Origin of the sequence: Leptospira mayottensis 200901116 (assembly GCF_000306675.2) — a bacterium.
GTDB lineage: Bacteria > Spirochaetota > Leptospiria > Leptospirales > Leptospiraceae > Leptospira > Leptospira mayottensis.
This window is the reverse complement of record NZ_CP024871.1, coordinates 3,252,501-3,295,000: the sequence shown is the minus strand read 5'-3', so window position 1 is coordinate 3,295,000 and position 42,500 is coordinate 3,252,501. Positions and strand designations below refer to the sequence as shown.

At 40.1% G+C, this 42,500-nt stretch carries 41 protein-coding genes, 2 tRNA genes and 1 pseudogene (1 of these 44 only partly in view); 27 read left to right on the top strand and 17 right to left on the bottom strand.

The window, feature by feature from the left end; genetic code table 11:
- The 8 genes in view from LEP1GSC190_RS15085 to rplQ are tightly spaced (at most 22 nt apart) and all read left to right on the top strand, a layout consistent with a single transcriptional unit that may run on beyond the window.
- On the top strand, positions 1-141 hold the final stretch of the coding sequence (locus tag LEP1GSC190_RS15085; protein WP_002748426.1) for an adenylate kinase. It extends 405 nt beyond the left edge of the window; 141 of the gene's 546 nt are visible here — the last part of the coding sequence; its start codon lies beyond the left edge, outside the window; the stop codon is at positions 139-141.
- Between the two features lie 2 nt (positions 142-143).
- The gene (infA, locus tag LEP1GSC190_RS15080) at positions 144-362 is read left to right on the top strand and encodes a translation initiation factor IF-1 (RefSeq protein ID WP_001040194.1); all 219 of its coding nucleotides are present in this window, start codon (positions 144-146) and stop codon (positions 360-362) included.
- Positions 363-370: 8 nt separating this feature from the next.
- Positions 371-484, top strand: a complete 114-nt coding sequence (gene rpmJ, locus LEP1GSC190_RS15075) for a 50S ribosomal protein L36 (protein WP_000868428.1) — start codon at positions 371-373, stop codon at positions 482-484.
- Between the two features lie 3 nt (positions 485-487).
- Positions 488-865, top strand: a complete 378-nt coding sequence (gene rpsM / locus LEP1GSC190_RS15070; RefSeq protein ID WP_002722936.1) for a 30S ribosomal protein S13 — start codon at positions 488-490, stop codon at positions 863-865.
- Positions 866-867: 2 nt separating this feature from the next.
- Complete coding sequence (rpsK, locus tag LEP1GSC190_RS15065; RefSeq protein ID WP_002748520.1) at positions 868-1,278, top strand: 30S ribosomal protein S11; 411 nt, start codon at positions 868-870, stop codon at positions 1,276-1,278.
- Between the two features lie 11 nt (positions 1,279-1,289).
- A complete protein-coding gene (gene rpsD, locus LEP1GSC190_RS15060; RefSeq protein ID WP_002748385.1) occupies positions 1,290-1,913 on the top strand; it encodes a 30S ribosomal protein S4 in 624 nt (207 codons plus the stop codon).
- Between the two features lie 22 nt (positions 1,914-1,935).
- Complete coding sequence (locus LEP1GSC190_RS15055) at positions 1,936-2,913, top strand: DNA-directed RNA polymerase subunit alpha (protein ID WP_002722915.1); 978 nt, start codon at positions 1,936-1,938, stop codon at positions 2,911-2,913.
- Position 2,914: 1 nt separating this feature from the next.
- Entirely contained in the window at positions 2,915-3,412 is a 498-nt protein-coding gene (gene rplQ / locus LEP1GSC190_RS15050) for a 50S ribosomal protein L17 (RefSeq protein ID WP_002748375.1), read from the top strand.
- Positions 3,413-3,931: 519 nt separating this feature from the next.
- Here the strand turns inward: rplQ and LEP1GSC190_RS15045 are convergent.
- Positions 3,932-4,954, bottom strand: coding sequence for an NAD(P)-dependent oxidoreductase (locus LEP1GSC190_RS15045; protein ID WP_002748626.1), 1,023 nt, complete (start codon positions 4,952-4,954; stop codon positions 3,932-3,934).
- Between the two features lie 86 nt (positions 4,955-5,040).
- On the opposite strand from LEP1GSC190_RS15045, the gene LEP1GSC190_RS15040 reads away from it, so the two are divergent.
- Positions 5,041-5,931: a lipase secretion chaperone gene (locus tag LEP1GSC190_RS15040; protein WP_036034714.1), complete on the top strand. Its 891-nt coding sequence runs from the start codon at positions 5,041-5,043 to the stop codon at positions 5,929-5,931.
- A 646-nt stretch (positions 5,932-6,577) separates the two neighbouring features.
- Positions 6,578-7,348 carry a ribonuclease H-like domain-containing protein gene (locus tag LEP1GSC190_RS15030; protein ID WP_002748541.1) on the top strand — a complete coding sequence of 257 codons (771 nt, stop codon included), beginning with the start codon at positions 6,578-6,580 and terminating at the stop codon, positions 7,346-7,348.
- A gap of 591 nt (positions 7,349-7,939) precedes the next feature.
- Here the strand turns inward: LEP1GSC190_RS15030 and LEP1GSC190_RS15020 are convergent.
- The 3 genes from LEP1GSC190_RS15020 to LEP1GSC190_RS20625 form a co-directional block, all read right to left on the bottom strand.
- Positions 7,940-8,962 (bottom strand): MBL fold metallo-hydrolase, encoded by a 1,023-nt coding sequence (locus LEP1GSC190_RS15020; protein WP_002748612.1) that lies wholly within the window; start codon positions 8,960-8,962, stop codon positions 7,940-7,942.
- A gap of 276 nt (positions 8,963-9,238) precedes the next feature.
- Positions 9,239-9,646, bottom strand: coding sequence for a response regulator (locus LEP1GSC190_RS15015; protein WP_002748461.1), 408 nt, complete (start codon positions 9,644-9,646; stop codon positions 9,239-9,241).
- Between the two features lie 444 nt (positions 9,647-10,090).
- The gene (locus tag LEP1GSC190_RS20625) at positions 10,091-10,225 is read right to left on the bottom strand and encodes a hypothetical protein (protein WP_272914455.1); all 135 of its coding nucleotides are present in this window, start codon (positions 10,223-10,225) and stop codon (positions 10,091-10,093) included.
- 342 nt (positions 10,226-10,567) lie between these two features.
- On the opposite strand from LEP1GSC190_RS20625, the gene LEP1GSC190_RS15005 reads away from it, so the two are divergent.
- Positions 10,568-11,326: an LIC10920 family plasminogen-binding lipoprotein gene (locus LEP1GSC190_RS15005; RefSeq protein WP_002748531.1), complete on the top strand. Its 759-nt coding sequence runs from the start codon at positions 10,568-10,570 to the stop codon at positions 11,324-11,326.
- A gap of 183 nt (positions 11,327-11,509) precedes the next feature.
- On the opposite strand, the gene LEP1GSC190_RS15000 is transcribed toward LEP1GSC190_RS15005, so the two are convergent.
- The 5 genes from LEP1GSC190_RS15000 to LEP1GSC190_RS14980 form a co-directional block, all read right to left on the bottom strand.
- Positions 11,510-12,007 (bottom strand): SRPBCC family protein, encoded by a 498-nt coding sequence (locus tag LEP1GSC190_RS15000; RefSeq protein ID WP_002748543.1) that lies wholly within the window; start codon positions 12,005-12,007, stop codon positions 11,510-11,512.
- A gap of 133 nt (positions 12,008-12,140) precedes the next feature.
- On the bottom strand, positions 12,141-13,100 hold the full coding sequence (locus LEP1GSC190_RS14995) for a polyprenyl synthetase family protein (protein ID WP_002748388.1): 960 nt from the start codon (positions 13,098-13,100) through the stop codon (positions 12,141-12,143).
- A gap of 68 nt (positions 13,101-13,168) precedes the next feature.
- On the bottom strand, positions 13,169-14,104 hold the full coding sequence (locus LEP1GSC190_RS14990; RefSeq protein WP_002760441.1) for a transglutaminase-like domain-containing protein: 936 nt from the start codon (positions 14,102-14,104) through the stop codon (positions 13,169-13,171).
- Positions 14,105-14,485: 381 nt separating this feature from the next.
- Positions 14,486-15,310, bottom strand: a complete 825-nt coding sequence (locus LEP1GSC190_RS14985; protein WP_002748383.1) for a transketolase — start codon at positions 15,308-15,310, stop codon at positions 14,486-14,488.
- Positions 15,311-15,361: 51 nt separating this feature from the next.
- Positions 15,362-15,748, bottom strand: coding sequence for a hypothetical protein (locus LEP1GSC190_RS14980; protein ID WP_002748527.1), 387 nt, complete (start codon positions 15,746-15,748; stop codon positions 15,362-15,364).
- 151 nt (positions 15,749-15,899) lie between these two features.
- Here LEP1GSC190_RS14980 and LEP1GSC190_RS14975 point away from each other — a divergent pair.
- Both LEP1GSC190_RS14975 and LEP1GSC190_RS14970 read left to right on the top strand, forming a co-directional pair.
- Positions 15,900-15,972, top strand: a tRNA-Thr gene (locus LEP1GSC190_RS14975).
- A 10-nt stretch (positions 15,973-15,982) separates the two neighbouring features.
- A tRNA-Tyr gene (locus LEP1GSC190_RS14970) sits at positions 15,983-16,064 on the top strand.
- A 904-nt stretch (positions 16,065-16,968) separates the two neighbouring features.
- Here the strand turns inward: LEP1GSC190_RS14970 and LEP1GSC190_RS14965 are convergent.
- The 5 genes from LEP1GSC190_RS14965 to ccrA form a co-directional block, all read right to left on the bottom strand.
- Positions 16,969-18,543, bottom strand: coding sequence for a hypothetical protein (locus tag LEP1GSC190_RS14965; RefSeq protein ID WP_002748577.1), 1,575 nt, complete (start codon positions 18,541-18,543; stop codon positions 16,969-16,971).
- A complete protein-coding gene (locus tag LEP1GSC190_RS14960) occupies positions 18,533-21,268 on the bottom strand; it encodes a transglycosylase domain-containing protein (RefSeq protein ID WP_002748326.1) in 2,736 nt (911 codons plus the stop codon). Before LEP1GSC190_RS14960 ends, LEP1GSC190_RS14965 begins: the two co-directional genes overlap by 11 nt.
- Before the next feature lie 45 nt (positions 21,269-21,313).
- Positions 21,314-22,225, bottom strand: a complete 912-nt coding sequence (locus LEP1GSC190_RS14955) for a ChaN family lipoprotein (protein ID WP_174232266.1) — start codon at positions 22,223-22,225, stop codon at positions 21,314-21,316.
- A gap of 10 nt (positions 22,226-22,235) precedes the next feature.
- Complete coding sequence (locus tag LEP1GSC190_RS14950; protein ID WP_002748509.1) at positions 22,236-22,784, bottom strand: glutathione peroxidase; 549 nt, start codon at positions 22,782-22,784, stop codon at positions 22,236-22,238.
- Between the two features lie 319 nt (positions 22,785-23,103).
- On the bottom strand, positions 23,104-24,351 hold the full coding sequence (ccrA, locus tag LEP1GSC190_RS14945; protein WP_002748337.1) for a crotonyl-CoA carboxylase/reductase: 1,248 nt from the start codon (positions 24,349-24,351) through the stop codon (positions 23,104-23,106).
- A gap of 252 nt (positions 24,352-24,603) precedes the next feature.
- On the opposite strand from ccrA, the gene LEP1GSC190_RS14940 reads away from it, so the two are divergent.
- From LEP1GSC190_RS14940 to LEP1GSC190_RS14930, 4 genes are all read left to right on the top strand, one after another.
- Entirely contained in the window at positions 24,604-25,293 is a 690-nt protein-coding gene (locus tag LEP1GSC190_RS14940; protein ID WP_002748419.1) for a YqjF family protein, read from the top strand.
- A gap of 111 nt (positions 25,294-25,404) precedes the next feature.
- Positions 25,405-25,752, top strand: a complete 348-nt coding sequence (locus LEP1GSC190_RS20620; RefSeq protein WP_002724411.1) for an IS5 family transposase — start codon at positions 25,405-25,407, stop codon at positions 25,750-25,752.
- A 47-nt stretch (positions 25,753-25,799) separates the two neighbouring features.
- On the top strand, positions 25,800-26,201 hold the full coding sequence (locus LEP1GSC190_RS20615) for an IS5 family transposase (RefSeq protein ID WP_036036267.1): 402 nt from the start codon (positions 25,800-25,802) through the stop codon (positions 26,199-26,201).
- A gap of 388 nt (positions 26,202-26,589) precedes the next feature.
- Positions 26,590-27,348 (top strand): LIC10244 family PerRA/PerRB upregulated protein, encoded by a 759-nt coding sequence (locus LEP1GSC190_RS14930; RefSeq protein WP_002748578.1) that lies wholly within the window; start codon positions 26,590-26,592, stop codon positions 27,346-27,348.
- A gap of 66 nt (positions 27,349-27,414) precedes the next feature.
- Here the strand turns inward: LEP1GSC190_RS14930 and LEP1GSC190_RS14925 are convergent, their stop codons facing one another.
- Positions 27,415-28,050 (bottom strand): CBS domain-containing protein, encoded by a 636-nt coding sequence (locus LEP1GSC190_RS14925; RefSeq protein WP_002748526.1) that lies wholly within the window; start codon positions 28,048-28,050, stop codon positions 27,415-27,417.
- Between the two features lies 1 nt (position 28,051).
- Positions 28,052-28,984, bottom strand: a complete 933-nt coding sequence (locus LEP1GSC190_RS14920) for a J domain-containing protein (protein ID WP_002748613.1) — start codon at positions 28,982-28,984, stop codon at positions 28,052-28,054.
- Between the two features lie 87 nt (positions 28,985-29,071).
- Here LEP1GSC190_RS14920 and LEP1GSC190_RS14915 point away from each other — a divergent pair, with 87 nt between their 5' ends.
- The 9 genes from LEP1GSC190_RS14915 (at position 29,072) to LEP1GSC190_RS14865 (ending at position 40,714) form a co-directional block, all read left to right on the top strand.
- Positions 29,072-31,003, top strand: a complete 1,932-nt coding sequence (locus tag LEP1GSC190_RS14915; RefSeq protein WP_036048390.1) for a carbon starvation CstA family protein — start codon at positions 29,072-29,074, stop codon at positions 31,001-31,003.
- Positions 31,000-31,548: an NUDIX hydrolase gene (locus LEP1GSC190_RS14910; protein WP_002748607.1), complete on the top strand. Its 549-nt coding sequence runs from the start codon at positions 31,000-31,002 to the stop codon at positions 31,546-31,548. The genes LEP1GSC190_RS14915 and LEP1GSC190_RS14910 overlap by 4 nt, the downstream gene beginning before the upstream one ends.
- A 65-nt stretch (positions 31,549-31,613) precedes the next feature.
- Entirely contained in the window at positions 31,614-33,383 is a 1,770-nt protein-coding gene (lsa66, locus tag LEP1GSC190_RS14905) for a fibronectin-binding adhesin Lsa66 (protein ID WP_002748361.1), read from the top strand.
- 6 nt (positions 33,384-33,389) lie between these two features.
- Positions 33,390-34,136, top strand: coding sequence for an NRDE family protein (locus tag LEP1GSC190_RS14900; RefSeq protein ID WP_002748402.1), 747 nt, complete (start codon positions 33,390-33,392; stop codon positions 34,134-34,136).
- A gap of 9 nt (positions 34,137-34,145) precedes the next feature.
- The gene (locus tag LEP1GSC190_RS14895) at positions 34,146-34,526 is read left to right on the top strand and encodes a PilZ domain-containing protein (RefSeq protein WP_002748353.1); all 381 of its coding nucleotides are present in this window, start codon (positions 34,146-34,148) and stop codon (positions 34,524-34,526) included.
- Between the two features lie 1,222 nt (positions 34,527-35,748).
- Positions 35,749-36,558, top strand: a complete 810-nt coding sequence (locus LEP1GSC190_RS14885; protein WP_002748495.1) for an adhesin OmpL37 family surface protein — start codon at positions 35,749-35,751, stop codon at positions 36,556-36,558.
- 148 nt (positions 36,559-36,706) lie between these two features.
- Positions 36,707-38,737: a DUF4178 domain-containing protein gene (locus LEP1GSC190_RS14880; RefSeq protein WP_002748410.1), complete on the top strand. Its 2,031-nt coding sequence runs from the start codon at positions 36,707-36,709 to the stop codon at positions 38,735-38,737.
- Between the two features lie 278 nt (positions 38,738-39,015).
- On the top strand, positions 39,016-39,210 hold the full coding sequence (locus LEP1GSC190_RS14870) for a hypothetical protein (protein ID WP_002748597.1): 195 nt from the start codon (positions 39,016-39,018) through the stop codon (positions 39,208-39,210).
- Between the two features lie 7 nt (positions 39,211-39,217).
- On the top strand, positions 39,218-40,714 hold the full coding sequence (locus tag LEP1GSC190_RS14865) for a polyamine aminopropyltransferase (protein WP_002748370.1): 1,497 nt from the start codon (positions 39,218-39,220) through the stop codon (positions 40,712-40,714).
- Positions 40,715-41,412: 698 nt separating this feature from the next.
- On the opposite strand, the gene LEP1GSC190_RS14860 is transcribed toward LEP1GSC190_RS14865, so the two are convergent.
- On the bottom strand, positions 41,413-41,916 hold the full coding sequence (locus LEP1GSC190_RS14860) for a YfbM family protein (RefSeq protein WP_002748528.1): 504 nt from the start codon (positions 41,914-41,916) through the stop codon (positions 41,413-41,415).
- Between the two features lie 129 nt (positions 41,917-42,045).
- On the opposite strand from LEP1GSC190_RS14860, the pseudogene LEP1GSC190_RS21200 reads away from it, so the two are divergent.
- A pseudogene (locus LEP1GSC190_RS21200) lies at positions 42,046-42,484 on the top strand (IS66 family transposase); the annotation flags it as partial.
- Between the last annotated feature and the right edge of the window lie 16 nt (positions 42,485-42,500).

The following is a 42,500-nucleotide window of genomic DNA, read 5'->3' as shown; positions in this document are numbered from 1 at the left end:
ATCAAAAATCGTCTGGATAATTATAACAAGAAGACTTTACCTCTTCTGGATTTTTACGCGGCACAAAAGAAGCTCTCTCAAGTGAACGGCGTCGGGACCCTCGAAGAAGTGACTTCTTTGATTCAAAAGGAGCTAGCGTAAGAGTGGCAAAGGAAGAAGCGATCACAGTCGATGGCACCGTACTTGAGCCCCTGCCCAACGCGATGTTCCGAGTAGAACTGGAAAATGGCCACAAGGTTTTGGCCCATATTTCCGGAAAGATGAGAATGCACTATATCCGGATTTTACCGGGTGATAAAGTTACGGTGGAGCTCTCCCCTTATGACCTTTCTAAGGGAAGAATTACCTACCGCAAAAAATAGGAATCGTTATGAAAGTAAGAACATCAGTTAAGAAGATCTGCTCTAGCTGCAAGGTTATCAGAAGAAAAGGTGTGATCCGAGTGATTTGCACCAATCCTAAACACAAACAAAGGCAAGCATAAAATATGGCTCGTATTGCAGGTATTGACCTTCCCAGGGAAAAAAGAATTGTTGTAGGACTGACCTATATCTTCGGAATTGGAAACTCTCTTTCAAGGGTAATTCTGAAAAAGGCGGGAATCGACGAATCGATTCGAGTTAAAGATTTAAACGAATCTCAAGAAGCCGCGATTCGTAAAGCGCTGGAAGAAAGTGCAAAAGTGGAAGGGGACCTGCGTTCCGAAATTCAGTTGAATATCAAACGTCTGATGGATATCGGCTGTTACAGAGGACTTAGACATAGAAGAGGTCTTCCGGTGAACGGTCAAAGAACCAGGACCAACGCCAGAACCAGAAAGGGCGGTAAAAAAACGGTTGCGAACAAGAAAAAGGTAACTAAGTAATCATGGCTGACGATAAGAAATCCGTAAAGAAAGAAAAGAAAGTTAAAAAGAAGGAAAAGAAGGTAGTTCCTCGCGGGAAAGTCTATATCACCGCTTCCTTCAACAACACGATCGTTACGATCACTGATATGGCCGGAAACACGATTTCTTGGTCTACTTCGGGTGCGATGGGATTTCGCGGATCCAAAAAATCCACTCCGTACGCGGCTCAGATCGCAGCAGGAAACGCCGCTGAAAAAGCGATGGATTCGGCAGGATTGCAAGAAGTAGACGTAATGGTTTCCGGGCCCGGTATCGGCCGTGAATCCGCGATTCGTTCTTTGGTTGCCAGAGGATTGAACATTAAGATGATTAAGGATGTTACTCCGTTGCCTCACAATGGTTGTCGTCCACGTAAGAGAAGAAGGGTCTAAGGTAATTTCAGATGGCAAGATATAGAGGTCCTGTTGTAAAAATTATGAGAAGGGAGGGAGTGGATCTCTTCCTGAAGTCTAGTTATACTTTTAATAAGGATAAATTTCACCGCAAAGGGCCTCCCGGGATGCCTACGAAGAGAAAGGGCAAAGTGTCCGAATACGGCACTCAGCTCCGTGAAAAACAGAAACTGAAAAGAGCATACGGACTTTTAGAAAAACAATTCCGTAAATATTACGAAGAAGCTTCTCATTCTCACGGTGTGACCGGTGAAATTCTTCTCCAGCTTTTGGAAAGAAGATTAGATAACGTTTTGTATCGTCTCGGATTTGCAGTGACTCGTCGCCAAGCGAGAAATTTTATCGCTCACAGACACGTTCTTGTGAACGGAGAAAGAGTGGATATTCCTTCCTACAGACTGAACGTAGGGGATAAAGTGGAAATCCGAGAGAAGTTTAGGGCTTCTGCCTTCATCGCTGATAACATTCGATTGTCTCAGTCTTTGCAGGGAGTTCCGTCCTGGTTATCGGCAGATTACACAAACTTTGGCGGGGACGTTACGGCATTACCAGAACGTCATCATATCGATCTACCGGTAAAAGAACAGGTAATCGTAGAGCTTTACTCGAAATAAAATCTGATAGAAGGGTCTCAAATTGTCTCTCAAAAGCTTACTCAAAGGATTTAAACGTCCTAAGAAGATTGAATTCAACACGGAAGCGAGCACTCCCAATTACGGGAAGTTCGTTGCAGAGCCTTTTGAAAGGGGTTTTGCGACAACGATCGGTAACTCTCTCAGAAGGACTTTGATGTCCTCGATCGAGGGAGCCGCGATCTCTGCGATTCGTATAGAAGGAGTAAACCACGAGTTCTCCTTTATCGAAGGAGTTGCGGAAGACGTAACGAGAATCATTCTGAACCTGAAACAAGTTCGTATTAAATACGAGCCTGAGGAAAAGGATCAGAGCAAGATCATTCATCTCGAACTGAAAGGCGCTGGTTATTTCAGAGCGGGTGATCTCGCTGTGGATTCTTCCATAGAAATCATGAATCCCGATCTTCACATCGCCACCCTGAATGAAGACGCAAATCTAGTTATGGATTTGGAAATTCAGAGAGGAAGAGGATACGTTCCTGCGGAAGAAAAGAAAAAAGACATCGAAGTTCTCGGAACCATTCCTGTGGATTCCATCTTTTCTCCGGTTCAGAAAGTGGTTTTTGAAGTCTCGGAAACTCGTGTGGCTCAAAGATCCGATTACGAAAAACTGACTCTGGAAGTATGGACTGACGGTTCCGTATCTCCTGACGACGCCGTAGCTCAGGCCGCTAAAATTTTAAAAGAGCATCTTACAGTATTTATCAATTTCGAAGAAGAACTGGAAGAAGAAGACGACGAACTGGACGAGGCGGATGAAAAACTCAAAGCTTCTTTGTCAAAACACGTGGAAGAATTGGAACTTTCCGTTCGTTCTCTCAATGTGCTGAGAAGTCTGGAAATCGATTTCATCGGGGACTTGGTCAAAAGATCCGAAGAAGAAATGTCGAAGTCCAAACACTACAGCGATCAGTGTCTCCAAGAGTTGAAAGGAAAACTTTCTACTCTGGGTCTCTCTTTTGGAATGAGGGATTTCTAAAATGAACAAAAGAAATAAAGTAAAACACCTAAACCGCAATAAAGGTCATAGAGACGCGTTGATCAACAATATGATCACCTCTCTTTTTAAGTATGAGAGAATCGAATCCACTCAAGCAAAATTGAAAGTGATTCGTTCTCAAGCGGAGAAACTGATTACGAGAGCTAAGAAGAATCTCGTTACCGATCTGAAACCGGAAGTTCAACTTCACAACAAACGCGAAGTCATGAAAAGAATCAAAGATCGTGAAGTAGTTGTAAAACTTTTTGAAGATATCGCAAAACGTTTCGAGACCAAAAATGGCGGTTACACCCGCGTTCTGAAACTCGTGAACAGGGCTTCCGATAATTCCGAAGTTGGAATTCTAGAACTGACCTCTAAAAAAGAAAGAGCAACTCTTTTGAAAGAAAGACAAGAGAAGCGTGAAGTTCAGGAGAAAGCCAGGGAAGAAAAAAGAACCGCTAGAAAGTCAGGTTCTGTTCCCGCTCCTAAAAAATAGATCAATCTCTCAAAAAGAAAATTACAAAGAAGAAATAGAATTCTTAGTTTTCTAACTTTTCAAGCAATTTCGAAACCTATCAATTGCATGATTGTATTGCAGATATTTGATCCTATATTTCAAAGCTGAGCTTTGGTTTATGTAGATGATATGTTTTGGAGTTATTCTATTTTCAGCTTCGATAATTTTGTTTCCAAGGTTGAGATTTTACTCGCTAGAGTTTTATGGTAATTCCACAAATCATTTTCCTCTTCGATATTCAAAGGGGCTTTATTTTCTTCCGGTTTCTTTTGCCGAATAGAAGAATTTGTTCCTTTCGATAAAATATCCTTGGGATTTATCTTAAGTCATATTTCGTTTTTTCTAATGATGACAGAATTGCGTATTCGATCAAGGTTTAGCGGATTTTAAAATATAACGGGCTATGTGATTCATTTGACGGTTTGATGTCATCTACAAGAACCGAATAAAAATGGGATGAGTAAACTTTTAAGGGATTTAAAAACTGATAACACAAAATCAAACTAATCCCCAATCCAATCTTACAGGATACGAATTCCTTCTTCTTTCAAAATAACTTTGATCTCCTTTTCTCCAGGCTTCTCTTAAAAGCTGGTCTTCTTTTTTTAAGAAAGTGGAAGTTTTAAATTCTCCAGAGGTTTGTAAGAAGGATTTCAATGGTGGTAAGGTATGATCTTGGTATAAAATGGATAATTTTTCCGCGACTCGGTAAGTTCCGCTGATTCTTCCCAACTGACTATAACCGGCGATATGCGGGGTAAAAATCGAATGTTCTACTTCCGCGAGCATCTTCCCTTTTTCCTCTGAGGGAGGTTCCGGGTCAAATACATCTAAAATTTTGAATATATCGTTTCTTGCAATCAATCGGCTAAAGGCGTTCGGAGAGAGAATTTTTCCGCGACTCGTATTGATAAAAACAGTTCCTGGTGTTAAGGAATCTATCAAAGAATCCGTGACAAAATGAAATGTCGGTTCTATACCTTCTTCGATCAAAGGGACGTGGTAGCTGAGAACGGAGCAGCTTAAAACTTCCTTCAAAGGAGATGATTCCGTTCTGTAAAATGGATCGTAAAAGATGCAGTTGATTCCTTTGGATATTAGAATTTTATAAAATTCTTTCCCCGTATTTCCGTGTCCGACTATTCCGATCTTGACGGTTTTTAGCTCTGCTTCGTCGAATCGATTTAAAAGGCCAGCATAGCAGTATTCCGCGACTGAACCAGCATTACAATCAGGTGCGTTCAAAAAAATTTTTCCTGATTTTTTAAGAACATTAAAATCCACGTGATCCGTTCCTGAGCTTACAGTCGCAAAAATTTTAACTGAAGGGAAATTTAAAATACATTCTTGGTTTATTTTGAGTCTGGTGTTTGCAATCAGAATTTCGGGCTCGTTGTGTGACAAATCTCCGATTTGATTGATCGAATACGATTTTACTTCCAACTTTTCAAACGTCGAAAAAATTTCTTTAGCTCCCGTGGTTCCTTCGGGGTAATAGAGGATTGGTTTTCTTTGTCGCACTAATTTGTCATTCCATCCGAAGTGCTTTTTTGGAAAAAACAAAAAAGATTTGCTTTAAGAAAGATTTTTTTAAGAATCACAAATCCATGAAATCTCTACAGGAAAGAATTATATTTCCCGTAGTCCTCGGTTCGATCTCTGCGATTTTAATCGTATTGATCTGGTTTGCGTTTTTCAGTGGAAGTGGCGCTTCCGAAGACTCTTCGGGAAACTTGGATGCGGCGGAATTTGGACTCCAGCACCCGGAATCCGGCAAGTGGACTTTAGATCAAACGATCGTGGATACTTCACGCAGAATTTTCGATGAGAATGGAAATTGGCTCTCCTTTGATGAGTTATTACGATACGCTTCCACTGGAGAAGTCAATTTAGTTTCCGAACTTTGGGCTTTGAGAAGGGAGTGTCCCGAAGATTTAATCTACGAACAGTGTAACGAAGTTATTCGAGCTTTCATTACGGACCATTATTCCGGAAAAGAAGTTGAATATCTAATGAACCTTTTTTCGAGTTACTTGAAATACGAAATAACTATGAGGGAATTTGAACTTTCTGATAAGCTCAGTAACTCTGAAAAATACGAACTCATTAAAAAGAAAAGAAGAGAATTTTTTTCCGATAATGACGCTCAACTTATCTTCGGATTAGAGGAAGCAGAAGAAACTTACCGGAATTCCTTGGGAGGGTTTTTAATCGATACGGAGTCTTTAAGTGGCGAACAAAGAATGCAAAGATACGAGGAATTCAGAAAAAATGTCTACGGTCGATATTACGATACCGTAAAGAAGAGAGAACCTAAATATAACGCCTATGAAACCGAAATGTTTCTGAGAGAAGATGAATTGGAAAGAATGAGTTTGTCCGACCGAAACAACAAAACAAAACACATGCGTGAAAAGTATTTCGGCAAGGACGGTGCGGATCGTATAGACACGATTTATAGTAATAAGACCGAAGAAAAAAAAAGGAAGGAAAAATAAATCGTGTAAGGGAAATCTGATTGGATCGGGAAAAATCCTAACGTCAAGGAAAAGGCCTTGATGGAGATTCGAATCAAAAATTTCGGCACAGAAGAAGTTTAAGATTACTTAAGTACGAAGAAAAGCTGAAAAAGAACTAAAATTGATGTTATTTGATTTTGTTTTAAAAGACTCGGCCCTATGTCGAGTTTGAACTGGTAGGGAAAATCCCCTTTTGAACTATGCCGCGTTTTATTTGATTTGGAGCCATTTTCAGAATTGCGAGGACAAAGCTGATTTTTTTCCTTATGAAATTTATTCCATTTTACTCTTTATTCCATTTTCCTAAAATAACATTTCAATCTCATATCCTTTTCGTATTTCCCGCCCTAGAAATCATTATCGATAGGATCACGTATCAAATTTTTTCCTGGTGTTGGGAAAAACGGATTTCGGGTTTGATCACGTTTGAACAATTTTCGGTTTTATCTAAAATATCGGCATTTCTGAATTGTACGATTAAAATCTGCCTATCTTTGATCCGTTATACGGTCTTTAGGATTGTAAAAGTTTGGAATGTTTGTGGAAGTTCTTTCGTATGGGTCTTTTGTATTTTGATCCTTATTCCCGTTTTACCCTTGTATTGGGAAATCCTAAGAAAAACCTGATGTTGAAACACACTTTCTGTCATCTTCCCGGAATCAATACGACGGAAGAAAAAAATCTTTGGGAAAATGGAATTTATGATTGGAAAGATCTTGAAGAATATTTGAAAACCGAACCTGCTCCGACTCGAAATCTGACTTTAGGAGCATTAGAATTTTCTAAAAAAGAATTGGAAAGAGAAAATTTTTTTTACTTTTTTCACGTTCTTTCTGCCAAACATCATTGGAGACTTTTTCCTATAATTCGAAAAAAACTTCTTTATATGGATATCGAAACTACTGGTTTAGAAAACGACGATAGAACAACGGTCATCGGGACCTTCGATGGATTCGAATATCATTCCTATATTCGAGGTTTCAATCTTGATTTCTTTTTAGACAATCTCAGCCAGGATCAGATTTTTGTTTCCTATAACGGGATTGCTTTCGACATTCCCTTTTTAGAAAGGGAATTTAATGTGCGCTTTAGGAATAATCACATCGACATTATGTTTTTCTTAAGATCTCTGGGGATCAAAGGTGGTCTCAAGGGGTGCGAAAAAGTATTAGGTATCCATAGACCGGAGGAAGTCTCAATCACAGGTGCTGAAGCAGTAAAGCTTTGGAAGCAATATGTAGATTATGACGATATGGACGCTCTCAAAATTTTAGAAAAGTATAATCGGGAAGACACGGTTAATCTTGAAAAGTTATTCGTCAAAGGATACAATTTAAAGATTAAAGAAACTCCATTCTATGGAGAAATTGTCAAGGAACCTGAACAATCTCGATAATAAGAAGGATATTTGAAATGTTTCTCGGAGAAAAAACGTATCCTAAGAACTGTCTCTACAAAAATAAGTTTGGTTTGTAACAGCCTTGAACATTAAATTTACTGTTTTTTAATGTAGATTGAACTCTTGAGGCGAAAGGATTAATTTGAAGTAAGGATATGCGCCAATTGATTTTTCTCTATGATCTTCTTATTTACTTCCTGTTCATGTGTAATCTTCTTTATTATCATTATCTTATTTCGATGTTTATTTTTGTAGAGATAACTTAAAACCCGGTTCCAAACCGAAGTTTTAAAAGAAATCGTGACAGTCATTCGGTAAGTTTGTAATGAAAACGCGGGAGTTTTCACAGATCACGCCGCCTTGTGTAGTTTACGGGTTTTGGAATAAGTGTTTTTCATTATTCAATTCCTGTGGGAGTTTCCACATCCTAAGGTTTAGAACAGGTTCTTCAAACGATTTCCGCCTTTTTGTTCTGATTATTTCTAAATCCAGAGGTTAGATAAAAATGTTGTCGTCACGCATAACACGTCACAATTAATTCGACTCACATGTAAAAATTTTTTTGTCGTCGTTAGTTATATTACACGTTTATTTGGCACCGATCCATTTATATTTTTCATACGGAGGATCGATTTCCAAAACTTGTACCTGCCCTTGATCGATCAATTTTCGAATTAAAGAATGTAGGATTGCAAGTGCCGTATTGTAGTAACCGCTGTTCGCCACCTTTTCTCCCATCGCTTCGAGAACCAAAGTGGAGAGGTCCTGATCATTTTCCTTCAAGCGACGTACAACTCCTCTTTCCAATAAGTTTAAGGTTTTTGAAAGTAGTTTGATGGCTCTTTGAGGATCATCCGGTTCCGGTCCATGTGCGGGGAGAAGCCTTCGGATCGGTAACTTGGAAAGACGATCCAAGGATCGATGGTAGTCGTATAAGTTTCCGTCGATCTCCGCGTAAATAGAAGAAATGTTTTGAAGTACTAAATCGCCCGTAAAGTAGATCTTTTCCCCTAAGATATAAGGAGTTAAATGCCATCGATTGTGACCGGGAGTATGCAGAACTCCGATTTCTCTGCCTCCCGCTTTGATAACGTCTCCTTCCACGAGCTCTACATCGAAATCTAAATACGGATCTACTCTTTCCGAATTGTCCAAAGCATCATGAAATTCGAATATACCAGTATCCACTCTTTTGAGTTCTGTGGCTCTTGTTGTATTATCGTGATGGCCTTTATACACGAGTCTCCTCATGGCTCTTTGAAAAACTTGAACGAATTCCACATAATTTCCGATCTCCGAGGCCATTCCCGTCATCGCGTATAACTTTGCATCCGTATAATAGCGTAGGGTCAAAGCGGCACTCATATGATCAAGATGATTGTGGGTGTAAATGATATGTTTGATCTTACTTAAAGAAAGGCCGATAGTTTTCAAAGCCCTTTGCAAAAGACCTAGATTTTCGATATAACCGGAGTCGATGATGGTAGGTTCTCCGTCTGGGAGAATATAAATATTGTTGGGTGAATAGAAAGGTTGAGGAATTTCGGTCTTAAAGATTCCGTCTCCGATGTTTTTTACTTCCGGAATAGAATCATATCGGTGAATTTTCATTCAATTCTCCCCAAGTGCAGGGATCCTTCTTTGGATACAAGTTCTTTAGACGCACGAAAGTCTGCAATTGAAATTTCAAATAAGAGTCTATCTCAACCCAAAACCTCAGCATGCACGAGAGTTCCAACAGTAAAGTCTGTTCAAACGTCCATAAACCACCAAAGGGACGTAATCTGTGGGAACTTCATTTTATTACGAACTTACTGAATGATTATAATTGATTTCTTCTTTTAAGGTTTTGGGGTAAACTCTAAGCATCAAGGATGGAATGTCGAATTAATTTCGATTACAGCAAACTTTCACTGCATCCGCTAGCTGTTTGGGATCCCATGGTTTCGGTAGAACAGCGTAAGTACCCGCTTCTTTTTTCACTCTTTCTACTGCGGCATCGTCTATATAACCCGTGATCAAGATGGAACGGATATCTGGATATTTTTGATGAATATGAATTAAAAATTCATCACCTTTGATCCCGGGCATACGCCAATCGGAAAGAATTAAAATTACGTTGATTCCATTTTCCGCCAGGTCGTTCACAACTTCCAACGCCTCGCTTGCATTGACTGCGGTTTCGTATTGAAACTCGTTTCCGAATTGTTTCTTTAGTTCTTGTTTTAACGCGATCAAAATGATCGGTTCATCATCCACACAAAGAATCGCATTGTTTTTTGCTGTATCTTTCAAAAGATCCTCTCCGTTTCTGTCCAAACCGTACAAACTTCAATTGCACGCTGAACTTCGTTCTTCCGGGAACACTCTCTCAAACTCACGTCTATCTTCTCTATGATCTTTTTGCAGATATCAATCCTGGACCGATTTCTTCCCTTATTTTTTGTAGAGAAAAAAGAAAAGAAAATTTCATTCTTTTTGCAGAACCCTAAATACTCGGGATCAGTAAAGTAAGCGATGATCCAAGCATCCTTTTCTTCCAGGCCGATTTCAATCTTCCTTTAGTAATTGATGAATGCAAACCATTATTTAAAGGTTTGGTCTATACTTGATCAAACTTATTCTAATTTACGGGATAGAGTCTGGTCGTTTTTCATAAGTCGATGTTTGAGTCTAAGCTCCTTGGTCCCCTACAATCCATGAAGAATCCGTTTTTACCGTCCCATTTTGATGATTCGTTCAAAGACTGAGTTCTTTTGCGTTTTGTTTGAAGAATTTTCCGTGAAAGGATTCTTTCCACATGCGAATTCTTTCGAAAAGATCCGAATACAAGTTAGTTTTCAATCCTTTTGGGATGACATAAAATACGATCATGCCTGTGCTATTTTACATCCTAAAATCATATTACGACGTATAACAAGACGCCTATAGAATCTGCGTTTAAATGGGGATTTGTCTCAAATTTCATGGTACCTATTGTTCTGTAGGGATTAGTAATTTAGCATTGTTTGTATCCTTTTCCTGGAGAATCCTGCTTTTATTGTCGGGAATTGATCCTATTTTTACGTTATGTCGAACTATTCTTTCGAATTTTGTTTCAGAATTCGGGTGTAGGGAAACGATCTTTTACATACAGGGTCGAATCGGAAAGTGGTAGGTTCGTTTTCATTCTTGACCAAGATTTGCTTTTCGATCAATATAACTCTAAAGGTATTTATGAAACGTTTTTATATCGAATCTTTTCTATTGATTGTTTTTTCGGCTGCTTTTTTCAATTGCGAACATCGGGATCAAAATAAGGTGGATTTGAAGATCCTTGTTGCAGCGACCGGAAACGTAATCCTCATAAACGGAGAGGTGGATTCCGATAAAATTTCCTCTTGTGGAGTTGCTGTTCCCGGGACCGCTGCCTCTGGAACGGCGTCGGGTGCTACGGGAGGAAATACCGGAACCACAACTACCTCGGGTTCTTCTGGTTCAAGTACTCGTTATACGATTACAAGTCAGTTGATTATGAAAAATACAGCCGAAGCGATGGTCCTTCGATTTCAATTCGATTCAGCTCAGTATCAAGGAGCGGTGGATCCACAACAAGGTTTCAGTTATTCGGGTGGAGTTTTCGCTAGGACGGTTACTGGTAATGTCGGTAAAGTGGAATGGGGATCTTCCGGAATTCCAGTATATCCAACAGGAAATGGCGCCGCTCAACAGCAAACCCTACAGTACATGGACATCGATATTTCTCTTTCCGGAAAAATACTCGATAGCTCCACGAGCACGGGGATTCTCAATCAGTGCTATACTTCGGACAACGTTAATTGTACTTCAGTCACGACGACTCAGCAATGTTTTACTCAGGACAATCATTCCTGCGTTTCTACGGCATCGGCTTCAGGTTCCGCGGTTACGATTACCGGAAGAATTTCGTGCAACGCGCCCAATGTGATTCCAAGCGGAGGGTCTACGACTCAGTAATTTTAAATAGACATCCGTTTCTCAACCGACTTTCACCTCATTCCCTGAATTTATAATACACGAAAAATAAATACTTCAGTTTACTAACTTTGGGTATTCTTAGAGGCGGAACATTCGAGTTTTGTTCCAAGCCGTAAGAATTGATTGTAGAAATATGAACCAAACAAAACGAAGTTTTCAGTGTTACATTTTTTTAATAAGAGCTACGAGTTGATCTAGAGCAATTCCCCAACCTTTGTGAAAGCCCATTTCTTCGTGCTTTTTACGATTTATTTCATTTCCATGAATTGCAGTAGCTTTGTATTTAGTACCGGTACCGTGGGGTTCCAGAGTAATCACTGCGGTAAAGAACCCGAATGGGTGAGTGGGATCTGGAGAAGGACGAAAACCGGGCTGAAGCGCGTCGGTCCAAGAAAGTTTTTCATTTGGGATTATTTCGAGATAACAACCCATATTCGGAAAATTCTGTCCTTCGGGAGATTGCATAATGGTACGAAAGATTCCTCCCGGTCGTAGATCGATTTCACAATCAACTGTCTTCCATGGGGATGGAGTAAACCACTGCTTGATATGTTCTGGAGTAGTCCAGGCGGCCCAGACTAGTTCGCGCGGAACGTCTATGATTCTTTCAAGAACCAAATCCAGTTTAGGATCCTGTAGAGGATAAATCTGAGATGTCATCTTTCTTTCTCCTTGGGTTTGTATAAAATGCAGAGATACGAAGAAGGATTCAAGTTGATTCGCTCGTTTCGTTTCTGCATTTAGGAAATCACATGTGAAATCAGTAAATACCCTTATTGGCTGGAGTGCAAATCTATTCTTCCAAAAGTTTCAGAATTTGTTCTTTTAAAAGATTACGGATCGAAGATTCGGGAAAACTATTTAAAAATTTCATTAAGTTATTAGCAATCGTTTGAAACTCCTTATCCATTCGTTTGCGAGTCTGATAACGGGAAAGAAGACTCAAAATCACGACCTCGTCCCTTTGCGACCTTTCCGGTTTGGCAAAGAGCGAATGAATCAGTTTTTTGTCGTTCTTATCCGCTTGATCGAGTAACAACAAAATCGGATAGGTATAAAGACCATTGTAAAAATCCTTGAGAGGAACTTTCCCGCTTTTGCTCGCGGGAGTGAAATAATCAATTGCGTCGTCTTTTTTCTGAAAGAAAGAACCGAGATCAATTCCGAATTGTCTTAGTTTCTTTTTTTCCTTATCGTTTTTATCCGAAAGGATCCCGGCGGAAATCCCCACTGCTCCGAACAAGGAAGCGGTTTTCCCGTAAACGATTTTATTATAAATATCTAAAGTGATTTTCGGATTTTTTTCCCATTCCATCTGAATGAGTTCGGAAATAGAAAGATCCTTAATTACCTGAGTGAAAATATCCATCAGTTCTGGATAACCCAGGTTATTTAGGTGATCAATCCCGCACGCAAGGAGATAATCTCCCGCGAGAATCGCCGTCTTGTTCCCGAATTTGGAACCCACACTTTGTAGTCCTCTTCTGGTTTCCGCCTCGTCGACTACATCGTCATGAAGTAAACTAGCAGCGTGAATCAATTCCACGATTGCACCTATGTCCAACCAGCGTTTGCCGGAATAACCTAAAAGTTGACAAAGGCAATAGTGAAGAATCGGGCGAAGTCGTTTCCCGCCGGATCGGATAGTGTAGGTTTTAATTTCGGAAAGAATCTTGAGATCTTCTCGAATGATCGCTTCGAGTTTTTTATCGAACTTCCGAATCAGAGAATCTTTTAGTGTGGATGCTTTCACTACTCCTTCCCGTGGAGCCAGTATTCAAAATATCGGTATAGGCTCAAGCAAGAACTCTCGAAAGGGATTTAAGCTTTGAGTTTGTTTTCCAAAATTAGGAGCTGTCGGGAAAGAATATCTTCCATATCCCGGAATTGTTCTTTACGGTATATGTGAATCAGATTGCGGTACATCCTTTTGATGATTGAAAGAGTACTAGCTCTAGTAAAATATCTTTCGCTCGGAGTAAAGCTGTTTGCTTCCAAAAAACGGACGCAGGTGGACTTATCCAGAAGAACTCCTCCATGAAACGGGTCGATGAAGGTTTCGTAATCTGGAGAATCGAAATGAAGAAGAAAATGAAGGGGCATATTCACTCCGTAAAGAGGAAGAGAAAGCCTTTTTGCAACCAGAAGATAGATCGCGGAGAGAGAAATCGGGATTCCTTTTCGTGTATGAACGATGCGAGTCACGAAAGAATTGTTCGGATCATCGTATTGGTCGTTGTTTCCTTGAAAATTTTCCTCAGAAGAAAGTACTCTTGTTAAGAAATGAACTTTCAATTCTTCGGAAACATATTCTGGGTTGAGATCGCATAATTCTTCCACTCTTAGAGCGAGTTTGTCCAAATAGATTTTGAATTCGTGATAAGACGCTTTTGGGTCTCCGACGCTGGAAAGAAGAAATACTGCTTCTTCCAAATCTCCGTAATCGTTGACGTGGCCTTTGCCTGCAAGGAGCGAGTAACGTGTATTGATACGTTCCATATGAACAATGGAGGAAATAGAACGGGCAAAAATCCTCAACGTAGGGTCTTTAAACTCTTCTATGAATTCGTCGATTTCGAATTGCCAAGGGATCATATCCGCGATCTCGCGAATCACTCTGATTTTTTCTTCAGTACCGGAAAATTCAAGTTGATAAAACTTTTCTTCGAGTTTGTCGGATGGAAGGTGAAAAGAGTCGTGGTAGGAATCGGACAAAGACATAAAAAATATATTTTTACGAAAAACGAAATGAGTCAATTCGGAATAAAATCTTTCATCGGAAAAAATGAAATGAGAAGAGAAGGGTGGACTCAAAGCCGATTATCGTCGTAGTCAATCCTTAATGTTACACAGAATTCAGAGAAACCTACATAGTTCATAACCTGCGAAAGGGTGATGGTTTTCCAACTTTGGGCCTTCTTATAAAACTTATCTCAAAAACTCTTTACCTTACTTTCCAAACGTCGTTTCGGGACATTATAGTCTATTTTTGATACGGACTTTAGTAGTAGATTTGAGTTTTGGGCAGTTGTAAATTACTATGTCTTACAAGCGAACAGAGAAAGAGTTCGAAGTTGAAAAACAAAGAGTTGAAAAAAGAAAATACTCCCCACAAGAGAAATGTAGAGAGTTGTTCGTCTAGACAGAAAGTGTCGATAATTCTTCGAGAGCTTTTTTTTCTTCCTCCGGTTTTGGAGGAGTCCCGTGCCATCCTGGATTATTTTCCATAAAAGAAACACCCTTGCCCAACACGGTGTCGAACAAAATGATTGTCGGAGAACCTTTGTGAAGTTTAGCTTTTTCGAATGCAGAGATGATTTGTTCGATATCGTGACCGTCTGCTTCCAAAACGTTCCAACCGAAAGAAAGAAATTTTTTACTGAGAGGTTCTAGATTCATAACGTCTTTCGTAAAGCCGTCGATTTGAATTCCATTTTTGTCCATAAAAGCGATCAAGTTGTCCAGTTTATAGTGTGTGGCGGACTGAGCGGCTTCCCAAGTCATTCCTTCGCCGCATTCTCCGTCGGAGATACACGTATAAATTTTATGACTTTGTTTTTTGAATCTTGCGCCGAGTGCGAGTCCCACAGAGACAGAAAGTCCTTGGCCTAAGGAACCGGAAGAACTTTCAATTCCGTTCATATAACGAGTAGAAGGATGTCCTTGTAGTTTGCTTCCTAATTTGCGGAAAGTGAGTAAGTCTTCTACGGGAAAATAACCGGAATGAGCCATAGCTGCATAACGAATCGCACATACGTGGCCGTTGGAAAGAATCAGGCGATCCCTTTCTTCCCAATCCGGATTGGAGGGTTTGTGGTTTAGAATTTTCTTATATAGCACCGCATAAATGTCCGCGAGACCTAAAGGTCCTCCTGGATGTCCGGAATTTGCGGCAGTTACCATTCGGATCACGCTCTTTCTGAGCTCGTTTGCAAAATTCTTGAGTTCTTTGATATCGTTCATATTCTTCCTAAGCGAATGGAATATCGATTTCCACCCCGAAATGGAAGCAGGTCAGTTCGTGGAGCGAAACAAAACCAAGCCGGAAAGGAAAATCGCAGTATATAGAGGAAGGAAAATATAGTGTAGTTTTCTGTGGAATTCTTTTTTTCGGGTTATTCCCGACCAAACCATTAGAAGCATTAAAATTAAGGCCAGTACGGCAAATGCGCGATGTGTGTCGATGATCCAACGTTTGACTGCGGGAATAATTCCAGCGCTTTCCAAGCCTCCGCCTAAATATTTCACATAAAGAAGAGTAAAGGCGGTTGTTAAGTTGAAAGCCGCACCGAGTAGATTGAAAATACGATGGAGAAGATTTTTTTTAAAACGAAAGTAATAGCCCGTATAAAAACAAAAGATTGAAAGGGTCATTCCGGTGTGAATAAGGGCTAGAACCATCTGTTACATTTTCGGCAAACAAGTTATAATCGAAACTTTTTTTCAGCGGAAAGTAGAATCAGGAAAGAAAATAATCCGAAAATATGACAGAGGGCCTCTACGGATTTTTTATTTGACCGAGAAAAACAGACCGAAATACTGGTTTCAAATTGCTGCCTTAGCTCAATTGGTAGAGCATCTGATTTGTAATCAGACGGTTGTGGGTTCGATTCCTATAGGCAGCTATTTTTCTTCGGGTAGGTACTCAAGTGGCCAACGAGGGCAGACTGTAAATCTGCTGACTATGTCTTCGAAGGTTCGAATCCTTCCCTGCCCAATAAAATTCCACTCCACTTAAAATTAAAAGGATTCGAAGCTTTCAAATGAGAGTGTTTTGAGCTTCCGTAAGAAGCTACAAAACGCGTCCGAGTCCATGGATGGGCGAGGCATGAGAAAGACGCCGTGGAGCTTAGTCTATCAGGAAGTAAGACTGCGTAACGGCGAATCCTTCCCTGCCCAATAAAATTCCACTCCACTTAAAATTAAAAGGATTCGAAGCTTTCAAATGAGAGTGTTTTGAGCTTCCGTAAGAAGCTACAAAACGCGTCCGAGTCCATGGATGGGCGAGGCATGAGAAAGACGCCGTGGAGCTTAGTCTGTCAGGAAGTAAGACTGCGTAACGGCGAATCCTTCCCTGCCCAATAAAATTTCTCACATCACTTCAATCGAAACAACAATCAGAAAAGATTTCAGAAGAATTCGAGTAGAATATGCGATCGCGCTCCGTAGGAAGTTTCACAAGTTGAGAAAGGTTTTGGAATAAGAAGGATCAAAAACGCATATTTTTCAAGTTTTCCACAAAAATGAGACTTTGTACTTGCAAAAAGTATAATTTTCTGATGGAGTAAATTTTCCTAAGTCTGCTTAAAGTTATACTTCGATTTTTGGGAAAATCCCGCGAAAGGATCGATTTACAACTAAAGCGCCTCGCTTCTATTGTGCTCGACGGAGTCAATAAATTTGTGATTTGATACTTTTTGTATATAAGAGATTTGAAATTTATTGACCAAAGCTGAGTGGTCAGGCGCAGCTTTAAAAAGTATCGGAAAGATGCGCCTAGCCATGCGCCCCAATGTTCCTCTATAAGACACATAGAACTATAATCCAAGTCGGGGAGATATAAAGACACGGAAGAATTTTCCGGATTTGGACAAATCAGAATTAGGTCATACGATTTAAAATCAGTCGGAATCTAATATGTCCACTGAAATCTTTTTCAGATCAATCGAGTAAAACCTGTATTTCTTGTCTCCTGAAAATCCATCGATAAAAAAACGATTTAGAGATTTGCGATATACTAAATTCGAAATTTGAAAGGAGGGCTCTGCGCCGTCCGAATCAGAAAACACTGCTTGGCCGGAAATCGGATTGTAAGCTGCGTTGACAAGAGTTAAGCCCCATTCTTCCTGGTTAGATTCGAATAATGGAGTTGCGAGGATTGCATCTGTGGAAAGCTCTGAGTAAGGAACGCAGTTTTGAGGCTGTATTAGATCTTTCTTAAATAGGCTGGAGCGATTGGATTTACAAAGAAACTGAGGCGCAGCAGATAAAAAGAGCGTTCCTTCCTTTTTGCGATAATCCCAAAAAGGAGTTGGATTTTTTTCGCCGGAAAACAGTTTTTCATCCAGAAGTTTTTCGTAACTTGAGGGGAATTCGTTCGAATTATCTGTATCTGGTTCTTCGGTTTTATCGGAGATTTCTTTTCCTAAAAAGTATTCGAATACCGGATCGGGAATATCGTTGTTTAATATTTTTATGGCTTTTAAAAATCCCTGACCCGGGTGTGTATTTTCAAAATTTTTAAAGCAGACTCTGGATAAAAGTTCTTCCGATTCGTCCCCTGGGAAAAAACTTTTCGTAAGATACGAGCAAGCTTCTTGTTTTCTTCCCGAAATCAAAAGAGTTTTTGCGGTTTCGATTGCGCTTCGGTCTTTGCTTGCATAAGAACCGCTCATCCAAAAATACCTAGCGGAAGAATCGTATTTTCCCAAGTTTCTAAGAAATTTCCCATAAAGATATAAAAGATCCGATTTACCTTCTTCGTTTAACGATTTCAGTCTACCTCCGGAATAGATTCTTTTATAAGCACTTCCTCTTCCTGAGTGAAGGGTGAAACTGATGCGTAAAGCCAAAGAAGTTTGCGGGTTGAGAATTCCTTTCATCTCTCCGAAAGCGTGGATTTTTTCCCAGCCGTCGTAATCGCCCGTTTTAATTTTTACCGCATAACAAGCTTTATAGAGAGGGGCATTTTCTTTTTTGGAAAGAATTTTGAATAAGAAAGGCATTTCTTGAACGACGGGCTCAGGAGTTTGTATCGAAGAGGTTTCGATGGAAACGGATTTCTCTTCGGTTTGGGGCGGATTTGTTTCTTGAAAGTATATGTCTGGATTCGAAATCGGTTTATTACAACCAGAAATGACGGAGACGAGTGCGGAAGGACTTACGTTTAAACCGTTTGCGAGTTCGCTAACAATTGAGGGATATCTTCCTTTTTTATCCGTGATTTTTCCCGAGCGAATCATGATTAAGATTGCGGGAACATATTTGCGGTATTTCTCGTAGAGGAAAAAAAGTCTGGAAGACGCTGTTTTACGGATATCAGACTTTTGAGACGTCCGAAGAAGTTCTTCGTATAAAGGAATCGAAAACAGGGGGTCCTCTTTTTCCATCGTATACGCTTCTTCATAGGAAACAGGATATACGCTTAAAATGGAAATTAAGAATATTACAATAAAAGAAATATCTTTAAAATACATTTCTAAGGACTTCCCGTTTTGCGTCCGTTCCGTGATTAAGAGGACAGATTTCAGAAGGCACGGTTCCGTTTTTAAAAAGTTCTTTTCGAGGATGTTTACAGGAAGGTCCAGGAAGTTTACCCGATTCTTCGCAAACGGTTACGCTTATCGCGTGTTCGGTAACCGGATATCTTCTTTTTTCGTCTTCCGTGGCTTCGAAAGTTTTTGCGACCGATCCCCAAAGAGGAGCTGCAACAGTACCACCTAACGCGGACGATCCGAGTCCGTAACTCGGGTCATCGTAACCGAGCCAGATTGCCATTGACATTCCCGGTTTTACTCCCACGAACCAGTTGTCTCTGTTATCGTTTGTAGTCCCTGTTTTACCGGCAACTTCACCTCTATATCCGGTGCTTCTCACTCCTGCCGAATTTGCACTCCCGTGAAGAAGGTCGATCATGATTTCTGCGACTTGAGAAGACAACACCTTTCTTTCTTCCGGAACTTTTAATCCGAATTCGTCTGTAGACTTTCTTTCGTAAACGATTTTACCGGATCGGTCCGTGATTTTTTGGATCAGATAAGGACGTTTGATCGTTCCGTCGTTTGCAAACGCGGAATACGCAAGAGCCATTTCCAGAGGAGAAATTTCCAAAGAACCGAGTGCAAGGGAAAGATCTCCTCTGAATCTAGACTGAAGTATTTTCGGATCAGGAAAGAAATACTTTTGAAAAAAGTCTTGAATCTTTGAAATTCCTAATTTCTCCGCGATCTGAACCGCAGCTGTATTTTTGGACTTTGCTAAAGCGTGTCTAACGCTGATATCTCCGTCATATTGATTTCCTATATTTTCTGGCATCCAGTTTCCAGTTTGATTTCTATAAATCAAAGGGGCGTCCAAAATTCTGGAGGAAGCGTTGATGAGTTCGGTCTCGATTGCAGCGGAATATAAAATTGGTTTAATGGAAGAACCCGTCTGACGTTTCATCGCGGTAGTTCTGTCCAACTGATTATCGGCTTTGAACTCAGAGCCACCGTGCATCAATAGAATTTCTCCCGTGGCAGGATCAATAGCGACTAACGCAACTTGGAGACCGGATTCGCTTGTTCCGCCGAAAGAGTCCGTATCGATGAAAAGTTCGAGCGCCGGTGAAATATCCTGAATGTATTTTCGAAAAACCGCCGTCTCACTGGAATTTTTGTTATCCGTGAGTTTTGTTTTGCGAACGAGTCCGCTCTTTTGAATGTTGTCCAGGTAATTTTTTACAATCTTCGAGAGCTCTGCTTGAACCGGTTCCGCAATTGTGGTGTGAATTGAAAAACCGCCGGTTTCATAGATATTGGAATCGGGGTATAAGGAATTCAAAAATTTACGTACGTGTTCCGTCACATACGGAGAATCATCTTTTCGGTTTCCGAACACTGTCTCACCCGGTGATCTCATATGAAACGAAAGATAGATCTCGTCCAGTTTCGGTTTCGGATTTTCTTTTAAAATTTCTTCTTTTCGGAAAGAATGAACGATCGCGTTCACCCGTTGTCTGGATAGATCTGGATTTTTTAAAGGTGAAAAACGATTTGGAGCCGAGGCCAAGGAGGCGAGAACAATCATTTCCTCCGTGTCGAGTTCGGAAGGAGTCTTTCTGAAATAGAATTCGGCTGCGCTCGCAAATCCGAAGGCACCGTGACCCAAGTATACATTATTTAAATAATATAATAATATTTGCTTTTTCTCATATGTATATTCTAGAGCAAAGGCAAGCTGAGCCTCTTTGATTTTTCGGACGAGACTTTTTTCGCGATCGTCCAATAAAATTCTCGCGAGCTGTTGGGTAATTGTAGAAGCTCCCTGTTTAAAACGGAAACTTGTGATGTTCACGAAAGCTGCACGGAGAACGGACATGTAGTTAATTCCGCTATGAGAAAAAAATTTTCGATCTTCTACCAAAAGAACGATCTTTTTCAGGTTTTCAGGATAAGCATCCCATTCCAGATTACTCGTTTTTTTCGCGAAAATTTCAGAAACCTTTTTCCCATCTCGATCGTATATCACTGAGGGCTGATGGTTGTAAAAAAGGGAAATCATTTCCTTAAGTTCCGATTCCCGAGTGATTACCCCCACCCAAAAAAGTATCATTCCAACAAGAAGCAAAGAAATGATCACACCCGCGGAAAATAAAACTACATTTGGAAGTTGGAAACGACGACCGCTGATTTGTTCTCTCAGTCTCTCAGCGAGAGTTTTGATTCGGGGTTGTCCATTGTCTTCGATTTCACGCCGAACTATGAAGAACGGTTTTTTTTCGAATGAAATCATTTCCTTTCGAAGGAATGGTTTGTCAGTAGCCGATGAAAAAGGATCCGACTTTTGACTTTTCGGTATATTCCGAAATTTTTGTATAAGTTCCCGCATTTTCCCGTTCAGGTTGGTCTGAAATTGAGAAAGAAGGTTCCAAATTTTTTCTGAGCCGGTAGATTCAAAATCTATTTGAGGAGGAGCTTGAAAGTGGGGAGTTCCCACATCTTGGAGCTGTTCCGGATGAGGTAGGATTTCGTCGGAGGGGGAAATCGACTTTATATGGGACGGAGTCGAAACTTCCATTTTCACGAGGACTTTGTGACCGCACTGATAGCAGGTTAGTCTAAAAATGGAACCTGTAGGAACTCCTTCCGGCAAACGAGAAGTCGTTCCACATTCGGGGCACAAAAATCGAGAACTTCTAAGGGTTTGAATTCCCGTTTCCATTATCCCCTTAATTGTCGGAGAATCCTAGAGTTCCAGACAAGTACTTTAATTCTCTTTTTTTCTCCTTTCCGTAATCACGGTGAAGTCGCAACCCTTGAGTATTTCAGCCGGAATTATGCTATCCTCCTTCAAAGGAAACATGGAAATCGAAAGTGTTTTAAATCCAAGTTTACGCAGTCTATAAACGACGCCAAAACCTTCATCGCTATGAAAACGACCGTTGATATGAATCACCTTACGCCCTTTTGTTAAAAATGCATTCGCGATCGAGTCAGTCATTCCTGCATCCCAAAGATATTGAGCATCCACGAATTTTTTTTCGGTGTTCGCGTCTAAATTTATGCCTGGATGTTCTTTGAGAGTGTTCTTAATTTTAGTTTCGTAATCTTCCTGGGAGAAAATACGAATGAGATATTTAGGAGGCAGAAAAACGGAACGAATCTTAAATAACGCTTCGAGCCCGGAAGAGGAAACTAAATTCACGTATTTTCTAGGTACGTTGGATGCAAGAACCGGAACCCGGTGTTCTTTTGCAAATTGTATGAAAGGATGATAGTCTCTTAGATAGTTGGGCCAAAGTGTTAGGGAATTGAAAAAAGTTTTCTCTCCGATCTGACCGTTTAAATATTCGTCTAAGGTTTTTTGTTGGTCCCTTTCCAACATTTCCAGAGAAAGGATTACAGGAGTTTTTAAAGCAATTTTTTTAAACCAATCTAAGCGAATTTTATGGCCGATAATATCGTCATGTTCTTCTCCAAATATTAAAATATCATAATTTTCAAATGTTTTTAGAACCGTTTCGAAATCAACACCTGTCTCCGTCGGCCCTTTTTGGATGGAAAACGGGCCCCCGTTCTCAAGTTTACTTTCGGGAAAAATGGAATTACCTTTCGAACAAAAAATCAATAAAATGGCAAAAAAACAAGTTCTTGAAGTTCTTAAATAAGGATTTTTCAAAACCAAAAACCTATTTCAAAAGAGATTCGATTTTTTGGACTACGACCGAAGCATCTGGTTCTACCGCAGAACGATATCTCGCTTCGATTTTTCCTTCCTTTGAAATGAGGAACTTTTCAAAGTTCCATTCTATCTCGCCGGGGTTTGGAGAACTTTCGACCAGATAAGAATATAGAGGATGTTGGTCTTTTCCTTTGACGGAAATTTTTGACATCATATCGAAACTTGCGCCTTTTTGGATTCTGCAAAAGGTTTCAATTTCCTGATTGGTTCCAGGTTCTTGGCTCCCGAAATTATTGGCCGGAAAACCAACTATGACGAATCCCTGATTCTTGTATTTTTTATAAACTTTTTCAAGATTATCGTATTGATAAGTATAACCGCATTTAGATGCTACGTTAACCACCATTACTACTTTTCCCTTGTATTTGGAAAGGGATATGTCGTTACCTTTGATATCTTTTACTTTAAAATCATAGAAACTTTCCTTTGCAAAAGCTCCAGCTAATGGAAAAAGAATCCCTAGGATAAAAAACAAAACAGAAATTTTTGTCTGCATAAACTTTGACCTTCTTCTACGAATTAAAATCATAATTTACATTTGCTTCAATCGTTTTTCAAAATCGAAAATTGCCTTTCTCAAAACTAAGAGATCTATATTGGGAAGGATTACAGAATTTTATCTTCGATCAGAAATATTATCTATCGTTCAAGTGGAGAATTCTAAGTTATTTGAAAGTTACGCTGGTGTTATACTCAGGATAAGTCGGAGCATGTGATTGAGTTTTTTTTAGAATAAATTTCGGTTTAAAAATAAAAAACCCCTATAGCCATCGCTTTCGGGGTTTTATTTATTAGAGTTGATTAGGGTTGTGGAATTATTTTTTTCCCAATCCCGGTTTATCGGCTCCGACTAAAATCGACATGTTTCCGGCCGGATGTTTGTTTTCTTTCATCAACTGGTGTGCGGTCGCGGTTTCGTTCCACGCAAACGTTTTAGAAAGACAAGGATCGACTTTTTTATCGATGACCAAGTCGTTCAGACCTTTCGAGTTATCGTCGTTCGCAAAGTGCGAGCCTTGGAGACGTTTTTGTCTCATCCAGAGATAGCGCAAGTCGACGGTTGCATTATAGCCGGTAGTTCCCGCACAGATTACGACCATGCCACCCGTTTCGCACACGAACATGGAAGTAGGAATCGTAGTTTCGCCGGGATGCTCGAAGACGATCTTCGGATTTTTTCCTTTTCCTGCGATGTCCCAGATCGCCTTTCCAAATTCGCGAGCGGACTTTGTCCATTCTGCGAATTTTTCCATCTTATTGATTTCGGAAGTTAGCGCTCCCCAATGAGAGAATTTCTTACGGTTGATAACACCCGCCGCGCCTAACTTCATGCAGAAATCGATCTTATCGTCTTCGGAAACGACCGCGATTGGAACTCCGCCTGCCGCTTTTACAATCTGGATTGCCATCGCTCCAAGTCCACCTGCGCCCCCCCAAATCAGAACTACGTCGTCTTTTTGGACGTTATTCGGAGTCCAGTGATGAAGCATTCTATAAGCGGTCGCTCCTACGAGCATATAAGCGGCGGCTTCTTCCCAGGAAAGATGTTTCGGCTTTGGAAGACATTGGTGATCTTGAACCTTACAAAACTGTGCAAAGGATCCCCAATTCGTTTCGTATCCCCAGATCAACTGAGAAGGGGCAAACATCGGATCTTTTCCCGCTTTGATCCAAGGATCGTTGCGATCCCAGATTCCACAGTGAAGAACGACTTCGTCTCCTACTTTTACGTTCTTAACATCGGGACCGACTTTATAGACGATCCCGGATGCGTCGGATCCACCGATGTGAAAGTTTTCAGGTTCGCCTTTTTTATTTCTGGCACCGATTACATCTACGGGAAATCCAAGGGCGGCCCAAACGTTATTATAATTTACACCGGCTGCCATTACCGCGACGAGTACTTCGTCCGGAGCTAGTTCTGGAACATCGATAAGTTCTTCCTGAATTGCTTTGATTGGGTCGCCGAAACGATTGGCTCTAACGACCTGTGCGTACATTTTTTTAGGAACCTGGCCCAAGGGGGGAAGGGTTCCGACTGGAACGGATTCAATTTGGCTCATGTGCACAGATTTCCGAAGTTTGCTATTTGATCTACACCATTTTGTGGGAACTCCTGCGTTTTTACGACGATTTAGTTTTTCCCGTGAGAAGGGAACATAGTAGTTCCCACAAAACTCGAATCGAAAAAGGAAACGTTCGCTAGAACGGCTAAGAAAGATAAAAATAACCAACCGATGAATACAAATTCCTTAACTTACATACTTGGGCAGACTTCGCATCGACCGTGGCCCTTACCGAAAACGAAGCCGTTTATGATTCAGAACTGGGAGGAATTACTTTTTCTTCATTGGGAGGTCCCACAAAAATTTTTAGAGAAAATTTTACCTCAGGGTTTGGAAATCGATACGTATCAAGGAAAGACTTATATAGGAATAGTCCCGTTTCGAATGAAGCGAGTTAGGCCGATTGGTCTGCCGCCATTCCCTTGGATTTCGTATTTTTCGGAGCTGAATGTTCGGACTTATGTCAAAGCAAAAGGCAAACCGGGAGTATATTTTTTCAGCTTGGATGCTGGAAATCGTATTGTCGTCGAGGTCGCTAGGAAATTTTTCCATCTACCGTATTTAAATGCGAAAATAAACTTTAAAAAAGAAAAAACTCGAAAAGAATTTCACTGTCGCAGAAACGATTCGCGCGCAAACCCGGGAGAATTTCATATAACTTACCGGCCTTCGACCGAAGTTTATAGAACAAAGGAAGGAACTTTGGAAAACTGGCTCACGGAAAGATATTGTCTTTATTGTAAAGATTCTCAAGAAAAAATTTATCGAGGAGAGGTTCATCATCTTCCTTGGCCTATTCAAAAAGCGGAATGTAATATTTATCATAATACAATTTTAAAAAGTAATAATATTCCTTTGACGCATTCAATGTCGGAACCGCTGATACATTATTCTGAATCTCTAAAAGTCGCTCTTTTCCCCTTGGTTCCCGTATATTGAAATACAAACGTCTTAAGTTGTAAATAAAACAAGTCCACATCTTACTCTTATGGATTAAGAGCCGGTCTCAAAACTGGTTGTACTTTTGAATCGTAATTATTTACTTGTGAAATGGACAAATATTATTCAGAGATCCCCGATGCACTTTGGGAAAAAATAGAACCATTAATCCCAAAAGTTAGGGCAAATCTCCAAGGAGGTCGCAATCGATTACCTACAAGAGTGGTAATGGCGGGGATCATCTATCGAATGAAAACAGGCTGTCAGTGGCGGGCAATTCCGAGTAACTTCGGATCTGGTCAAACTTGTCACAGAAGATTCCAAGAATGGGAGCGAGCGGGAGTATTCAAAAAGGTTTATAAATCTATTTTAAAATATTATGATGTGAAGAATAAGATAGCATGGGACTGGGCCTCGATGGATTCCGCAATTGTTAAAGCTCCCAAAGGGGGAGTTTAACCGGCAAAAACCCTACAGACCGCGCCAAATTAGGGGTTAAACGGCATATTCTTACGGATGGAAATGGAATTCCATTGGCCATAACATTGAGTGGAGCCAATGTTCATGACAAGCATAACGTAAAAGAGACTTTAAATTCAATCCTGATTTTTTCCGGTAGAAGAAAAAAGAAACCAAAACATCTCTGTCTTGATAAAGGATATGACTTTAAAGATACGGAAAAATTAATTAGAAGAAGAAATATCCGGCCTCACATTCGAAGAAGAGGCGAGAAACCATTGATCGGTAAATATAAAGGAAAGCCTCGAAGATGGGTCGTTGAAAGAACGAACAGTTGGCACAATCGATTCAGGGCTATCCTTATCCGGTGGGAAAGAAAATCTGAAAATTATATGGCTTCTCTTTACCTCGCGAGCACTATTATTGTTTTCAATTTCTTTAATAGATAGTTTTGAGACCGGATCTAAGTCATCGTGCGAAAAATAAATTTTTTGATCCAGTAATCCGATTTCAAGATTTTCGTTTTTATACCGTATCATTACTTGAGAAACAAATATCGTCAGGAATATGAAAAAATTCTAAGATAAAAGATCTTTTGACTTTTATATTTCGACGTAGAAGATAAAACGAAAGAGTAAGTTGTAGGAAAATCGAAGAAGGTTTTTTTATTTTTAATATAGAAATTTTAAGAAAAAAGTTTAAAAAAAGTAATTCTACTTCTATTAACAGCATTTTGAATTAAAGGGAATACAATATACTTAAATGCCCGCTTTTAAGTCTTAAAGAGATGATGAGTTTGGAAAGATCAAAATAATAAAATTTGGAGAAACAGAAAACATGCTGGCACATATACGACCCAATCAACTTTTTTGCACAGATAAGGATCGAGAGCAAAGTTTACAAACTTTAGGAATGATACTTGAGTTGAGTGAAAAATGTTACGTGTTTGGAAAATACTTTTTTATCGACGCTTTAAATTCCGAAGAACATCCGTTTCTTTTGAAAAAGGGATTCTACCTGATGGGAATCGGAATGGATGCAGAAAATGTTTCCAATATTTTAAAAAGATATATCATTTCGGGAAACTACGAAGGAAAAGAACTTTTAGAAAGGATCATCATACTTGAAGGAATAGAAGCGATTCAGAAGGAACTTTTTATATCCGTTTTTTTAGAAAGGGTAGCGTCTTATTTTGGCGAATCCTATCAAAAGAATTTTTGGGATTTCGTAAATCAGAAAAGAAAAGAGATCGATGGAATTCTTTTGAACGATTTTTACTCGGAGTTTTGTAGCTCCAAACCTCAAATTGATTCTGATGTTCTTTTGAGCAGGGCGTTTCATTCTTTTTCGTATAATGAACTGAGGACTTTATTGAAACAAGTAAGTCTTTCGGATCTGGCGGAAGCTTTGAAGAATGTACGGGAAAAACTTGTGCTTCAAGTGATGGATTTTCTTGATAGAGAATCCTCCCGTTGGCTGATGAAAGAATTGATGAGAGCGGACGATTCTGATAATGGCTTTGAAAAAGTGAAGGAGGCTCAATTAAAGATTCTCGGTATTTTTGCCTCTAGAAAGGAAATAGGTCACTATTTTTGAGTAAATTGAAAAAGAATGGGGGAAAATTGTCTCAATTCCACAGAGATTTCGTTCAAGCTTTGGTGTCTAGGCTAAAAACTCTCTTTCGTTAATTCTTAAAATTGCGCGTAAAACGTCACTTCTCGTAATGATTCCGATCACTTGAAACGAATCGTTTATTACGGGAAGACATCCGATTCTTTCTTCGAAAAGAACTTTCGCAATTTCCCCGATTCCTGCTTGGATCCGCACGGAAAGGACTCTGGTTTTCATGATTTTACCGATCGTCTTGCCGAGTTCGACCTCCGATATATGTTCCAATTTCCAACGCATCCAATCCCGATCTGATATAATGCCGCATAACGTATTTTCCCCATCAAGTACGGGAACGTGACGAAAACGTTTTTGAATGAAAATGTCTTGCGCTCTTGAGATCGGATCTGATTCCAAAAATCCTACCACCGGAGAAGTCATCAAATCCTTTGCTGTCAAAAAGGAAATGGAGTCTCCATGTCGGATATTTCCTAAAGAAGAGGAGGTCTTGTATTCGGCGCTGATTTCTTCTCCCACTTTTTTTGTTCTGTTTTTTCGTTCAGTGTCTTGTTCCGATTCCGGTTTTTTAACGAGAGGAGAAGGTGCAATCGAATGCAGTCGACGAATGATTTCGGGTTGAACCGGAGGGATATAAACTTCGGAAATTCCTCTCGTCACCCAAAAAAACAAACTAACTCATCCTCATGATCAGAAAATTGTACGAAGCGATGATTTTTTGAGTCATTTCAAGTCCATCTTTGTTGATATCGGGGTGATATTTTTTAATCAATTCTTTGAATCGTTTTTTCAATTCTTCTAATGTACAAGGTGCATCGAATCCGAGAACGTCCAGATGTCTCTGAGTTTCCGGATCCATCTCTTGAAATACGGAAACGTTTTTTTTCTTTTTCGGTTTTTTGCGAAAACTTCCAAATAGGTCGTAATACGCCCTGTCTCTGTATTCTCTCGTAATCTCACGAAGATGAAAAACTTTGGTATTTAAGATAGAAAAAATATGATTTTTTAAAAAGACATCGGCCCCGTAATCGTTTTGAATCGATTTCAGTTCGATAAAATCTGAGATTTCGTTTTCTACAATCCTTTCGAAATTGAATTTGTCGTCGAAGTAAGAATCGAAGGCATCGTCGAAATCCAAAGTTGCGGACGATAAAAGCAGAAGTAGTTCCCGATCTAGTTCGTGTTTTTCCAAACGGGTCTGAATCGTTTCCTTCAGACCGATTTGAAGTTCTGCGAGATAATTGTCGTTGAAATATATTCCATTTTTTGCAAATTCTTCTCCGATCCCCTCTATCTTCAAGATTTTTGAGAGAAGTTGAATGAGAGAATCTGCGTGAGTTTCGTTAAAACCCGCAGCAGCTTTGGGAGAGAAGTGAACGTCGTTTCTGAGATTGTAAAAAATTCTATAATAGTCTTCTTTGCGGATATTTAAGGCTGAGATGATTTTTTCTACCGGAATGTACCATTCGCAATTCGTACATCCGGATTGAATCTCAAAAATAATATCCTCTAAAGAGGAACGGATTTGATCGAAACTTTGAGTCTGCATACTCCCCACTTCCTGATTTTCCACCCTTGCAAATCCGTTCATCAATTCTTTTTTCAATTAGACTTAGAGAATCGGAAATGGAAATCTTTTTGAACATTGAAAAAAGATTTGCTTGGAACGTTTCCTAAACTCATCCATCCAATTATGCTTCCTTTAATAGTCGTTCTTGTTTGTTTTCTTGTTTATTTTCTCGGATATAAATTTTATTCGGGTTATATCTCCAAATCCGTTTTCGATTTGAAAGATAACCAGGAAGACACCCCAGCCCACAAGCTGAATGACGGAGTGGATTACCTTCCGACAAAACCAATCGTCTTATTCGGTCATCATTATGCGTCCATTGCCGGACTTGCTCCCGTGCTCGGACCTGCGGTAGCGGTCATTTGGGGTTGGCTTCCCGCGATGATTTGGGTGGTATTCGGAAGTATTTTCGTGGGTTGTGTACACGATTTCGGAGCTCTTGTGGTTTCGGTTCGTAATCAGGGAAAAAGTATCGGTCAAGTTGCGGAGGATCTTTTAGGTCATCGTGCGAGAAGTTTGTTTCATGCAATCATCTTTTTTCTTGTCGCTTTAGCGATGGGAGTTTTTGTTCTTGTTCTTGCGGAAATGTTTTCTGCAGATCCAAAAGCTCATCTGAAATCCATATCCGCTGACACTGTAAATGTGCCCGTCGAAGAAAAAAAAACTTCCACAGCAGCTATCGAAGTTACGAAGAAGGCCGAACTTACGGGTGAGGTTCAAAAGTTGACTAAAACTCTCAATGAAGAGGTTCACGATCATCCTGGAGAAATCCGAACGGAAGAGAAACCTTCTATCCGATTGAGAAGTCATTTCCCGGAAGCGGTGATTCCGTCTGCGGCGATCATGATCCTAGCGGTGATCATGGGTTATCTACATTACAAAAAAGGAATGAACCTTACGCCCCTTACCGTATTCAGCGTTCTTGCAACTTTGGCTTCGATGGTTTTGGGGATGCAGGATTCGGTTCTAACTTGGGTGGGACTCAACCACGTGGAGACTTCTCCTTCCGCGGGGACTTGGAAATACATTCTTTTATTCTATGCGTTCTTGGCTTCTGTAACTCCAGTTTGGCTGTTGTTGCAAAGTAGGGATTATATCAATTCTTTCCTATTGTATTTGGGAATCGTTTTGATTTATCTGGGTTTTTTTGTGGGAGGAGTTTTTCACAACTTCCCTTCCTTTAATGCAGAAGTAATTCGAACCGAATCTATAGGGTTTGATCTGATTCCGTTTGTGTTCATAACGATTGCTTGCGGAGCTGTTTCGGGATTTCACGCGTTAGTCAGCTCGGGGACGACGGCCAAACAATTGGATAAAGAAGCGGACGCGAGACCGATCGGTTATGGCGGAATGATCGGAGAATCCTTGTTAGGTTTATCTGCGGTCATCGCTTGTACGATCGGCTTCACTTCTTCGGAAGAATGGTCTGATTTTTACCGTTCTTGGTCGGGTATTCAAGGTTTGGCTCCGCAAGTTGGAGCTTACATTTATGGAACCGGAAGATTTTTATCTCAAATCGGAATCCCGGAAGTTTTCGGACAAGGATTTATCGCGCTCATTGTGATTAGTTTCGCATTGACTTCGTTGGATTCTGCGACGAGACTTCTTCGGTACAATATCGAAGAAATTGCAGAATCGACTCGGATTTTTTGGATTCAAACATTGGTAGGCAATAGGTACATTTCCAGTCTGATCGCTTGTGTTGCGATTGGAATCTTTGCGTTTATGGAAATAGAACAAGACGGAAAAAAGAAACCGGCTGGACTCGCGCTTTGGAAACTTTTTGGAACCACGAACCAACTTTTGGCGGGACTGGCACTTTTGGTTGTAACCGTTTTTCTTTTTAAATCGAAGAAAAAGGTCAAAGTATCTTTTATACCGATGTTGTTTGTATTGTTCGTAACACTCTGGGCGATGATTCGAAATTTCTTAGACTTTTTAACCGGACCTTCTTCAAATCTTCTTCTCGCGGTTATAGGAGGAACGTTGATCGTTTTGACGCTTTGGCTTTTGATAGAGGCGATTTTAACTTGGAATCGCATTAGAAAAGCATGAAATACTGTAGTTCTTGCGGATCGTCCGTCGTTTATAAAATACCGGAAGGAGACAATCGATCTAGATACGTCTGCGATAATTGTGGAACGATTCATTATCAAAATCCGAAAATTGTAGTCGGGAGTATTCCGATTTGGGAGAATCGGATTTTGCTTTGCAAACGAGCGATCGAACCCAGAAAAGGATACTGGACCTTACCCGCCGGATTTCTGGAAAACAGGGAAACCGTGGAGGAAGGTGCTGTTCGGGAAACTCAGGAAGAGGCGAATGCAGAAATTAGAATCGTAGGACTTCAGAGTATTTACAGTATTCCTCATATCAGTCAGATTTATATGTTTTTCTTAGCGGATTTGGTGGATGGACGGTTCTCCGTAAGCCTTGAGTCCGAGGAAGTGAAACTTTTTTCCATAAATGAAATTCCTTGGGAAGAATTGGCCTTTAGTTCGGTTTATTTTGCTCTTAGGGAATACGTGGATTCTCCCGTTAAGAACTCGCTTCACTTGGGAAACACGAGGAACCGTAAGAACTTTTCGAAGGAATCCTGAGGAAATGGATTCTTCCGTTCTTAAAAAAATATAGGAAAAAAAACGTAGCGAATTAGAATGTACTCATGCGGAACGGAATTCGTTTCATAATATCTTCATTTCTTCTTTTTAACTTCTCCCTTCATGCAAATGCCTTTCTAAAGACTAACACGGATGTTTTCTCGCCTAATTGGGATGGAAGGAACGATGTACTCGAATTCAAAATTTCAAAGTCGACCCTTCCTATCCTTTCCGATTGGGAACTTGTGATTCAAAATTCCAGAGACGATGTCGTAAAAACTTTTAAAGCGGATCATAGAAGAAAAAGGGGATTTTCCTTTTTCCCTTTTTTGCAGGACGATGCGAAATTATCTCCTCTTGAAATTACGATTCCCGAATCGATCTTTTGGTTCGGAGAGGATTCCAAAGGATTTTTACTTCCCGATGGAGAATACAAATATCGACTCAAGTTAATCACGGAAAATAAGGAAAATCTTCTATCAGAAGAAAAAACAGTATTTTTAGACTCCCACCCTCCTAGTTCCGAGGTTGGCGCTAAAACGAGAGTTCTGTTTTTTACAGGAGATAAGAATTCTTCCCGCATCGGTATCACTCAAAAAGTTTCGGGAGAATTTACCGACGTCTTCACCGGAGAATTTGTGGATTCGGAAGGAAAAGTCGTGAAGTCTTATTCTTGGAAATTCAAGGAAGTTCCGTCCGTTCTCAATTGGGATGGAACAGATTTTTCTAATAAACAATTATCGAATGGAGTTTACACATATCGATTGATCGGAAGTGACAAAGGAAAAAACGAATCCGTTTCCGTTCTTTCCGATCTTACGATTCGAAACGAATCGATCGGAGTGGATATGTTTTGCGATTCCAAGCTCTATTCTTATCTTCCGGGTAGTTTGAAAAATTTTGTGCGATTTTCTATTTACGTTTCACCTAAACTTAAATCCGATTCCTACGAAATCGAAATCTTTCAAAAGAAAAAAAACGAGGAAAAGAACGTTTATCGTTTTCGGGAGGCGGGAGAACCGGGAGCGGAATGGAAATGGGATCTGAAAAATCAAACGGGGAATTTGGTTTCGGACGGAACGTATTTTTATAGACTTACAATTTACAGTCGTTACGAACGTTATCAATCCATTTCTTCTTTGTTCGAAGTTTCTAAAGAATCTTTCAATTTGAATTTATCAGTTTCAACGAAAGAGTTTTCACCGGACAATGATGGAAAGGACGATCTCCTGAAAATCTCCCTTTCTCATTGGGGCGTTCCGCTTCAATCCTGGGAGATTACATTGTATGAAATGCCTCCTTATACTTCTATCAAACGTAAGATCAAAACTTGGAGTGGCGAAGGCCAGCCCGGTTCCGAAATTTTCTGGGAGGGTTTGGACGAATCCGGTGCCAGAATCGGTTCCTTGAGTGAATTCTATTTCGAATGGAAATATACGGACGTATTAGGAAGGGAATCGAGTGGAAGAGGGGCCGAATTCAAAACGGAAATTTTGGTAGTGGAAGAAGATCACTCCTTACGAATTTCAATTCCGGAATCTCAAGTGGAAGCAAGATGGTGGAGATTACCGGGAAAAATCCGTTCAATCTTAAACGAATATCCGGGATACAATATAGAGTTGCAATCTCACGCTTCTCATCAGGGGGACGAAGAAGTCAATCAGGTACAAACCGAAGAAAGAGCCAGGGATGCATTTGAGTATTTCTTTTCCAAAGCAATTCCGTTTGGTAGAATTCGTTTCCGAGGTTATGGAGAAACCTTGCCTTTGATACCGGGCTCCGGAAAATACGAAGCGGATAAAAATCAAAGAATTGACTTTTATCTTTCACCTTAAGAGATTATGTGCACTGCGATCATTTATAGAAATCCCGATCGAAAAATTTTCGGCATAGGATTTAACAGAGACGAATCTGTAAAAAGAAAACCTTCTTTGGCTCCTACCAGATTAGGAGATGGTCCGACTTTTGCGATTGCTCCTTTGGATGGAGATTACGGCGGGACCTGGATTGGAGTTAATTCATCGAAGGAAATTTTTTGCCTTTTGAATTTTTATGAGGCAACTCTAAAACTTCTAAGAAATCCCACAAGCAGAGGTTTACTTGTTCGTTCCTGTTTGTTAAGCGAAGTCAAACCTGAATCACTCAAATCAGAGGATCTCGAAAATTTTTACCCATTCAAACTTTTAAAAATCACCTTGGAAAAAACGGAAGCTTTCATATGGAATGGGAAAAATTTTACAACGACTTCGCATACCGATACGTTTCAAATCCTCGGAAGTTCCTTTACACAAGGAGCGAAAGCTCAGGTTTCCAGGGAAGTTGTGTTTCAGGAGAGTTATGCTTTAGAGTTCCTTCCTGACGTGGATGAATTTCTGAAATTATCCAAAAATTTTCTCACCTCTCATCTACCTGAAAAAGGGGCGCTTTCGTCTTGTATGCACAGAAGGGATGCTCATACGGTTTCCAAGACAGAAATAGTACTTCAAGAAAATGAGTATACGATTACGTATCAGGAAGGCCAACCTTGTGAATCGCCTAAACCGAGAGTTTTTAATTTAACTTTGACGAATTTTTCATTATTCGAATGAGTATAATATATGGTCGATGCGAATTCGTTATTCAGGGATTCCTTTGAATACAGGGACCCATCACTTCAAAAAAGAAAAGATGCGCGTATAAAAATTGTTTTAGATGCGGAAATTTCGATCAAAGGAAAACAAGAAAAACATCCAGTCACTATTTTGGATATCGGAACCGGCGGAGTGGCTTTGGATTCCAGAATAACCATGTTCGAAGGGGACTACGTTCATCTTCATGCGAGGATCAACGGTAAAAATCTAATTCTTGAAACGAAAATCATTCGCTCTTCCGGAAAAAAAGTGAACGGCGTCTTTATAGGAATTGGGAACGAACATAGGACCGAAATTCAGGAATTCATTCATAGAAAGTTTTTCGGAAAACAAAAGAAATTGAATTAGGATCATTTATCAAAAAATTATTGTACCATTGAATCGAAAGTTCCTTTTAACCAGTATCTTACCTGTCGAGCGCCAATAGAAGCGAGACACTGAGTTTTTTCGAGCGCCAATAGAAGCGAGACACTGAGTTTTTTCGAGCGCCAATAGAAGCGAGACACTGAGTTTTTTCGAGCGCCAATAGAAGCGAGACACTGAGTTTTTTCGAGCGCCAATAGAAGCGAGACACTGAGTTTTTTCGAGCGCCAATAGAAGCGAGACACTGAGTTTTTTCGAGCGCCAATAGAAGCGAGACACTGAGTTTTTTCGAGCGCCAATAGAAGCGAGACACTGAGTTTTTTCGAGCGCCAATAGAAGCGAGACACTGAGTTTTTCGAGCGCCAATAGAAGCGAGACACTGAGTTTTTTCGAGCGCCAATAGAAGCGAGACACTGAGTTTTTTCGAGCGCCAATAGAAGCGAGACACTGAGTTTTTTCGAGCGCCAATAGAAGCGAGACACTGAGTTTTTTCGAGCGCCAATAGAAGCGAGACACTGAGTTTTTTCGAGCGCCAATAGAAGCGAGACACTGAGTTTTTTCGAGCGCCAATAGAAGCGAGACACTGAGTTTTTTCGAGCGCCAATAGAAGCGAGACACTGAGTTTTTCGAGCGCCAATAGAAGCGAGACGCTTTAGCTTTACAAAGGCTAAGAACTCCCGCGGTAGTTTGACAACGAAAAGACTGTTCGCAAATTCGTAAACTACCAAAAAAACGCAACTTGTGGGAACTTCCATATTTTATTACGAACTTACTGAATGATTGTAACTGATTTCTTTTAACACAGGTTCTTAATTTTAAGATTGTTATCTTGGGATTTTTAAAGATGCCCTTTTAGTATTTGAAATCATATTGTACATGGAACTTTTTTTGCGAAATCCTTTGCATTTTTCTTTTTTTCCATATTTTTTCTTTAAAATGTAAAAATAAAAAAGACCTATTTATTTTGTAATATTTTATTTTATGAATATTTAAAAACTATATTATCGAGCGAAGACAAGTGTAAAATCCTTTCAAAAGTATTTCTTGTTATGGTTTCGAAGGTTTATTCAAGGCTTAATCGAACATCGTCTTAATATACTTGCTTCAATTTGTAAAATGACTTGAGGACATAATTTTCAAAAAAGTAAAATTCCTATTATTCGTAATTCGATTGAATTCTTTACTTAAGTTTCCCGAAAATAGATGTATGAGAGCGGTGTTGGGAATTACGATCTGTGTTGTTCTATCAATTCCGTATTCCGTTTTTGCTGACTATGCGAGCAATTCCGCCACTCATCTCGTTCGAGTGGAAAGAGGGCTTAAAACGAATGAGTTCCTTATTCGGGCATTAAACAGTTCTATCTCGAATTTGGGTTCGGAATCGGACAAAGCTCTTTATAAACGGGTCGTCCAACATCATGTAGAAACCAATCAGTTATACTTTCAATTCGATCTGGAAAAATCATATTCCGAACTCAAACGCACTCAGGATCTACTCGTGATTCTTTATTCCAACTTGATCGAAGCGAGCAACAAGACGATCCGAGATGAATTGAATTCTCTCGGACGACAAGTAGTTCGAGGAACCGAAGCCAAACCGAAAAAACATCTCGAATTGGGTTATAGAGAATTAGCCATAGCCGAACAAAAGAAAACCATCGCAGACAATACGAGACCGTACCTGCAGGCAATCAAATTGGAATTGCTTTACGAATCCTTAAAATTACTCAAACAATCTAGGAAGTATGTGATTCTTCTTTCTATGGAATATCTTTCCGATTTTCCTTCCGATCCTGAAGCGGAAGATTTTTTGGGAATTCTGAACGAAATCAATAGAGCCATGTTTACCCGTAAAGACGAGTTTGCAAGGATTCACTTTGACAACCACTTTCATACGTATTCCGGTGAAAATCTTTACGACATTTATTGGCGAGATCCGGCTTTGGAAGAATTGGAAAAACCTTTGAGCGATATCGATCCAGCGTATTCAAGAGCTAGAAAGAATGCGAAGCGCTGATTGACAATAACGCGTTTGAGTTCAAGGAACATTGCACTGGGTGACGGTTATTCTGGCTTAGAATTTGTCCCACATTTCCGAATTTTTCCGATTTCCTTTTTAGAAATTCAGATGACAAGGAATTCTTACCTAGATACAACCGATTCTTGTGTTAGAACTGAGTTGTCCCAATTGTGGAGCGCCCGTACCATTTCAAAGTAAAGTTTCGATTTATGGCGTTTGCCCGAACTGCAAAACTTTAACTCTTCAAAAAAATCAATCTCTCGAAAATCTCGGCAAAGCCGGAGACCTTGTGCCCGATCTTTCTCCGATTCAAATTGGAACTTCAGGCAAAACGATAGATGGGATCCCTTTTCGGATTGTCGGAAGAATTCAGCAGAAATACGATTTGGGAACCTGGAATGAATGGCACGCGATTTCTTCCGATGGTAAGTCCATGTGGCTTGCGGAAGCGCAGGGTCAGTTTATGATCACACAACTTAACCCCGCTTCTCAGACTGATGTTTTTCCGGAACATGATCCGATTCAAAATTTGGATTCCCCGCCGGATGTTTATTTTATCTCCTCTCATACTTCCAAACAACTTCTAAGAGCTGGTGACACTCTTCGACTCGACAACGAACTTTGGATGGTTCGTGAAATCGGTCTTGCAACTTGTATCGGGGGAGAGGGGGAACTGCCCGTCGGTTTTCAAACTGGTTCTACTTCCGTTCTTTTGGATCTTGCCACTGATCAGGGATGGTTTGCTACATTAGATTATTCTCATACTCCTCCTTTGTATTTTAAAGGGATGCTTTACAGTTTCGATCAGATTCAATTTGCCAATCTCAGGGATCCAAAAGCGTTTACCGGTTTTCAAAAACTTCAGGAAGCGAAAGCGATTCAGTGTTTGGGGTGTGGCGCTTCTTTGAGTCAGAGAAGTCCGGACTTTTCGAAAGCGGTCGCTTGCGAATATTGCGGAACTGTAATGGATACAAGTGCAGAAGAACTGACGATTCTTTCCAAATTTCAAGAAATTATCAAAGATAGGATTTTTCTCCCACTCGGAATTAAACTTATTCTCAAGGGTAAAGAATGCGAAGTTCTTGGAGTTGTCAAAAAATCAGTTCACGTAGAGGGACAAGACTTTCCTTGGACCGAATATTTACTTCATTATACTGGCGGTTATTATTGGTTGAACGAGACTAACGGGCATTGGACTGTTTTCGAGCCGGTTCCGTTTGTTCCGAAGACGGTAGATAACTCTTATCCTCCGAAAAAACACTTTCAAAAAGAAGAATATAAATTGTTCAATTCTTCGACTGCAAGAGTTGATTTCGCTTTCGGAGAGTTTTATTACAAAATCCGCTCGGGAGATCATGCGGAACTTGCGGATTTTATCGCGCCTCCGAAAATGCTTTCTTCGGAAAAAACCCAAAACGAACTATTCTGGTCGGTTGGTGAGTATGTTCCTGTGGACGAACTCAAAAAAACGATTCAAGGAAAAGTAGAACTTCCTGTTCCGGAAGGGATCGGTGCAGCCCAACCGAATCCGTTTACCAAGATCCGAAGACGAAACGTAAAAATCGCCTCTTGGCTTTCCTTAATCATGCTTATTGTTCAAATTGGTTTTTGTTGGAATGCGCAGGATAAGGAAGTTTTCAAAAAAGATCTTGTTTATGTTCGAGATCCTGCTACAGGAGGAACAACTGATACTTCTTTTGTAACAGAAACCTTTCAATTGGAAGGTGGCGATAGACAAAATGTTCAAATTAAAATGACCATTCCCGATCTTTCCAATCACTACATCTACTATTCTTTAGCGCTGATCAATACGAAGACGGATATTGCCTATGATACCGGTCTTGAAATCAGTTATTACGAAGGTTACGAAGACGGGGAGAGTTGGACGGAAGGTGATAGATCGGCGAGTATCATTATCGGAGAAGTTCCTGCGGGAGAATACTATCTCAGACTAGAATCCGAATCGGATTTTCCAAAAGGGAGTGGAGTGAATGTGTCTCTGAGTATCACAAGAGACGTAGATCAATCGGTGTATTATTTCCTTTTTTTACTCGCTATTTGGTTGCCTGTTCCTTATTCTCTTTTTAGAAGTTTTTCGTTCGAGGCTTTGAGGAACGAAAACAGCGATTTTGCACCGAGTAATTTCGAAAATAATTCCGATTATGATGACGACTAAAAAAAGTATGCAAACTAGGAACTTGTCACCCAAAGAACTTAGAATGCGAGAGCTTCCACGAAAATTGGGTATCAAAAGAAGTTATCCAAAAATTTCTAAATTGGTAAAGAGGCGTAATCTGTGGGAATTACTACACTTTGATAAGATCTACCGAAAGATGATTTCTACTTTTATATTTGGGATGGTTCTAAAAAAACTATCCACATTCTTAAAATATTTTGAATGTACCGAGATCGTATCGTTCCCATCATCTACAACAAAATCAAAAGGATAATTTCATGAATTTAATAAAACAGCTTTTATACCCGGCCTACGTACTTGGGATCTCCGGCTATCTCACATATACGAACTTTTATGGAGGTGGTTCTAAAGATGTGGATGAGGTGGAAAATGTTCCTAAGACTGTGCGGGAGAATCCGGGAGTATATCGTTCCCACTACGCGAATTTTATGAGATATTCTGGGGGAAAGTAGGACCCGTTTGCAAACAGCACTTTATATTTCGGTTCTTATTATATCTTCTTGCGGTCTCATTTACGAGCTGTTAGCTGGAACGATCGCATCTTATCTACTCGGGGAAACGGTCACACAATTTTCTCTCATCATAGGAACGTATTTGTTTTCGATGGGGGTCGGTTCCTGGTTATCCAAGTATATGGAAAAGGATCTGATTCCTAAATTTTTGGAAATCGAACTTGCGATTGGACTTGTGGGTGGTTTCGGCTCGGCGATTCTTTATTTGAGTTTCGGGCAAATTCGATACTTTCAGATTCCGTTGTTCTTGCTTGTAATTTTAATCGGAGTTTTGGTGGGGCTTGAAATACCGATTTTGTTAAGAATCCTGAAAAAAGAACTTCAATTCAAGGAACTCGTATCGAGAGTTTTGAGTTTAGATTACGTGGGTGCATTGCTCGCTTCGATTTTGTTTCCGATCTTCTTTGCGCCTAAGTTAGGTTTGATAAGAACCGGATTCCTATTCGGAATTTTGAATGCAGGAGTGGCGGTTTGGGGGACTTGGGCGCTTCCTCTCAAACATTCCAGAATGATTTTGCTTCGAGCACAATCCGTTGTTGTATTAACACTTTTGATTTTAGGATTTTCCTTTTCCGATTTGATCACGCATTACAGCGAGGAATCCTTATATACGGATGAGATCATACTTTCAAAACAATCTCGGTTTCAGAGGATCATAGTGACACGCTGGAAAAACGAAATTCGACTTTTTTTAAACGGACATCTTCAATTTTCATCCAGAGACGAATATCGTTATCACGAAACTCTGGTTCATCCCGCGTTACTCGCACACTCGGCTCCTAAAAAAGTATTAGTTTTAGGAGGAGGGGACGGGCTTGCCGTGCGAGAAATTTTAAAACACAGAAACGTAGAATCGATTACATTAGTCGACTTGGATCCGACGGTTACCGATTTGTTTACAGAGCACGAGTTTTTAAAGGAGCTTAATGATGGAAGTTTAAAGGATCCTAAAGTGCAAGTGATCAATACGGACGCATTCATTTGGCTGGAGGAATCGGAACAAATCTTCGACGTGGTCATTATAGACTTTCCGGATCCGAGCAACTTTTCTCTGGGAAAACTTTATACCACGGCGTTTTTTCATACGTTAAAAAGAAGAATGAACGAAACATCCGTCCTTGAAATACAATCCACATCGCCTCTTTTTGCCCGTTCTTCATATTGGTGCATCGAAAGAACGATCGCTTCTTTGGGTTTTCATACGCTTCCTCTGCACGTTTATGTTCCCTCCTTCGGAGAATGGGGCTTTGTTCTTGCAGGTCAAAAGCCGATTCGGTTCCAAAAAGAGTTTCCGGAACATCTTAGATTTTTGAATATTCAAGAACTTGAATCGATCCAGGTTTTTCCGCAGGACATGTCTCGAATTCCGGTGGATATCAATCGACTGAACAACCAAGCACTCGTTCGGTACTATGACCGGGAATGGAATCGAATCCTGGATTGAAAAGGAAGGAATCCTGGCGGAGGGTCCTGCGCGAATTCATATGAAATCAAAATTCACCTAAAACGGCAGAATCGTGCGCCCAAGTCTTCGATCAAAAAAAATATATTATAGAAATAGAATGTTATAGAGACGACATTTAAAACAAAATCCAAAATAGATTAAGAAAATCTATTTTTCTTCGATATCGTTCTGAATTTCTTTCGGCAACTAATTCCAAACGATATGATAGTAGAGTTTTTTACTTCGCGGCAATTTTCAGTAATAGAGTTGTTGAAAAATTCCATGATTCGGATTGACAAAACCGCTTTAAACATCCATTTCAACGAAGCAGAAACGGACAGAGAATTAATTTTTCAACAACTCTAACAAACTTTTCAATAAATTCCGAATTTTGATAGTGCAGAGGTTGTGCATCCAATCATGTACATTTTCCAAAAACTCAAACAGTCTTTTCACTTCGTCTAAAGAAATTTCTATTTTTTTCACCATTTGGTAATTTACCCCCGTAGTGTATAATAGTTTAAAACTCGTCGCAAAATCTTGTGAGAGTTCCCGCAAATTATATTTCAGTAAAGATTCATAAACTTTTTGTCGGATCGTTTTCGGGGTTTAAAATCGTATGAGTTCCCACATTTCCGGATTTTATGAAAAATTCCATATATTCTGAAAATTTAATTTTCTAATATTTACTTTCTTGCTCAACTGATGTATTGAATCACACACAAATTATTCTCAGAGGCACGCGCATAAAAATCGACAAGATCGAGATAATGGTCCGTTACATATTCCCGATCTTCTTCATCTCCGGTCCAGTAGTTTTCCGGATACACGTTTACTTTTCGAACGGCTTCCCGATCGAAACGATTCCAAAGCTCTTCGGCGGAAAGCCCTTGCAAAAAACGATGAACTTCTTTCACTTCCGCAACATTCAAAAAACTTGCAGGGCCGTATCCAAAATCAATCTCGTCAGAAAAAATGTTTTTGCCAAATATGACGTTTCTCTCCGGAGGTGAGCCTTCGTAAGAATCTCCGGTCAAAAGAAAATGAATGATCTGCCAGGCTTTGTCAACGTCACAATGAGGATCCGGCGTTTGAGGATCCTCTTCCTCGCTATACACGAATTTTTCTATTTTTTTCGGGTGTTGGACCAGATCTGCCAACGTAGACTCCGTAACCATTAGAAAACATCCGATCATTGACATTCTGCATTCACTCCTTGAAATCCTTTTCGTTCTTCTAATCTTTCCAGATTCGATTCTTCTACAATTGACAGCATTTTCGTAACCGCCCAACGAACAACACCTTTTCAATTTCTGCTTAAACGTCTAAAATATTCGAATGAAAAAAAGGCGAAAGAAGGCAAGTTATCTTCGGTAGAACATTTGAGACTGAGGCAATCGGAATCCAAACCGATTGTTCATGAGATCCGTTCCTGGATGAACAAGCGGATCGCCGAAGTCGCTCTCGTATCTTGCGAATCAATGGGAGAAGCTCCTTGTTTTTTTGGATCATCCTGAGTTGCAACTCGATACGAATCTTGTCGAGAACGTTATTCGTCCATTCGTCGTTGGTAGAAAAAACTGGCTCTTCTCCGGTTGTCCGAAAGGAGCTTCTGCGAGTGCCGGGTTTTATTCGTTGATTCAGTCTGAGAAGCTCGCAGGTTTCGATCCTTATGCATTCTTGCGGGACCTGTTTAAATCTTGGGAAAAGGAGCCGAGGACTCTCGCTTGGGAGGATTTACCACAATTCAGGGAGACTGTGTTTCATTAGGCGCTTACGAATTCTT

What these genes read in the sequence shown, in the direction of transcription:
- rpmJ (WP_000868428.1), top strand. Translation starts at nt 371, where the DNA reads ATGAAAGTAAGAACATCAGTTAAGAAGATCTGCTCTAGCTGCAAGGTT.
- rpsM (WP_002722936.1), top strand. Translation starts at nt 488, where the DNA reads ATGGCTCGTATTGCAGGTATTGACCTTCCCAGGGAAAAAAGAATTGTT.
- rpsK (WP_002748520.1), top strand. Translation starts at nt 868, where the DNA reads ATGGCTGACGATAAGAAATCCGTAAAGAAAGAAAAGAAAGTTAAAAAG.
- rpsD (WP_002748385.1), top strand. Translation starts at nt 1,290, where the DNA reads ATGGCAAGATATAGAGGTCCTGTTGTAAAAATTATGAGAAGGGAGGGA.
- rplQ (WP_002748375.1), top strand. Translation starts at nt 2,915, where the DNA reads ATGAACAAAAGAAATAAAGTAAAACACCTAAACCGCAATAAAGGTCAT.
- LEP1GSC190_RS15040 (WP_036034714.1), top strand. Translation starts at nt 5,041, where the DNA reads ATGAAATCTCTACAGGAAAGAATTATATTTCCCGTAGTCCTCGGTTCG.
- LEP1GSC190_RS15030 (WP_002748541.1), top strand. Translation starts at nt 6,578, where the DNA reads ATGTTGAAACACACTTTCTGTCATCTTCCCGGAATCAATACGACGGAA.
- LEP1GSC190_RS15020 (WP_002748612.1), bottom strand. Translation starts at nt 8,962, where the DNA reads ATGAAAATTCACCGATATGATTCTATTCCGGAAGTAAAAAACATCGGA.
- LEP1GSC190_RS20625 (WP_272914455.1), bottom strand. Translation starts at nt 10,225, where the DNA reads ATGATCGTATTTTATGTCATCCCAAAAGGATTGAAAACTAACTTGTAT.
- LEP1GSC190_RS15005 (WP_002748531.1), top strand. Translation starts at nt 10,568, where the DNA reads ATGAAACGTTTTTATATCGAATCTTTTCTATTGATTGTTTTTTCGGCT.
- LEP1GSC190_RS15000 (WP_002748543.1), bottom strand. Translation starts at nt 12,007, where the DNA reads ATGACATCTCAGATTTATCCTCTACAGGATCCTAAACTGGATTTGGTT.
- LEP1GSC190_RS14985 (WP_002748383.1), bottom strand. Translation starts at nt 15,310, where the DNA reads ATGAACGATATCAAAGAACTCAAGAATTTTGCAAACGAGCTCAGAAAG.
- LEP1GSC190_RS14980 (WP_002748527.1), bottom strand. Translation starts at nt 15,748, where the DNA reads ATGGTTCTAGCCCTTATTCACACCGGAATGACCCTTTCAATCTTTTGT.
- LEP1GSC190_RS14965 (WP_002748577.1), bottom strand. Translation starts at nt 18,543, where the DNA reads ATGTATTTTAAAGATATTTCTTTTATTGTAATATTCTTAATTTCCATT.
- LEP1GSC190_RS14960 (WP_002748326.1), bottom strand. Translation starts at nt 21,268, where the DNA reads ATGGAAACGGGAATTCAAACCCTTAGAAGTTCTCGATTTTTGTGCCCC.
- LEP1GSC190_RS14950 (WP_002748509.1), bottom strand. Translation starts at nt 22,784, where the DNA reads ATGCAGACAAAAATTTCTGTTTTGTTTTTTATCCTAGGGATTCTTTTT.
- ccrA (WP_002748337.1), bottom strand. Translation starts at nt 24,351, where the DNA reads ATGAGCCAAATTGAATCCGTTCCAGTCGGAACCCTTCCCCCCTTGGGC.
- LEP1GSC190_RS14940 (WP_002748419.1), top strand. Translation starts at nt 24,604, where the DNA reads ATGATTCAGAACTGGGAGGAATTACTTTTTCTTCATTGGGAGGTCCCA.
- LEP1GSC190_RS20620 (WP_002724411.1), top strand. Translation starts at nt 25,405, where the DNA reads ATGGACAAATATTATTCAGAGATCCCCGATGCACTTTGGGAAAAAATA.
- LEP1GSC190_RS14930 (WP_002748578.1), top strand. Translation starts at nt 26,590, where the DNA reads ATGCTGGCACATATACGACCCAATCAACTTTTTTGCACAGATAAGGAT.
- LEP1GSC190_RS14915 (WP_036048390.1), top strand. Translation starts at nt 29,072, where the DNA reads ATGCTTCCTTTAATAGTCGTTCTTGTTTGTTTTCTTGTTTATTTTCTC.
- LEP1GSC190_RS14910 (WP_002748607.1), top strand. Translation starts at nt 31,000, where the DNA reads ATGAAATACTGTAGTTCTTGCGGATCGTCCGTCGTTTATAAAATACCG.
- lsa66 (WP_002748361.1), top strand. Translation starts at nt 31,614, where the DNA reads ATGCGGAACGGAATTCGTTTCATAATATCTTCATTTCTTCTTTTTAAC.
- LEP1GSC190_RS14900 (WP_002748402.1), top strand. Translation starts at nt 33,390, where the DNA reads ATGTGCACTGCGATCATTTATAGAAATCCCGATCGAAAAATTTTCGGC.
- LEP1GSC190_RS14895 (WP_002748353.1), top strand. Translation starts at nt 34,146, where the DNA reads ATGGTCGATGCGAATTCGTTATTCAGGGATTCCTTTGAATACAGGGAC.
- LEP1GSC190_RS14885 (WP_002748495.1), top strand. Translation starts at nt 35,749, where the DNA reads ATGAGAGCGGTGTTGGGAATTACGATCTGTGTTGTTCTATCAATTCCG.
- LEP1GSC190_RS14870 (WP_002748597.1), top strand. Translation starts at nt 39,016, where the DNA reads ATGAATTTAATAAAACAGCTTTTATACCCGGCCTACGTACTTGGGATC.
- LEP1GSC190_RS14860 (WP_002748528.1), bottom strand. Translation starts at nt 41,916, where the DNA reads ATGTCAATGATCGGATGTTTTCTAATGGTTACGGAGTCTACGTTGGCA.